50 protein-coding genes and 11 tRNA genes (2 of these 61 only partly in view) are annotated in these 57,671 nt (G+C 28.0%); 8 read left to right on the forward strand and 53 right to left on the reverse strand.

Going from position 1 to position 57,671, the window contains the following annotated elements; translation table 11 throughout:
* A protein-coding gene (locus KQI36_RS08330; RefSeq protein ID WP_216450529.1) for a UDP-N-acetylglucosamine 1-carboxyvinyltransferase crosses the window boundary here: on the reverse strand, positions 1–633 show its 5' portion. Its footprint begins 627 nt before the window's first position; 633 of the gene's 1,260 nt are visible here — the first part of the coding sequence; its start codon is at positions 631–633; its stop codon lies off the left edge, out of view.
* 591 nt (positions 634–1,224) lie between these two features.
* On the opposite strand from KQI36_RS08330, the gene KQI36_RS08335 reads away from it, so the two are divergent.
* Both KQI36_RS08335 and KQI36_RS08340 read left to right on the forward strand, forming a co-directional pair.
* The gene (locus KQI36_RS08335; protein WP_010298178.1) at positions 1,225–1,767 is read left to right on the forward strand and encodes a hypothetical protein; all 543 of its coding nucleotides are present in this window, start codon (positions 1,225–1,227) and stop codon (positions 1,765–1,767) included.
* Between the two features lie 243 nt (positions 1,768–2,010).
* Positions 2,011–2,442, forward strand: a complete 432-nt coding sequence (locus tag KQI36_RS08340; protein WP_216450530.1) for a DMT family transporter — start codon at positions 2,011–2,013, stop codon at positions 2,440–2,442.
* Between the two features lie 102 nt (positions 2,443–2,544).
* On the opposite strand, the gene KQI36_RS08345 is transcribed toward KQI36_RS08340, so the two are convergent.
* A complete protein-coding gene (locus KQI36_RS08345; protein WP_010298184.1) occupies positions 2,545–3,438 on the reverse strand; it encodes a selenium metabolism-associated LysR family transcriptional regulator in 894 nt (297 codons plus the stop codon).
* A 223-nt stretch (positions 3,439–3,661) separates the two neighbouring features.
* Between KQI36_RS08345 and KQI36_RS08350 the strand changes: the two genes are divergently transcribed.
* A complete protein-coding gene (locus KQI36_RS08350; protein WP_216450531.1) occupies positions 3,662–4,885 on the forward strand; it encodes a S8 family serine peptidase in 1,224 nt (407 codons plus the stop codon).
* A gap of 27 nt (positions 4,886–4,912) precedes the next feature.
* Here KQI36_RS08350 and KQI36_RS08355 read toward each other — a convergent pair whose 3' ends face one another.
* From KQI36_RS08355 to KQI36_RS08440, 18 genes are all read right to left on the reverse strand, one after another.
* Positions 4,913–6,163, reverse strand: a complete 1,251-nt coding sequence (locus KQI36_RS08355) for a competence/damage-inducible protein A (RefSeq protein ID WP_216450532.1) — start codon at positions 6,161–6,163, stop codon at positions 4,913–4,915.
* 482 nt (positions 6,164–6,645) lie between these two features.
* Positions 6,646–9,549, reverse strand: a complete 2,904-nt coding sequence (locus KQI36_RS08360; protein WP_216450533.1) for an insulinase family protein — start codon at positions 9,547–9,549, stop codon at positions 6,646–6,648.
* A 257-nt stretch (positions 9,550–9,806) separates the two neighbouring features.
* Entirely contained in the window at positions 9,807–15,227 is a 5,421-nt protein-coding gene (locus KQI36_RS08365) for a diguanylate cyclase (protein ID WP_216450534.1), read from the reverse strand.
* Positions 15,228–15,438: 211 nt separating this feature from the next.
* A complete protein-coding gene (locus KQI36_RS08370; RefSeq protein ID WP_010298198.1) occupies positions 15,439–16,305 on the reverse strand; it encodes a methionyl aminopeptidase in 867 nt (288 codons plus the stop codon).
* Between the two features lie 695 nt (positions 16,306–17,000).
* The gene (locus KQI36_RS08375; RefSeq protein ID WP_216450535.1) at positions 17,001–17,645 is read right to left on the reverse strand and encodes an amidase domain-containing protein; all 645 of its coding nucleotides are present in this window, start codon (positions 17,643–17,645) and stop codon (positions 17,001–17,003) included.
* Positions 17,646–17,848: 203 nt separating this feature from the next.
* Positions 17,849–18,799, reverse strand: coding sequence for an acetyl-CoA carboxylase carboxyltransferase subunit alpha (locus KQI36_RS08380; RefSeq protein ID WP_216450536.1), 951 nt, complete (start codon positions 18,797–18,799; stop codon positions 17,849–17,851).
* 27 nt (positions 18,800–18,826) lie between these two features.
* The gene (accD, locus tag KQI36_RS08385; protein WP_216450537.1) at positions 18,827–19,705 is read right to left on the reverse strand and encodes an acetyl-CoA carboxylase, carboxyltransferase subunit beta; all 879 of its coding nucleotides are present in this window, start codon (positions 19,703–19,705) and stop codon (positions 18,827–18,829) included.
* Between the two features lie 15 nt (positions 19,706–19,720).
* Positions 19,721–21,070, reverse strand: coding sequence for an acetyl-CoA carboxylase biotin carboxylase subunit (locus KQI36_RS08390; RefSeq protein ID WP_216450538.1), 1,350 nt, complete (start codon positions 21,068–21,070; stop codon positions 19,721–19,723).
* A 19-nt stretch (positions 21,071–21,089) separates the two neighbouring features.
* Complete coding sequence (fabZ, locus tag KQI36_RS08395) at positions 21,090–21,524, reverse strand: 3-hydroxyacyl-ACP dehydratase FabZ (RefSeq protein ID WP_010298210.1); 435 nt, start codon at positions 21,522–21,524, stop codon at positions 21,090–21,092.
* A 10-nt stretch (positions 21,525–21,534) separates the two neighbouring features.
* Entirely contained in the window at positions 21,535–22,002 is a 468-nt protein-coding gene (accB, locus tag KQI36_RS08400) for an acetyl-CoA carboxylase biotin carboxyl carrier protein (protein WP_010298211.1), read from the reverse strand.
* A 3-nt stretch (positions 22,003–22,005) separates the two neighbouring features.
* A complete protein-coding gene (fabF, locus tag KQI36_RS08405; RefSeq protein WP_216450539.1) occupies positions 22,006–23,244 on the reverse strand; it encodes a beta-ketoacyl-ACP synthase II in 1,239 nt (412 codons plus the stop codon).
* Between the two features lie 41 nt (positions 23,245–23,285).
* Positions 23,286–24,023 (reverse strand): 3-oxoacyl-[acyl-carrier-protein] reductase, encoded by a 738-nt coding sequence (fabG, locus tag KQI36_RS08410; protein ID WP_216450540.1) that lies wholly within the window; start codon positions 24,021–24,023, stop codon positions 23,286–23,288.
* A 16-nt stretch (positions 24,024–24,039) separates the two neighbouring features.
* A complete protein-coding gene (gene fabD / locus KQI36_RS08415; protein WP_216450541.1) occupies positions 24,040–24,969 on the reverse strand; it encodes an ACP S-malonyltransferase in 930 nt (309 codons plus the stop codon).
* Positions 24,970–24,980: 11 nt separating this feature from the next.
* On the reverse strand, positions 24,981–25,904 hold the full coding sequence (gene fabK, locus KQI36_RS08420; RefSeq protein WP_216450542.1) for an enoyl-[acyl-carrier-protein] reductase FabK: 924 nt from the start codon (positions 25,902–25,904) through the stop codon (positions 24,981–24,983).
* A 214-nt stretch (positions 25,905–26,118) separates the two neighbouring features.
* Positions 26,119–26,349: an acyl carrier protein gene (acpP, locus tag KQI36_RS08425; RefSeq protein ID WP_216450543.1), complete on the reverse strand. Its 231-nt coding sequence runs from the start codon at positions 26,347–26,349 to the stop codon at positions 26,119–26,121.
* 22 nt (positions 26,350–26,371) lie between these two features.
* Positions 26,372–27,346 carry a beta-ketoacyl-ACP synthase III gene (locus tag KQI36_RS08430; protein WP_216450544.1) on the reverse strand — a complete coding sequence of 325 codons (975 nt, stop codon included), beginning with the start codon at positions 27,344–27,346 and terminating at the stop codon, positions 26,372–26,374.
* A gap of 16 nt (positions 27,347–27,362) precedes the next feature.
* Complete coding sequence (locus tag KQI36_RS08435) at positions 27,363–27,821, reverse strand: MarR family winged helix-turn-helix transcriptional regulator (protein WP_216450545.1); 459 nt, start codon at positions 27,819–27,821, stop codon at positions 27,363–27,365.
* Positions 27,822–27,975: 154 nt separating this feature from the next.
* Positions 27,976–29,076, reverse strand: coding sequence for a M23 family metallopeptidase (locus KQI36_RS08440; RefSeq protein WP_216450546.1), 1,101 nt, complete (start codon positions 29,074–29,076; stop codon positions 27,976–27,978).
* Between the two features lie 318 nt (positions 29,077–29,394).
* On the opposite strand from KQI36_RS08440, the gene KQI36_RS08445 reads away from it, so the two are divergent.
* Together KQI36_RS08445 and KQI36_RS08450 are read left to right on the forward strand one after the other, a co-directional pair.
* Positions 29,395–30,372: a DnaD domain protein gene (locus KQI36_RS08445; RefSeq protein WP_216450547.1), complete on the forward strand. Its 978-nt coding sequence runs from the start codon at positions 29,395–29,397 to the stop codon at positions 30,370–30,372.
* A complete protein-coding gene (locus tag KQI36_RS08450) occupies positions 30,365–31,342 on the forward strand; it encodes an ATP-binding protein (protein ID WP_010298239.1) in 978 nt (325 codons plus the stop codon). The genes KQI36_RS08445 and KQI36_RS08450 overlap by 8 nt, the downstream gene beginning before the upstream one ends.
* A gap of 401 nt (positions 31,343–31,743) precedes the next feature.
* Here KQI36_RS08450 and KQI36_RS08455 read toward each other — a convergent pair.
* The 11 genes from KQI36_RS08455 to KQI36_RS08505 all read right to left on the reverse strand — a co-directional run bounded on the left by KQI36_RS08455 (position 31,744) and on the right by KQI36_RS08505 (position 32,662).
* A tRNA-Asp gene (locus KQI36_RS08455) sits at positions 31,744–31,820 on the reverse strand.
* A 7-nt stretch (positions 31,821–31,827) separates the two neighbouring features.
* Positions 31,828–31,903: transfer RNA gene (locus KQI36_RS08460), tRNA-Val, on the reverse strand.
* A 5-nt stretch (positions 31,904–31,908) separates the two neighbouring features.
* A tRNA-Glu gene (locus KQI36_RS08465) sits at positions 31,909–31,983 on the reverse strand.
* A gap of 18 nt (positions 31,984–32,001) precedes the next feature.
* Positions 32,002–32,076, reverse strand: a tRNA-Thr gene (locus KQI36_RS08470).
* A gap of 7 nt (positions 32,077–32,083) precedes the next feature.
* Positions 32,084–32,160 (reverse strand) — tRNA-Asp (locus KQI36_RS08475).
* A 6-nt stretch (positions 32,161–32,166) separates the two neighbouring features.
* Positions 32,167–32,242 (reverse strand) — tRNA-Val (locus tag KQI36_RS08480).
* Between the two features lie 5 nt (positions 32,243–32,247).
* A tRNA-Glu gene (locus KQI36_RS08485) sits at positions 32,248–32,322 on the reverse strand.
* A 19-nt stretch (positions 32,323–32,341) separates the two neighbouring features.
* A tRNA-Thr gene (locus KQI36_RS08490) sits at positions 32,342–32,416 on the reverse strand.
* 7 nt (positions 32,417–32,423) lie between these two features.
* A tRNA-Asp gene (locus KQI36_RS08495) sits at positions 32,424–32,500 on the reverse strand.
* Between the two features lie 5 nt (positions 32,501–32,505).
* Positions 32,506–32,581: transfer RNA gene (locus KQI36_RS08500), tRNA-Val, on the reverse strand.
* 6 nt (positions 32,582–32,587) lie between these two features.
* A tRNA-Glu gene (locus KQI36_RS08505) sits at positions 32,588–32,662 on the reverse strand.
* 626 nt (positions 32,663–33,288) lie between these two features.
* Between KQI36_RS08505 and KQI36_RS08510 the strand changes: the two genes are divergently transcribed.
* Positions 33,289–34,518 (forward strand): BaiN/RdsA family NAD(P)/FAD-dependent oxidoreductase, encoded by a 1,230-nt coding sequence (locus KQI36_RS08510; RefSeq protein WP_216450548.1) that lies wholly within the window; start codon positions 33,289–33,291, stop codon positions 34,516–34,518.
* Positions 34,519–34,572: 54 nt separating this feature from the next.
* Here KQI36_RS08510 and KQI36_RS08515 read toward each other — a convergent pair whose 3' ends face one another.
* From KQI36_RS08515 to yedF, 15 genes are all read right to left on the reverse strand, one after another.
* Entirely contained in the window at positions 34,573–34,758 is a 186-nt protein-coding gene (locus KQI36_RS08515; protein WP_010298245.1) for a DUF1858 domain-containing protein, read from the reverse strand.
* Positions 34,759–34,997: 239 nt separating this feature from the next.
* Positions 34,998–36,284: an adenylosuccinate synthase gene (locus KQI36_RS08520; protein WP_216450549.1), complete on the reverse strand. Its 1,287-nt coding sequence runs from the start codon at positions 36,282–36,284 to the stop codon at positions 34,998–35,000.
* Positions 36,285–36,613: 329 nt separating this feature from the next.
* Positions 36,614–37,612: a 3'-5' exoribonuclease YhaM family protein gene (locus KQI36_RS08525; protein WP_216450550.1), complete on the reverse strand. Its 999-nt coding sequence runs from the start codon at positions 37,610–37,612 to the stop codon at positions 36,614–36,616.
* Between the two features lie 267 nt (positions 37,613–37,879).
* Complete coding sequence (locus tag KQI36_RS08530) at positions 37,880–39,211, reverse strand: replicative DNA helicase (protein WP_010298252.1); 1,332 nt, start codon at positions 39,209–39,211, stop codon at positions 37,880–37,882.
* 351 nt (positions 39,212–39,562) lie between these two features.
* The gene (gene lonC, locus KQI36_RS08535; protein ID WP_216450571.1) at positions 39,563–41,437 is read right to left on the reverse strand and encodes a Lon family ATP-dependent protease; all 1,875 of its coding nucleotides are present in this window, start codon (positions 41,435–41,437) and stop codon (positions 39,563–39,565) included.
* A gap of 87 nt (positions 41,438–41,524) precedes the next feature.
* Complete coding sequence (gene rplI, locus KQI36_RS08540; RefSeq protein ID WP_010298258.1) at positions 41,525–41,968, reverse strand: 50S ribosomal protein L9; 444 nt, start codon at positions 41,966–41,968, stop codon at positions 41,525–41,527.
* Complete coding sequence (locus KQI36_RS08545; protein ID WP_216450551.1) at positions 41,968–43,965, reverse strand: DHH family phosphoesterase; 1,998 nt, start codon at positions 43,963–43,965, stop codon at positions 41,968–41,970. Before KQI36_RS08545 ends, rplI begins: the two co-directional genes overlap by 1 nt.
* Before the next feature lies 1 nt (position 43,966).
* Positions 43,967–44,974: a DUF2232 domain-containing protein gene (locus tag KQI36_RS08550; RefSeq protein WP_162130925.1), complete on the reverse strand. Its 1,008-nt coding sequence runs from the start codon at positions 44,972–44,974 to the stop codon at positions 43,967–43,969.
* A gap of 11 nt (positions 44,975–44,985) precedes the next feature.
* A complete protein-coding gene (locus KQI36_RS08555) occupies positions 44,986–45,303 on the reverse strand; it encodes a MazG-like family protein (RefSeq protein WP_010298267.1) in 318 nt (105 codons plus the stop codon).
* 364 nt (positions 45,304–45,667) lie between these two features.
* On the reverse strand, positions 45,668–45,913 hold the full coding sequence (rpsR, locus tag KQI36_RS08560) for a 30S ribosomal protein S18 (RefSeq protein ID WP_026022428.1): 246 nt from the start codon (positions 45,911–45,913) through the stop codon (positions 45,668–45,670).
* A 20-nt stretch (positions 45,914–45,933) separates the two neighbouring features.
* Positions 45,934–46,371: a single-stranded DNA-binding protein gene (locus KQI36_RS08565; protein ID WP_061996689.1), complete on the reverse strand. Its 438-nt coding sequence runs from the start codon at positions 46,369–46,371 to the stop codon at positions 45,934–45,936.
* Between the two features lie 15 nt (positions 46,372–46,386).
* Complete coding sequence (gene rpsF / locus KQI36_RS08570) at positions 46,387–46,674, reverse strand: 30S ribosomal protein S6 (RefSeq protein WP_010298276.1); 288 nt, start codon at positions 46,672–46,674, stop codon at positions 46,387–46,389.
* Between the two features lie 150 nt (positions 46,675–46,824).
* A complete protein-coding gene (locus tag KQI36_RS08575) occupies positions 46,825–47,016 on the reverse strand; it encodes a DUF951 domain-containing protein (RefSeq protein ID WP_010298281.1) in 192 nt (63 codons plus the stop codon).
* Between the two features lie 164 nt (positions 47,017–47,180).
* Positions 47,181–47,432 (reverse strand): putative Se/S carrier protein, encoded by a 252-nt coding sequence (locus tag KQI36_RS08580; RefSeq protein WP_010298284.1) that lies wholly within the window; start codon positions 47,430–47,432, stop codon positions 47,181–47,183.
* Positions 47,433–47,447: 15 nt separating this feature from the next.
* Positions 47,448–48,035, reverse strand: a complete 588-nt coding sequence (yedF, locus tag KQI36_RS08585; RefSeq protein WP_216450552.1) for a sulfurtransferase-like selenium metabolism protein YedF — start codon at positions 48,033–48,035, stop codon at positions 47,448–47,450.
* A gap of 327 nt (positions 48,036–48,362) precedes the next feature.
* Here yedF and KQI36_RS08590 point away from each other — a divergent pair, with 327 nt between their 5' ends.
* Both KQI36_RS08590 and yyaC read left to right on the forward strand, forming a co-directional pair.
* The gene (locus tag KQI36_RS08590) at positions 48,363–49,517 is read left to right on the forward strand and encodes an aminotransferase class V-fold PLP-dependent enzyme (RefSeq protein WP_216450553.1); all 1,155 of its coding nucleotides are present in this window, start codon (positions 48,363–48,365) and stop codon (positions 49,515–49,517) included.
* Between the two features lie 126 nt (positions 49,518–49,643).
* On the forward strand, positions 49,644–50,258 hold the full coding sequence (gene yyaC, locus KQI36_RS08595; protein WP_010298295.1) for a spore protease YyaC: 615 nt from the start codon (positions 49,644–49,646) through the stop codon (positions 50,256–50,258).
* Between the two features lie 119 nt (positions 50,259–50,377).
* Here yyaC and KQI36_RS08600 read toward each other — a convergent pair whose 3' ends face one another.
* The 7 genes from KQI36_RS08600 to mnmE all read right to left on the reverse strand — a co-directional run.
* The gene (locus KQI36_RS08600) at positions 50,378–50,875 is read right to left on the reverse strand and encodes a DUF4446 family protein (protein ID WP_216450554.1); all 498 of its coding nucleotides are present in this window, start codon (positions 50,873–50,875) and stop codon (positions 50,378–50,380) included.
* Between the two features lie 39 nt (positions 50,876–50,914).
* On the reverse strand, positions 50,915–51,775 hold the full coding sequence (locus KQI36_RS08605) for a ParB/RepB/Spo0J family partition protein (protein WP_216450555.1): 861 nt from the start codon (positions 51,773–51,775) through the stop codon (positions 50,915–50,917).
* 4 nt (positions 51,776–51,779) lie between these two features.
* Positions 51,780–52,550, reverse strand: coding sequence for a ParA family protein (locus tag KQI36_RS08610; RefSeq protein WP_280527031.1), 771 nt, complete (start codon positions 52,548–52,550; stop codon positions 51,780–51,782).
* A gap of 544 nt (positions 52,551–53,094) precedes the next feature.
* Entirely contained in the window at positions 53,095–53,874 is a 780-nt protein-coding gene (gene noc, locus KQI36_RS08615) for a nucleoid occlusion protein (RefSeq protein ID WP_216450557.1), read from the reverse strand.
* Between the two features lie 69 nt (positions 53,875–53,943).
* Entirely contained in the window at positions 53,944–54,663 is a 720-nt protein-coding gene (gene rsmG, locus KQI36_RS08620; RefSeq protein WP_216450558.1) for a 16S rRNA (guanine(527)-N(7))-methyltransferase RsmG, read from the reverse strand.
* A 29-nt stretch (positions 54,664–54,692) separates the two neighbouring features.
* The gene (gene mnmG, locus KQI36_RS08625; protein WP_216450559.1) at positions 54,693–56,576 is read right to left on the reverse strand and encodes a tRNA uridine-5-carboxymethylaminomethyl(34) synthesis enzyme MnmG; all 1,884 of its coding nucleotides are present in this window, start codon (positions 56,574–56,576) and stop codon (positions 54,693–54,695) included.
* Positions 56,577–56,584: 8 nt separating this feature from the next.
* A protein-coding gene (mnmE, locus tag KQI36_RS08630) for a tRNA uridine-5-carboxymethylaminomethyl(34) synthesis GTPase MnmE (RefSeq protein WP_216450560.1) crosses the window boundary here: on the reverse strand, positions 56,585–57,671 show its 3' portion. It continues 290 nt past the right edge of the window; the window shows 1,087 of its 1,377 coding nt (coding positions 291–1,377); the start codon falls outside the window, past its right edge; the stop codon is at positions 56,585–56,587.

Here is a 57,671-nt window from a genome sequence, read left to right on the forward strand (position 1 = left end):
AGTTCCTGCACCTTTTATTTTTGCGCCCATACTATTTAAAAAGTTTGCTACATCAACTACATGCGGTTCTTTAGCAGCATTTTCAAGAATAGTAACACCTTCTGCAAAAACAGCTGCAAGCATGACATTTATAGTTGCTCCAACACTAATTACATCAAAGTATATGCTTGTTCCAACTAATTTTTCTGCTTTAACACTAACAGCGCCACATTCTATTGTTACGCTTGCACCTAAAGCTTCAAATCCTTTTATGTGTTGATCTATAGGTCTTGAACCTATAGGGCATCCCCCTGGAAGTTCTACTCTAGCTTCTTTAAATCTTCCTAAAAGAGCTCCTAAAAAGTAATATGACGCTCTCATTTTTCTTACATGTTCTGTATTGGCATTAAGGCTCTTAACAACTGTACTATCTATAATTAAGGCCCCTTCTTTTCTTTCAACTTTGCATCCTAAATATTCAAATATTCTTTCTATACAATTAACATCTTCAATATTAGGTATATTATCAATACAGCATTTTCCCTTGCTCGCTACTATAGCTGCTGGTAAAATTGCTACTACTGCATTTTTCGCTCCACTTATTTCCACTTCTCCATATATGGATTTACCACCATTAATTATTAATTTTTCCATTACGGTATCATCCTCACTATTTAATATATATTAAGTTTATCTTGCATCCTAAAAATCATACATATCATATTATATCATATACAAATTACATTATTAATACGAAATTTTAAAATATATCATTTATTCTACATCTAATATAAAGGCTATCATACTTATATGCAAGATATTTATGCATTTTACAAGAATTTTAAAGGTATTTAACCCTTTTTTAAATTATTGATATACTGTTCTAAACTAAATTTTAAATTTATGAATTCATAATATTAACATTATACTAATAGTTAAGAGTTATGGTGATTATTAATCACTATATTTTTTATATCATCAAATTATAATAAAACTAGATTCCAGTTCCATACTAAAACTATTAACTATTACTTTTTAACTATTAAATAAAAACTTTTAAAGTTTTTATACCAGTAATTAAAAATATTATTTATAAACTTATTTCTATGTAAATAACCTTATAGATAATATTTTTAATGAATCCTTCCATTATTTATGATATAATATTGTTTATTATAAATTAACGAGTTTTGGCGCATTATATTAAGTGTGTCAATTTAAAACCTTGGGTTATGGAGGATAGTTATGAAATATTACTTAGTTGCCGTTTTTGATGAAAATTCATCTTCATCTCTTACAAAAATACAAAAGTCCATAAGTAAAAAATATAAATTATATAAAAATACACCTGTGCTTCATATACCTTTAGGTGTAGTAAATTCTAATGATTTTCAAAAATTGGATGAAGCAATGCTTAAAGTTTTAGCACCATATAAAAATTTTAAAATTATGATAGATAATAAAATAGTTTTTAATGATAGTTTTAATACGCTAGGCTTTAAAGTAGAAGATAAAGGATATATAAATAAGATTTTAAGAAGTGTATTTAATACTTTTCCAATTTATAATGTCAATATAAAGATGCCTAATAACGGTAATCTTAACATTCCTATAGCTAATGCTAATCATAATACGAGAAAAAGTGCTGGGAATGGAACATTATACATAGATCCACATTTTGAAAAAGATTCATACTTATACACAGCTAAAATCTGTAAGTTTGAACTTTGGAAACAACCAACATCTAATAGAGAAATGATAAAATCTTATCCACTAAAAGAATATTAAAATTTAAAACTAATTATAGTTATTTTAAAATGAAATGTATTATTGCATTGATTTTAACTAGCTTAATTAGTTTTTTTATGCATTTACTTAAATTTAATCTTTTAAACAATCTTTTATTATAATAATCTATTACTCCTATAAAACTCAATAGGAAATATTTAGCCTTTTTAATATATCCCTTTCATAAGTATATTGAATATGACTAAATTTATTGGTTACACTAATCCTGAGGACGGTGATTTTATGTTAGCTGTAATAATAGCAATAATTTCAGGTGTAAGCATGAGCCTTCAAGGTGTTTTTAATACTAAACTGTCTGAAACTGTAGGGCTTTGGGAAACTAATGTAATCGCTCAAGGGGTTGCTCTTGTTGTTACATTTATTGTTATGCTTTTTGCTGGTAAGGGAGATATAAAAGCAATAAAAGATGCAAATAAAATATATCTTTTAAGCGGAGTTTTAGGTGCAATTATAGTTTATACTGTTATGAAAAGTATCTCTACCTTAGGTACTACTTATGCAATATCCATAATATTAGTTGCTCAACTAGTTGCAGCAGCACTTATAGATTGTTTTGGATTATTTGGCATTGAAAAATGTTCTTTTGGTTTAAAAGAAATATTGGGCATTGTAGTTATGATTGCAGGAATAATTCTTTTTAAGTGGCAAAAATAAAAAAGATGCATAGCATCTTTTTTTAGTTTATTAATTTATTAACTGATAACAAAAATTTAATGAATAAATTTAAATGTGAGCTTATTTCTCTATAATTACACCTTATTCTAAATTATATACTTCTTTACACATATTTAAAAAGGCTGTAGCTATTGGTGTTAACGTTCTCTTAGCACTAACAACTAAATACATACTTCTTTTAAGATTTAATCCATCCACAGTACTTATTTGCATGTTTTCATCTTTTAATAAATCCTCACATAGTGCTTTTGATAAAATAACTACCCCTAATCCAAGTTTTAGCATTTTTATTTGAGCATCTAAGTTATTAACTTCACATAAAACTTTCAATTTATGGTTATCCAAATTTGCTTCATCTAGTGCAGTTTCTAATGTTTTTCTTGTTGCAGATTCTTTTTCTCTTATTATAAAATCACAATTCAAAAGTTCATCAATAGTTAATACCGCTGGAAGACCTAACTCTTTTTTAGAAACTATAACTAGCTCATCCTCCATTATGTCATAACTTCTTATTTTATTATTATGTACGGTAGTACCTACTAATCCGATTTCACAATTTAATTCTAATATATCTTTAATTATTCCTACAGAGCCTTGCTCTTTAATATTAAATTTAACATTTGCATAAGTATCATTAAACTTTTTTATAAGCCTTGGTAATATAGCATTACATGGAGTAGTACTTGCTGATATATTTAATCTACCGGATATGTTGTTGTTAAAATTAGACATTTCAACTATAGAATTATTCCTAGTATTTATTATATCTGTAGCGTATTCTAAAAATAACTCTCCTGCAGGAGTTAAATTAACTTCCTTAGACGTTCTATCAAAAAGTTGAATCTCCAGTTCCTTTTCCAAACTAGCTATATTAGAGCTTATAGTTGGTTGTGAAAGATAAATAGCATTTGCTGCCTTTGAAAAACTTCTTAATTTTGCCACCATAATAAAAGCTTCTAACTGTTTAAAGTCCATACTTATCCCCCTCACTCATTATATCTACGTAATCTATTATGAATGTAATGATTTGAAAATTCAATAGCATTTATCAAAAAAATGAATGGTATACAATTTTTTATATATTTTTAATATTCTTTTATTATTCTAATGTAAATTCATTAAAATTTTTTACTTAAAGTTACATTTATTTCATGTATTCATATAATATATTGATGTATCAATTCTAGGAGGATATTTTATGCTTTCTTTAAAAAGGAAACTATCTCCCACATTAAGAAAAGCTATAGAAAACAATTTTTATAGTAAATATAGGGTCATTGTTGAATATAGAAATTTAAAGGATGATTTAGTTAAAAAAATTAAATACTTAAATGGTGAAGTATTATTTTCTATAGATACTATTAACTGTATTGCTGCTAATTTAAGTACAAATTGTATAAATCGTCTTATAGAGCTACCAGAAATTAAATATATAATTTTAGATGAATATGCATTTCTTTGTGGTAGAACTGTTCTTTTATCAAATGGTGTTTCATTGCAAAGTTCTGATAATATCATTAAAGGAGATTACAAACTTAGTGGTAAGGGGGTAGGCATTGGCTTAGTGGATAGTGGTTGCTATCCCCATAAAGATCTTTTATATCCAAACAATAAAATTAAACACTTTATAGATGTTATAAACAATTATACTTATCCTTATGATGATAATGGTCATGGTACTTTTATCTCAGGAATACTTTGTGGAAGTGGTTATGAATCTAAAGGAAGATATCGTGGTGTTGCAATTAACAGCCATTTAGTAGTTGCTAAAGCTTTTGATAAAACAGGAAAGGCCTTTCTTTCATCTACTTTATTTGCGATAAATGAAATTTTAAAGTGTAGTGAAGATTATAACATTAAAATACTATGTTTACCTTTTGAAACTTATACTATTGATAGTGATTTTTTAGATATTTATTCCAAGCTATTTAAAGTTTGTATAGATAAGGGTATAACCGTAGTAGTACCTTCTGGTAGCAATTTATCATCTGAAAATAGTATTAAAGGATTTGCCGTTTTAAAAGATGTTATAACTGTAGGTGGTATAGATACTACTTCTGCTAGCAAAATTTATTCTTATTCTTCTTGTGGATCGTCAAAAACTCTAGCTAAACCAGACTTTATATCTGCAGCTGTAGATGTTATCTCTCTTAATTGTAATACTAGCTATATTTCAGAGCGAAATGGCTTAAAGGTGTATCCTCCAAAACTTAATAGACATTATATTGATGTAAGTGGAACTTCTGTGTCTTGCGCATATATTGCTGGAGTTTGTGCACTTTTATACGAGTACAATCCACAGTTAATATTTAAGGATGTCTATGGTCTTTTAAAAGTATCTTCTAGATTAATAAAAGAAAAGAAATATATGCAAGGTAATGGGGTTATAGATTTAAGTAAAATCTTGCCTAAGAAGCAATAAAAGAGATGAATTAATCATCTCTTTTTTTTATTTATTAATATCTTTACTTATACATAATTTTCTTCTTAAGAAATCTAAGGCACACTGTGTAGCACGATTTCGTATTTGTTGTCTATTTCCTAAAAGGTTTAACTTTTTAGTTGATACTTTACCATCAATATAAACACCAATATACACAAGACCTACTGGTTTTTCATCAGTTCCACCACCTGGACCTGCAATACCTGTTGTTGATATACCAATTCTTGCACCACATCTCTTAGCTATACCCTCTGCCATCTCTTTTGCCGTTTCACTACTTACTGCTCCAAACTCTTTTAAGGTTTCTTCTTTTACACCTAAAGTTCTCATTTTAGCATCATTACTATATGTTATAGCACCTTCTAAAAATACAGCTGATATACCTGGATAATTTATAAGTTTTGCTCCAAGTAATCCTCCTGTACAAGATTCAGCCGTTGATACTGTAAGATTGTTTTCTACAAGAAATTTTCCTAAAACATCTTCTAATGTATCGTCACCTTCACCATATAAATTTTCTTTAAATATTTCTTTTAATTCTTCTTCTATAGGAACTATAAGTTCTTTTGCCTTATTTTCATTTTCTGCTGTTGCTGTAATTCTAAAAGTAACCTCTCCGTCTTTTGCATAAGGTGCTACTGTAGGATTAGTTTGATTTTCTATTATGTGACTAATCATTTCTTCTGCTGCACTCTCGCCAATTCCAATAACCCTTAAAACTTTTGATGTTAAAACTACCTTTTGAAAATTTGAAAGATAAGGAACTACAGAATTTTCAAACATAGGCTTCATTTCTTTTGGTGGCCCAGGTAAGTTTATAAGTATTTTATTGTTCTCATTTATAATACATCCTGGTGCTGTTCCATTGTCATTTCTTAAAACTATTGCATCTTTAGGGAAATAAGCTTGTTTTATATTATTTTTAGCCATTTCCCTTCCCATCTTTTCAAATCTATCTTCTATTCTTTTTAAAGATTCTTCATGTAATACACTTTCTTTTCTAAAAAATTCAAAGGATATTTCTTTTGTTAAATCGTCTTTAGTTGGCCCTAACCCACCAGTAGTTATAACTAAATCTGCTCTTTTAAAAGCCAACTCATAAGTTTCTTTTAACCTTTGAGGGTTGTCCCCCACTACAGACTGATGATAACAAAATATACCTAGCTCACTTAATCTTCTAGACAAGTATTGTGCATTAGTATTTAAGATATCCCCTAATAATAATTCTGTTCCTACAGCTATGATTTCACACTTCACATTAATCACACTCCTTTGTTTTTTATAGGGTCCAAAATTAAATTTTAAACTTATTCATTTATCAAATGAGAAAATTCAAATTAACATTTTCTCAATAACTAACAGATTATTTTAGTTAATAGTTAATAGTTATGGTTATTACTACTCACTTCGTTCCTAATAATTCTCAACGTACTTTTTTAGGACCGGCTTTGATTGCTTTATATCTTATTGCTAAACTTTTGATTTCACTCAAAAAATAACTTATGGAAAGTATACATTGGTACGCCTGTCCTTCTTGTTACGGTGGTATACTTAGCTGCTAAACTTTCTTCAATTTTTCTTTCAACCTCAAGTTTTACTCCATTCAATTCAAAAGAAACTGGAGTCCAGTTTAAACCAACATTGTAAATTTAAGTTGAAGCTTGTTTCCCTATAAGTACCTATTTTTTTAAAAAACATACCACTTTTTAATATAAAGTGGTATGTTTGTATAATTTAAATTAAAATACTGTTACTAAATTATTAAATATATTTTTGTTTTCTTTTATCTTTTTATCATTTCCAAGGATTGTATAAAAATCTTTAGATACTACCGCTTTAACAAGGTCTGAATGTTTTCTCATATCTTCTTCAGTGGCATTTAAAACTTCTTCTCTTTCCTTTCTTAAATCCTCTAAAGTTATATGTCTTATATACATGCTTACAGCTTTTTCACCCTTCATAGATGGTGTCAATGGTGAATCTAGCTCACTTATTGTTCCTATTATATATTTTGTCATCTCTCTTTCTGAAGTAGAGAAAGTTTCAATATATTTAACTATTTCATCGTAAGCTTTTAATGTTTCAGCTAAGTTTGGATCTCTATAAGATACAAATACCATATTTCCACTTCTTACAAGACTTGTCATGGCACCATAAGCCCCGCCTTGAACTCTTATTTTATTCCATAAATAATCTAATTTCATTATAGTCTTTAAAACTAATAATTTTCCACTATATTCGTATCCTAAATCTTTAAAGTTATATCCTTTAGCAACGTATTGCACATTAGAAGGCGTTAATAATCCTTCATTTTTTTGTTCAACTTTAAAATCATACACTTGTTTTTCATATTTATTATTATTTATATTATCAGTTAATATATTAATATTAGCTTTAAGTTTTTCAAGTTCTTCTTTTTCTCCTGTTATAGAAACCATTAAGTTTTCTTTATTAAATACTCTATTTTTTATATCTTCTAATTTTGCTACAACATTATTTATTTCACTATCAAAGTTTTCTTCTAAGTGTTGTATAAATTTATAGAATTCTAGTCCTGAAACACTTTCTATATATTTTGATGCTGGAGAATAATAAGAATTAAGCCTTAATGCTGCTACTTGATGTCCTCTTTCAATTATAGACATTTCAATTCTTGATTTTAATTGTTGAACAACTTCTTTTATTCTTTTTACATTTTTAAAATTAGTGTTGTTATACATCTCTGATAATAATTCTAATTGATTTGGAACTTTTTCCAAAATAGCTTTAGAATATCCTACAACATATGGATAGTATTTATTTGTATCTAAACTATCACCAAAAACTTCACTTCTAAAATATATTCCACCAGTGTTTATAAGAACTTCATTAGATAAATCTACATAACTCTTCTTATCTGTATCTAATTTTCCTATAAGTGATGTTAATAAGCTTAGATAACAAATATCTTCCTTTAGCACTGAAGTAGAGTCAAAGAAAACATTAATATATGCTATTTTGCTTGTAAATGTCTCGTGCCATAAGATTTTTATATCTTTTTCACATTCTTCTTTTACAGATAAATCTTCTACATTTTTATCTATATCATCTAATGATAAAAGAGGAATTGTCTCTAACGCTTCTTTAGAATCTGGTGTATTTTGACGTAATATTAAAGTTTTTGTTTCTTCTATAATTTCTTCAAGCTGTTCATTACTTAAACTTTCTTTATAGGCTTTTAATTTTTCTTTTACTTTTTGGTCTCTTTCTTCTGCTAAACCTTTTTTAGGTTTTAATACTAAAAGAGATGTATGGTTATTGTTTAATAAATATTTTTCTATTAGACTTTCAAAATAATTAGTTGATAATCCTTCTTTCATTTTTTCTATCATTCCATCATACTGTAAATGTATTAATGGATCTTTTCCATATAACCAACTATCCATAAGACTTATATAATAGAATAAACCTTTAGGAAATCCTTGAAAATCTGCTTCTCTTAATCTAAATTCCGTAATATTTATACAAGCCTCTATAAGCTTTTTATCTATTCCATTTTTAACTAAATCTCTTAATGTTTCATCTACAACTTTTTCAAACTCTTCTTTTTTGCCTTCCTCAGAGTTTTTAACTATTATACTAAACACTGGCTGAAGTATACTAGTGTCTAGACTACCATAAACATCTTTTCCTATATTATTATCTATTAGCGCTTTTTTAAGTGGTGCACCTTGAGTTTCTAAAAGTAAATATTCTAGTGTATCTAACGCTAAATGTACTTCTTCATCATAGCCTTTTCCTGTAACAAAATTTAAGGCCATAAATGTTTTTTCTTTTTCACTATCTTCCTCTGATATTGGATACTCATCTACCACATATTTTCTATCACCTAACGGTTTTTGCTCTTTTATTTCTGAATCTATTTGTTTATATTCAAAATTAGATAAATATTCTTTGTCTATAAAGTTTAAATACTTATCTATATCTAAATCTCCATATAAAAATATATAACTATTAGATGGATGATAATATCTTGAGTGGAAATTTAAAAATCCCTCTTGTGTTAAATCTGGTATAAATTCTGGGTCTCCACCAGATTCCACTCCATAAGTTGTATCTTCAAATAATGTTTCCTGTATTTTTCTCATTAAAACTCCATCTGGTGATGAGAATGCACCTTTCATTTCATTATAAACTACACCTTTATAATTTAAATCATCTTCTTTATTTTCAAGTTCATAATGCCAACCTTCTTGCATTAATATTTCAGGATTTGCATATATATTAGGATAAAAAACTGCATCTAAATACACATCCATTAGATTCATAAAATCCTTATCATTTTTACTTGCAAGAGGATATATTGTTTTATCTGCAAAGGTCATTGCATTTAAAAATGTATTCAATGATCCTTTTATTAATTCTACAAAAGGCTCTTTTGTTGGAAATTTTCTAGAACCACATAAAACACTATGTTCAATTATATGAGCCACCCCTGTATTGTCTTCTGGTGGAGTTCTAAATCCTATTGTAAATACCTTATTGGTATCATCATTACCCAAATATAATAATTTAGCCTTTGTTTTTTCATGCTCAAATACTTTTGCTAAAGAATTAATTTCTTTAACTTCTACTTCTTTTAAAAGCTTGAATCCATTATTCATTAAAATTCCTCCTAAATTTATCTTTATCCTTTAGCCATAATTAATATTTAAAAATAACTTTTAATATTTAAATATAATAAAAGCATCATTATTTTAACTATAGGTCTATTTTGATATAAATACGCTTATTTGTATGTTTTGCTTTACTAAAAATTAATATTCATTAAAATAATTATACTATAAAAAAAAAGATTGATTCCATAATTTAACTACAAATCAATCTTATCATACTATAGTTGTATTCACTTAAAATAAAACTACAATCTTGGTATCATTATCTTTCCTACCATAGATAAAATGTTAGCATCTTCTATTCCAAATTCCTTTGTACTAGAATATGCGCAAAGATATAAAATCCCGATTACTACACCCTTTTGAATTATAGGTGTCATAATTACAGACTTAAAATCTGTGCTAAGAGAATTATCTTCAAGTTTACTTAAATCCTCAATTTCTATTGTAGTATTTGTCTTTTTTTCTTTAATAACATCTAAAATTAAATCCTTGTCATATTTTTTTAATGTAAACCAATCAGCTTCTCCTGGTTTTCTTGTGTATATATTATCAACATCAGTGCCATTTATAATAAATAAAGATGCACTTTTACATTCTATCATTTTCATAATACTACCAAGACAAAGATATATTATTTCATCTTTATTTTTGTTTTCTCCAACTATTTCTATTGTATCAAGCATAGTGGATGCAATTCTAATATCCTTGTTTATATTTCCAGATACTATTCCAGTTATTTTATTAGTAGAGTTTAAGTTTCCTCTATAGCTCTCATCCCATATAACAGATTTATTTCGCCCTGTATTCTTTGCTGCATATAAAGCTTGATCTGCTTTTTCAATTAAATCTTCATATTCAGTTGCATGCTCTGGATAGTTAGCTATTCCAATACTTATAGTCACATCACGTCTTCCACTAAGCAAGTCTCTTTCTTTTACGCTAGTTCTAACTCTTTCTGAAATACCAAAGGCTTCTTCACTACTTGTCTCAGGTAAAACAATTATGAACTCTTCACCACCATATCGACCACATATATCGCTTTCTCTTATATTTAACATAGCTGTTTTACATATCTCTTTTAATATGTTGTCACCGGTTCTATGTCCAAAGTCATCATTAACTCCTTTAAAAAAATCAACATCAAACATAAGTATAGAAAAGCTTGAACTACATTCACTACACGAATCTAATTGTAATGTAATTGCTTTTTCTAAATATTTTCTTGTCATGCTTCCTGTAACTTTATCTAAAGAAGAACTTACTTCTGATAAATATTTTTCTATTAAAACCCCTAATACTTTAGATAAATTTAAACATGTTTCTAAAGACTCATTATTTATTTTATTTAGTATTTGATCTGACTCTAAATATATATATCCTTTTATATTGTCTACATAGTGCATGGTACATTTTCTATTATTATTTTCTAAATTACTATCCATGATTATAGGAACACACATAATCCCTTTTGTTTGTGATGTAGATACTTTACAGTTATCTAGTTCTAAATACTCCATATAATTTTCATTTAAAATAAATTCCTTTTTAGTATCTCTCACTGTATTTATTATATTTAAATCCTTTGGCAATTTTGTGACATTTGATGTGCTTTCAAGTATATTAAACCCATTTTCATCTTCCACAATAACCATAGCTTTATTAGATATAGTTATATAACTTAAATATTTTAAAATTAATTTTATATTATTCATACTATCGGATGTGAAATTTTTAAATAACTCACTAGTACTTCTTATATTTAAGTTGTATAAATTAGCATTAACATCTTTTAAAGATATAGATAATCGCTCTCCTCTTATTATTTCTTCATTCAATACATCTTTAAATAAGCTTTCCATTTCTTGATTATTATTTAATTGTAACTTATATTCATTTAAATTTAATTCCTGTTTTTCTTTTTTGTAATAATCTAATAACCCTTTAAATTTTATAAAAGCTGTTTCCATTTTATTACTAATAAAAAAACCTAACCTTAACTCTTTAGGCATTTGAAGAATTAAATCTATAATTGATCCACAAGCCTCAAAATAATATATAATAGCATAATTGTACTGACCACTTTCTAAAAACTTATCACCTATACAAATTAATAATATCCATAAAAGAAAATTTTCTTCCTGCTCCTTAAAATCACTTAACATAAGATTTAAGCTTTCTATATTAGGATTTTCTAAAAGTATATGATTTAAAAACCTTAATGTCCTATTATTTCTTTTGAAATCTATTTCTAATTCATATTCATTAGCTAATTGTAAAACTAATATTGCCTTTTCATATTCCTTTTTTAAATAAAAATTTATTACAGAATTTAATACAATTAATATTATATTGTCTTTATTAACTATATCCTCTATCATTTCTTCTAATATAATTAAGTACTTATCTATATCTTTTTCTGCATTTTCTTCCAATTCATATACTATTTCGCACACTTTAGCTAACTTTGTTAAAGACACACCTGTATTTTTCGACGATTTTTTTGCAATATTCAGAAAACTTTTAGCCTTCTCTTTTTCACCGCATAAGCAATGTAGATTATACGCTAATATATAAAACTGACCTTTATCTCTATTATCAACATCTGGTCCATCAGCATAATTTTTCACCAAAGAATAGTACCTATAAGCCTCACTATATTTACCAAATTTATAGGATATACTTCCTAAATACATATAGCAATAATGTTCAAATCTTTTTTGTTTTTCTGCTTCTTTTAATTCCTTTTTACGTAAATTTTCTATGGCCTTCATAAATGTATTGTAAGCTTCTTCATATTCATCTAAACTGTATTGAACAAAACCTATATTTACAAGTCCAAGAACACCACAACTTTCAATGTTATTATCCACTTCAATTTTATAAACCATTTCATAATATTCCATGGCTTTATCCATTTCTTCATAAAAGTCACTATATATAAGCCCTATATTATTCATGATTCTTACTTTTGCTAAAGGATATTTATCTGTACATAACTCTAAATTTTCAATCAATATAGGTAATGCTTCCTGTGGCTTATTTTTAACTATAAGTATGGCGGTTATCATATTGCAAAATTTAAATCTATAATCTAAATATTTGTCCTTACATAATTCCATACCTTTTAATCCAATATCATAACTTTTATCATACTCTCCCATTGACATATACATTTCTGCTTTTATGTGCATGTATGCTATATTGCCGTTTTCATACTCTATGTCTTTTAAAAGTTTTTCTATTTTTAACATATATTTTTCTATTTCATTAAACTCTTTATCATTTAACAAAATTGACACTATAAGTATCATTGAATCTACTGTTATTTTTGTATAATCTTTCATAGCTCCAATTTTACTTGTTTTATTAAAGCATTCCAATGCCTTTTCTGTATCACATTCTTCTTTGTAGAGTATTCCTATTTCAATTAAAATTTTCAAGATTTCTTCATCAAATTCATGCTCTTTATATGAATTTAAAATTTTAAAGTAATTACTTATGGCATCCTTTTTATTATTTACTTCTAACATCCTTTGTGCATTCTTAATACAATAATATTTTAGAGACTCTTTATCATTAGATTTTTCAAGATGATATATAATCTCTTCTAAATATTCTAAGCTTCCATCAAAATAATATTTTTCAAGAACCTTATATGCCATTTTATGTTTTTCTACTTTTTCATCATCATCTATATCATCATAAAGATATAACTTTAAAAATTTATTATAAAAATCATATACAAAACCTCTGTCTTCAATTTTTCTACATAAAACCCCCATATCAATTAACTGTGCTAATTTATCTGATAGTATACTTATATCTATATTAAGCATTTTTAATATAAGTTCTTTATTAATAGCCTTATTAAATATAGACATAATCGTTAATATATCCTTTGATATTTTATCAAATTCATCTATTTGGTCTTTTACTGTATCATACATTGTTGCTGGAAGTTTAAGATGTTTTAACTCATATTTGTTATACCATTTTCCACTATCATCATTTATATAAATATATTTTCTAAAAAATATATTTTTTAAAACTTCTTCTATAAATAATGGATTGCCATGGGTATTGTTATATATAATCTGCGTAAAAGCATTTGAAACATATCTTTTACATAAAACATTACTAATCATTTCATCAGTTTCATTTTCATTAAAATCACTAAGCCTTATTTTTAAACCATTTTGTATATTTGCTTTTATCTTATTTAAAAAATCAATAAATTTTTTATTCTTTTTGCATTCTCCATCACAATAGCTAAATATTATTAAAACATTATTTTCTTTATTATATTTATTTAAACTATATATGAAAAAATTAAGTGTTTGTTCATCTTCATAATGTAAATTATCTATAATTATAATAGCTGGTTTATCTCTAGTAACTTCACAAATAAACTTAATAACTTCATTTATTACTTTTACTTTATCTTTCTTTTTTAAATCATTTTCAGTAATTTCAATATTATATTTACTTGTGAAATTTGGTATGAAAATATTAAGAATATCTCCATACTTTAAAATCAAATCTTCACTGGCATTACTAGCTATATTCTTTAATATATATAACAAAGCATTACTTTTTTTAGTTGTATATAAATTGCTGTACACTGTAAAATTTTTTAGATTTAATATATATTCTAAATGCTTTAAAAATCTTGTTTTACCTACTCCTGACTCTCCATGTACAGCAACAATTTTATCTATTCTTTCATACTTATTCATAGATTCACAAAGCTTTACTATTTTCTCTACTTGTTCACTACGTCCTACAAGTCTAGTATTAAAATTTAGCTTTTCTAATAATTCTTTTTTATATGGCTTAAAATTTTTATTATATACCTTATTTATTTCTAAAATAACATCTGTTATATTGTTATACCTATTTCTTTTATCAAGTTGTATCATATTTTTTATTATATTGTATATATCTTCATCTATATTTTTTTGTAAATATAAATTGTTGCTATAGCTGCCATCTATATTTTTAACTATAATCTCTAAGTTTTTACTATTTATTTCAACTTTTTTACTCTTTAAACATAACATTAATAAAATTATGCCTAATGAATATACTTGTACACTTAATGTATCCTCGTCATTATTCTTTTTACATAGATTAAAAATCTCTCTATTTTCCTGTTCCTCATTAAATTCATATTTAGTAAGTTCTGCAGATAGCATATCTTTAAAAACTATTATATCTTCCTCTTCATTATAATAAATACTATCATCATTCAAAGAGTTATAAATACATCCTTGAACATCTAAATAATTTAACATTTGACATAACTTCACAAAAACATCTAAAATTTTTTCTTTATTCTCAAATTTTATGCTACAAAGTTTTTTACTGTTTTTTAAAAATGCACTAGCATAATAATAATTTTTATTTGAAACAATTTTATTATCTATAGTATTTACTAGTCCAAATTCATAAACAGGAATAAGTCCAACCTTATTTAAACTTCCTAAACTAGAACAAGACTCTATGCAAAAGGAAATAAACTGTTCAGGTATGTTTTTCGAGTTTAGAATATTTATTATTACATCTCTTTTATTGTTTTGTAAATCAATAGCTTTATACGAAGAATATAATCTGCCTTGCTTTAACTGTTCAATTATTTTATATTTATTATTTAATATTTCCACTCCAACCCTCACCTCGTTACTAGGTATACAAGAATATAGTTACAACTTATCTTCCTATTGAAATAGTTATAAATTACCAATATAAAAATAACTAGTCAATATATTTTATTCCATATATATTTTAAATAAAATAAATTATATAAAATTTTAAATGGCTCTATATCAACTAGTTAATTGCTTTTAGATTTATATTATATTTTCTATGTGATTTTTATGTTAAAATTTCAAATCCATCCTCTGTCACTCTTATAGTGTGTTCCCATTGAGAAGAAAGTTTTCCATCTTTAGTTAATGCTGTCCACTCATCTTCTAATATTACTGTTTCTGGAACACCTAAGTTAATCATTGGCTCAATAGTAAAAGTCATATTTGGAAGTAATATCATTCCTTCTCCTTTTTCACCTACGTGAGCTACAAAAGGCTCTTCATGGAACTCTCTACCTATTCCATGACCACCAAATTCATATACTACAGAATATCCATGAGCTTTTGCATGTTGCTCAACAGCATATCCAATATCACCTACAGTTGCAAAAGGTTTTACTTGTTGCATACCTATTTCTAAACATTCTTTTGAAACTTTAACTAAATTTTTAGCTTCTTCTGATGCTTCTCCAATTATAAACATTCTGCTAGCATCACCATAATATCCATCAACAATACAAGTAACATCTACATTTACTATATCTCCATCTTTTAATATAGTATTTTCATCTGGTATTCCGTGACATACTACTTCATTTATTGATACACAAGTACTTTTAGGATAACCATAATATCCAAGCGGTGCAGGATAGCCATTATGCTCTACAGTATATTCGTGTACCCATGTATTTATCTCTTCTGTACTAACCCCAACTTTTATTTTTTCCGCAACCATATCTAAAACATCATGAGTAAGCTTACATGCTTTTCTTATTCCTTCTATTTCTTCATCAGTTTTTATTAATTCTCTTGGTATTTGATACCCTACTTGCTGTTCTATTTTTTGAAGCTCCATATCTTTTTCCATATGACATTTTTTATACTTCTTTCCACTTCCGCACCAACATAAATCATTTCTATTAATTTTATTCATATCTTTTCCTCCTAAGTATTTAAATAGCTTATATATCTATAATCATATCCAAAGTTAATTAGTAATTAACTTAAAATAAAAAATATCTACATACACTATATTTTATTACTATTTTTAAATATGTGTATGTAATAATATGTTAAATCTGAAATTATGTATATATAGAAATACAAGCTTAAACTTAAATTTATTTATCAAATTTTCTTATCAGTTAACAAAAAATAAGTTATCAGCTATTAGAATAGTATTACTCTTAAACTTTATTAACCTTCTACTTTTATAAGTTATCACTATTCTTAATTGAAATCAAAATTTTAATGGATAAGTTAAACTTCTACCTTAATATAGGATTTCAAATTAAATTTTAAAATTATTCATTTATTAAATGAGAAAACTCAAACTAATATTTTATCAATAACTAACAGATTATTTTAGTTAAAAGTTAATAGTTGTGGTGATTATTACTCACTATGTTCCTAATAATACTAAACGTACTTTTTAGGAAAAGCTTTCATTGTTTTAGGTTTTATTTATATTTTTTCTTAAGTGATAACAACAAGTATAACTGTAGTAAGTTAAATGTAATAAATAAAGCTAAAAATCCCTTTCTTATAAAAAAACAAAAGTTAGGATATACCTAACTTTTAAATTATCCTTAATATTATTATACAATAAATTTCAATAAAATGGTAATTTTATATATGATATATATATATTATTCTTTTATCTTTATCTTGTAGTAACTTTAAATATTCATATAATGACACATTTTTTCTATTTATACTGTGTTGTGCTACAAATAAATCATTATGCTCTAAGTTTATATTAAATTCTTTGGCATGAATAATTTGTGTATGATATGGATAGTTGTTATTTTTTATATCCCCATATTGTATAACATCACCAATATCTAACATATTATATATTTCATTAAAATGACTTAATGCATAATCTACAGTGATTTCTTTAAATATTAAAGCTTTATTATTTCCAACTCCATTTTCGTTGCCCCAATACTTTCTAAAATATCTAGCACTTCTCCAGGTTAATGATATTTTTTTTAATTGTTTTTCATCTCTCGTGTAGCAAAACCACTCCTTATAAGAATCATAACTTTGTCCAACCATATCAATTCCGCCAGCTTTTAGAGCTTGGCAAACAAAATTCGCACAATCATTTTCTTTAAATATTGGATACTCACTTATATTAGGACTTTCTGCATATGCCTCTGCATAATTTTTAGCTGCTTCTCTATTATATCTTCTATACATGGATTGGTTTTTCTTTTCTTTAAGTAGCAGTTTTTTTCTTACATTTGATATAACTTTTTTTATTTTCACTACTACCACCAACTTAATCATATTTTTAATTATAAAAAATTCTAAATACATTTTTTACAACAAATACATTTATATTACATACTATATTATATACATAAATTCTATAATTGTTTTAAGTAAAATAATTTTTTAAAAATTTATTTAAAAAATGACAAATAAAACACTATTTTAGTTTTATTTGTCATTCGAAATTAAAATATACTTTATTCAATTACATTTCCTATCTTTCTAAATTTAAAATACCTTTGTTTTAAAAGCATATCTATAGGTTCTCTTTTCAATCTACTAATGGCTTCTTGTAAATTTTTATTTATATTTTCACACATACTTTCTAAATCATTATGTGCTCCACCTAGAGGCTCCTTTATAATTCTATCAATTACTTCAAGCTTTAATAAATCTTTAGATGTTATTTTCATATCTTCTGCTGCCTGTTTTGCTTTATTGCTATCTTTATATAAAATACTTGCAAACCCTTCTGGAGAAAGTATTGAATATATTGAGTTTTCAAGCATCCAAACTTCATCTGCCACTGCTAGTGCCAATGCTCCTCCACTTCCGCCTTCACCTATTACAATAGATATTATTGGAGTTTTCAATTTAGACATTTCAAATAAATTTCTGGCAATAGCTTCTCCTTGCCCTCGTTCTTCAGCTTCAATGCCACAAAATGCTCCTGGAGTATCTACAAGACATATTACTGGTCTTTTAAATTTTTCAGCCTGTTTCATAAGCCTTAAAGCTTTTCTATAACCTTCAGCCTTTGGCATTCCAAAATTTCTTAATATATTCTCTTTTGTATTTTTACCTTTTTGATGAGCTATTACAGTAACAGGTATATTATTAAATTTAGCTATACCTCCTACAATACTAGCATCATCACCATAAAATCTATCACCATGAAACTCTATAAAATCTTGAAATATATTATTTATATAATCTAATGCTGTTGGTCTTTCCATTTTTCGTGCTATTAAAACCCTATCCCAAGCAGTCATATTTGTATATTTCTCTTTAGCCATTTTATAGAGTACAATTTCTAATTCCTTAATTTCTTTACTAAAATCTATACCAGTTTCTAAGGATCGTTTTTTTAAATCATTAATATTTAACTTAATTTCTTTTAATTTTTTTTCAAATTCTAATAAGGCCATGTTACATCACTCCATTTTAATGTACCATTAAACATGATAACTTAAAATATTTCCAAGAACCTTTTTTAAGTTCTTTCTATCTATTATTTTATCTATAAATCCTTTTTTTAATAAAAACTCTGCCTTTTGAAAATCTTCTGGTAGTTTTTCATTAATTGTTTGTTCTATTACTCTTCTTCCTGCAAAACCAATTAGTGTATTAGGTTCTGAAATTATAATATCTCCAAGCATTGCAAAACTTGCTGTGACCCCTCCAGTTGTTGGATCTGTTAAAACTGATATATATAAATTTCCATCCTCACTATGCCTTGCAAGTGCTGCAGATGTTTTTGCCATTTGCATTAGTGAAACTATTCCTTCTTGCATTCTAGCACCACCAGATGCAGTAAAAATTATTACTGGCCTTTTATACTCTGTAGCCCATTCTACAGCCCTAGTTATTTTTTCTCCAACTACAGAACCCATACTTCCCATTAGAAATCTACTATCCATAACAGCTATTACTGTTTCATATCCATGTATATTACCAACACCAGTAATTACTGCTTCATTTAAATTAGTAGCTTTTTTATTTTTTTCTATTTTTTCTTCATACCCTTTAAAATTAAGTGGATTTTTTGTTTCCATTTTTTCATCAAACTCTACAAAAGTCCCCTCATCTATAATTTGATTGATTCGCTCTTTACTTCCTATTCTAAAGTGTTTATTACAATTCTCACATACTCTAAAATTCTTTTCTAAGTCTTCCTTATATAAAAGCTTACCGCATTTTTCACACTTTACCCATAACCCATTAGGTATATTAGGTTTTGATGTATTGTCAACTTTATTAACAATATCTTTTTCTCCAGTTTTTACTCTAGCATATCTTTGTTTCTTTTTAAAAAGTTTATTTATTTCAAACATACTCTAATCACCTCACTAAGAGCGATAACCTAGCTGCTCGGATATGAATTTTGTATCAAAATTACCTTCCTTAAATTTTTTGTTATTTAAAATTTCTAATAAAAAATCTACATTGGTTTCAACACCATCTATAAGCAATTCATCTAATGCTCTTTCCATCTTCTTTATAGCTTCATCTCTGTCTTTTCCATAAGATATGATTTTTGCTATCATAGAATCATAAGTTGGTGGTATTTCATAACCAGCATAAATAGCTGTATCCACTCTTATTCCTAATCCGCCAGGTAAATTTAAATATTTTATTTCGCCTGGGCAAGGTATAAAGTTTTTACTTGGTATTTCTGCGTTTATCCTACATTCTATTGAATGACCTTTTAAAATTATATCTTCTTGTAAAAAATCAAGTCTTTCTCCACTTGCTATTTTAATTTGCTCTTTTATTAGGTCTATTCCTGTTATCATTTCTGTTATTGCATGTTCAACCTGTATTCTAGTATTCATTTCCATAAAATAAAAATTATTATTATTATCTAAAAGAAATTCTATTGTTCCAGCGTTTTTATAATTAATAAACTTTGCCGCTTTAACAGCTACCTCACCCATTTTTTCTCTTAAATCTTCTCTTATAATTGGGCCCGGTGCTTCTTCTATTACCTTTTGATTTCTTCTTTGTATAGAGCAATCTCTTTCTCCTAGGTATACAGTATTTCCATAATTATCTGCTAAAATTTGTACCTCTATATGTCTTGGATTTTCTATGAATCTTTCCATGTATATGCTTCCATCACCAAAAGATACTTCTGCTTCTGTTTTAGCAGTTTCAAAAGCTGAAACCAAATCTTTCTCATCGTATACTATTCTTATTCCTCTTCCACCACCACCAGCAGAAGCTTTTACCATTATAGGGTATCCTATTTCCCTGGAAATTTTTAACGCTTCTTGTGAGTCTTTTATTATTCCTTCTGAGCCTGGAACAATTGGTATATTAGCCTTTTGCATTATTTCTCTAGCCTTTGATTTATTACCCATGTTTTCTATATTTTCATAGCTAGGTCCTATAAAAGTTATATTACATTGCTCACACATCTTTGCAAATTTACTGTTTTCAGATAAAAAACCAAAACCAGGATGTATGGCTTCTGCTCCTGTTAATACAGTTGCACTTAATATATTTTTTTCATTTAAATAACTATCTTTAGCTTTAGCTGGTCCTATACATACTGCCTCATCTGCTAATTGAACATGTAATGCATCTTTATCTAATGTGGAATAAATTGCTACAGTTTTTATACCAAGCTCTTTACATGCCCTTATAATTCTGACTGCAATTTCCCCTCTATTAGCTATTAATATTTTCTTAAACATATTATCAAGCCCTTTCCTATTAGCCTATAGCAAAAGATAACTCTGCCTGACAAGCTACCTTTCCATCAACAGTAGCAGTTGCTTTACCTATACCAATAGGACCTTTCATACTTATTATTTCTACTTCTAGTTTTAAAACATCACCAGGTATAACCATTTTCTTAAATCTAGCCTTTTTTATACCTCCAAAGTATGCAATTTTACCTTTAAAATCTTCACAAGATAATAATGCTACTGCCCCTACTTGTGCTAGTGCCTCTATAATTAAAACTCCTGGCATTACAGGTTTTTTAGGAAAGTGGCCTTGAAAAAAATATTCATTCATTGTCACATTTTTAGTTCCTATAGCCTTTTTTCCTTCTTCTAGCTCATCTATTTTATCTATAAGTAAAAATGGATATCTATGAGGTATTATTTCTTGAATTTCTTCTATAGTTAAACTTGTTTTTTCCATAAATTTCTCCTTAACACGCCTCTATTTTAATTAAACATTGTCCATATTGAACCATTTCTTCATCTTTTACATTTATTTCAGAAACTATTCCATCAACATCACTTTCTATTTCATTCATTATTTTCATAGCTTCTATTATGCATACTACGTCACCTTTTTTTACTCTAGATCCAACCTTTACAAAGTTTTCTTCATTTGGAGATGGTGAACCATAAAACATACCTACCATTGGAGATAATATTTCTTTTATATTTTTATCTTCTACTATCTCTACTATTTCTTCTTTAGGTTCATATGATACTAATTTTTCACTACATTTTTTTGTTTCAATTTTTTCTTCATCATATTTAGTAGATACACTTTCCATATTAAGCTCTTTAGAGAGTTTAATTTTTGTTCCGTTTTCTTCATATTCAAATAAATTTATATTAGACTCACTTATTGTTTTTATAAGTTCTTTTAAGTCATTAATTTTCATAATTTAACCCTCCCATTTTTTAAATAAAAGTGTAGCATTATGACCGCCAAATCCTAATGAATTACTAAGAGCATAATTAACCTTAGCACTTCTACCAACATTAGGTATATAATCTAAATCACATTCTTCATCTGGAACTTTAAGCCCAATTGTCGGTGTTAAAAAATCAGCCTGTAATGATTTAATACATGATATTGCCTCTATAGCTCCTGCCGCACCTAATAAATGTCCTGTCATTGATTTAGTTGAACTTACTGGAATCTTATACGCATATTCACCAAATAAAGCTTTTATAGCATTTGTTTCAGATTTATCATTATAATAAGTGCTTGTTCCATGGGCATTTATATATGAAACTTCATTTAATTCAATACCTGCTTCATCTATGGCCATTTTCATTGCTCTTAAAATTTCTCTAGTGTCTGGTGCTGGTTGAGTTATATGATATGCATCACAAGTTGCTCCATACCCAACTACTTCACCATATATTTTTGCACCTCTTTTTAATGCATGTTCTAATTCTTCAAGAATTAAAATCCCTGCACCTTCACCCATTACAAATCCATTTCTTTCTTTGTCAAAAGGAATAGATGCTCTTTTTGGGTCTTTACTTTTGCTCAAAGCAGTAAGTGAACTAAATCCAGCAATAGCGATATCAACTATTGGTGCTTCTGCTCCTCCAGCTATTATAACGTCTGCTCTATTAGACTTTATTGCTTCAAAAGCTTCACCTATAGAGTTTGTTCCTGTTGCACAAGCAGTAACAATAGATGTACATATTCCCTTAGCACCATATTTTATTGCAATTTGTCCTGCAGCTATATTTCCTATTATCATAGGAATCATAAATGGTGATACTCTATTAGGACCTTTTTCAAGCATTTTATTGTGTTCTGATACTGTTGTTTCAAGACCACCTATACCAGAACCTACAATTACACCCATTCTATCCTTGTTTGTATTTTCAAGATCAAAATTTGCATCATTCATAGCTTCCATTGTAGCTACCATTGCATATTGACAATATTTATCTAATTTTCTACCGTCTTTTTTAGTCATATAGTCTTCTATGTTAAAGTTTTTAAGTTCTCCTGCTACTACAGCCTTAAAATCCGTTGTATCAAACCTAGTTATATGGTCAATCCCACAAACTCCATTTTTTGCACCATTCCAAAAATCTTCTACAGTGTTTCCTATTGGTGTTAATGCTCCCATTCCTGTTACTACCACACGTCTATTCATTGTAAATAAACCTCCTAATTTGTTATAAGTAACTTTTTAAATTACATTACCATACCGCCATCTACGTTTATTGTTTGACCAGTTATATAGTCTGCTTCTTCTGATGCTAAAAATCCAACAACATTAGCTACATCCTCACTAGATCCAAACTTTTTTAATGGTATTTGATTTATAACATTTTCCTTTATTTTCTCATTTAGAACCTTTGTCATGTCTGTTTCTATAAACCCTGGTGCTATAGCATTTACAGTTATTCCTCTGCTACCAACTTCTCGTGCTATAGATTTTGTAAAACCTATAACTCCTGCTTTTGATGCGCTATAGTTTGACTGACCTGCATTACCTGCAATTCCTACTACAGAACTTATATTTATTACTTTTCCATATCTTTGTTTCATCATAATAGGAATAGCTTGTTTGGTTGCATTAAATGTACCTTTTAAATTTATACTAATAACAGAATCAAAGTCTTCTTCTTTCATTCTCATAATTAAATTATCTTTAGTTATTCCTGCATTATTTACTAATACATCTACAGATCCAAAAGTTTCTTTGCAAAGTAATATAAGTTCTTTTGCATCATCCATTATTGATACATCACCTTTTATTGCTTCACATTTAACGCCTAAAGTTTTTACTTCTTCTAAAAGTTCTTTTGCTTTTTCATCATTACTTCTATAATTAAAAACTATGTTATAGCCTAACTTTGCAAGCTTTAATACTATACTTTTTCCTATTCCTCTTGAAGCTCCTGTTACTACTGCATTTTTTCCATTCATATATAGCACCCCTTTTTTATGTCCTTAAAAATTCAAGAGCTTTATTTAAAGACTCCACATCCTCTATGTTTAATGTTTTTAATTTTCTATCTATTTTTTTCACAAATGAACTTAGAGTCTTTCCTGGCCCTATCTCTATAAAAATTTCAATTCCATCATCTATCATTTTTCTAATAGATTGTTCCCATTTTACTGAACTAACAACCTGTCTTTTTAAATTTTCTTTAAATCCTTTATTTATGTAATCACCTGTAACGTTTGTTATTATTTTTATATTTCCTTCATATGTTTCTATACTTTCCAATGCTTTTTCTAAATTGTCCCCAGCATTTTTTAACATAGAAGTATGAAATGGTGCACTAACTTGTAATTTTATAACTCGTTTTGCGCCAACTTCTTTAGCTAAATCACAGGCTTTTTCTAAAGCTTCATTCTCTCCACCTATAACAATTTGTCCTGGACAATTAAAGTTAGCTACTTCAATAATTCCAAAATCCTTTGCTTTTTCACATACAGATATTACAGTTTCCTTATCAAGGCCTATTACAGCAGCCATTCCACCCATACCAACAGGCACTGCTTCTTGCATAAACCTTCCTCTTTTTTTAACAAGTTTTATTGCATCCTCAAACTTTAATACACCACTACATACAAGGGCAGAATATTCACCAAGGCTTAAACCTGCAACTACTTCTGGTTTTATTCCTTCCTTTTTCAATAATTGTAATAATGCAATACTTACCGTTAACAAAGCCGGCTGTGTATATTCTGTTATATCTAATTTATTTTCTTTATCTTCAAAACAAAGTTCACATATATTAGTAGACAGTTCTTTGTTAGCTATTTCAAAAATTTCTTTGCTTTCATTAAAGTTTTCATAAACTTCTTTACCCATACCTACGTATTGTGAACCCTGTCCTGGAAACAAAAAGGCTATTTTCTTCATAAAGCTACTCCTTAAAGATTCAATAGTTTATCACACTGAGCTGTTATTTCCTCAATGATTTCTTTACAATTTTGCTTCTTTTTTACTAGACCTGCAATTTGCCCTGCCATAACAGACCCCATATCAATGTCACCTTCTATAACAGCCTTTTGCAATGCACCTTTACCTAAAGCTTCTAACTCTTCAAGTGAACATTTATCTTTTTCCATTATGGTGTATTTTCTTGATAATTTATTTTTTAATACTCTAACTGGATGACCTGTGCTCCTTGCAGTCACTACTGTATCGATATCTTTTGATTTTATTACTTTATCTTTATAATTTTCGTGAACAGTACATTCATCTGCAATTAAAAATCTAGTTCCTATTTGTACCCCACTAGCTCCTAACATTCTTACTGCAGCCATGCCTCTACCGTCACCAATTCCGCCTGCTGCTATAACAGGTATATTTACACTATCAACTATTTGTGGCACTAGCGACATTGTAGTAATTTCCCCTATATGACCACCGGCTTCACATCCTTCTGCAATTACAGCATCTACATTACATTTTTCCATTCTTTTTGCTAATCCTACAGATGCAACTACAGGCATAACTTTTATGTTGTTTTCTTTCCACATATCAACATATTTTCCTGGATTCCCTGCTCCTGTTGTAACAACCGCTACTTTTTCTTCGCACACTAACTTTGCGATATCTTCTGCATATGGACTTAGTAGCATTATATTTACCCCAAAAGGCTTATCTGTTAATTTTTTAGTTTGTCTAATTTGTTCTCTAACATATTCAACCGGTGCATTACCAGCTGCTATTATTCCTAACCCACCTGCATTTGATACTGCTGAAGCTAAAGAACTATCTGCTATCCAGGCCATTCCACCTTGAATTATTGGATACTTTATTTTTAGTAATTCACAAATACGCCAGCTCATATAATTCCTCCTATAAATTAAAGGGAAAAGTCATAGAGTTCCAATTTCACTTTTAAAATTATTATTTTTAAAACTTAGATACACCAATAATGATGTATATCAGTAAATACTTAACTTCATCGCCTTATTTAGCATGAATATATTTTTAGCTTACTTAATAATTGTAATTGGATAATATATCTCTATCTATTTTCCCTTAGCAACCTAAAAAATATTATTTTATTTTTTCTTCAATATAAGATACAAGTCCTTGAACGTTTGATATTCCTTCTAACTCTTCATTAGGAATTTCTATGTTAAACTCATCTTCTAAAGCTATAACTATTTCAAATAATTCTAAAGAATCTAATCCTAACTCTTCATTAAATGTTGATTGAAGTTTTATATCACTCTCATCTATACTAACTTGCTCTGCAACAACCTTTTTAATTTTTTCAAATACCATTTTAAAATCCTCCTAAAGTAATTTATTTTTTCCAATTTATAAGTGCACTTCCATAAGTAAGTCCTCCGCCAAATCCAATAAGAACAAGCTTCATACCTTCTTTTAAAAGTCCATTTTTATTTAACTCATCTAACGCTATAGGAATACTTGCCGCTGATGTGTTTCCATACTGGCTCATATTCATATAAAATTTTTCTTTATCATATCCTTTGGCCTTAATTACAGCCTCTATAATTCTACTATTTGCTTGATGTGGAATAACATAATCAATGTCATCAAAAGTTAAATTATTTTCATCCAATATTCTTTCTATGCTATTTTCAATAACTCTAACAGCAAACCTAAATATTTCTTTACCATTCATTGATATGTTACTTGAAAATTCTTCTTTATGTGGAACATAAATATTTTTTAATTCTAAGCCATCACAAGTTAAACAATCTGATTTTTCTCCAACACTTACACATTCAATTGATTTAATACAGTCTTCTTCACTTCTAGATAAAATTGCTGCCCCAGCTCCATCACCAAATAAAACACAAATGCTTCTGTCTTGCCAATCAAGTATTTTAGATAATACTTCTCCACCTATAATCAAGGCATTGTTATATGCTTTGCTATTTATAAATTGACTAGCAATATTAATCCCATAAACAAATCCACTACATGCAGCAGATATATCAAATGCCATTGCATTTGATGCACCAATTGCACTTTGAACTAAACAAGCTGTAGCTGGAGTTACTTTATCTGGTGTTATAGTGGCAACTATTATAATGTCTATATCTTTTCCATTTAAATTTGCATTCTTTAATGCTTTTTTAGCAGCTTCAATACATAATTGAGAGTTGCTCTCACCAGTAGAAATATATCTTTGTTTTATACCAGTTCTACTGTATATCCATTGATCACTTGTATCTAAAAATGTTGATAACATATCATTTGTTACAACATTACTAGGTACAGACCTACCTGTGCCTACAATTTTAACTTTCATAACAATGCCTCCAATTTTAAAGGTCTTTATACTTTTCTTTAAAAAACTTATTAACTTTATCAAGAGATGAGATTAATAAAAGTTCTTCTTCTTTTGTTAATCCCTCAATTGTTGAACCTATCATATCTGTATGAAATTTTTGATGAATTCTATAAACTAATTTTCCTTTGTTAGTTAATGATATTTTTACAGACCTTCTATCTTTTTCACATCTACTTCTATTTACATATTCTTTTTTTACTAGCTTGTTTATTGCTGTAGTAAGTGTTCCAACTGTTATTTTTAATTCCTGAGCCACTTCACTCATAGTCTTTTCATCATACATACCTATCGCATCAATTGTATGAATTTCTGTTATAGATAAGTCATTTATTGGACCATTAGATAGAGACTTCTCTTCTATTTTTAATATATCATTAAAAATCTCTACTAAAATTTCATTTAACTTATGTGTATTCCTTGATGGCGAACTCATTTTTCCACATCCTTTAATTTATTTAAAATTTTAAATACTTTTATAATCAAATATTTTGATAATCAAAGTATAATTTAGATTTAATCCCTTGTCAATAGTTTTATTATATATATACCAATATATTTACTTTAATGTAAATATATTGGTATATATTTTATTCACTAAAGCTTAATGGATCTACAGCACTTCCATTAATCTTCACTTCAAAATGCAGATGAGGGCCCGTACTATCTCCTGTGCTACCAACTGTAGCTACTTGATTACCCTTTTCTACTTTATCTCCATTTTTAACTGTAAGGGTATCACAGTGAGCATATACTGTTTCTAAGTTATTACCGTGTTCTAGTATTACAACATTTCCATAACCATTCATAACACCTGAAAACTTAACAGTTCCACTAAAAGCTGCTTTTATAGGTGTACCTGTATCTGCTGCTATATCTAATCCTTTATGAACAGTTCCCCATCTTTCACCAAAATAAGAACTAATTACTCCCAGCGTTGGAACATATAAGCTTTTATTTGCAAAGATAGGCTGTGCACCTATAGCATTTTTCGTTGAAACAATAGCTGTTTCATCTTTATTTTCTACTTTAGATTCATTCTTTTCTTCCAATTCTTTACTAACATTAACTTCAACTTTAGTTTCACCTCTTGAAATTGTATTAACAAAAGTTTCAGTAGTTCCAGTAAATGATATTAATTTTTCACCTTCATTATTAGCATTTATTATATTATTTGCTATATTTACCTCATCTTTTAATTGATTTTTTAAACATTCACATTCTTTATATTGTATATTATTGTTTAACTGTATGTTTTTTAAATTATTCATTTTACTTTTAGATATATATTGATTCTTAACTATTTCTATAGCCTTATCACCAATATCTTTACTTTTAACATAAGCTATTACTTTGTCATCACAAATCATTTGATAACTAGATACCTTTAAAGAATTTTTTAATGATTTTTCTATCTCTTCTTTAGACATATCTTTTTTAGTACTAAAAGGTTCTTTTTTTAATTTAAGGTTATTTTTTATTTCTAAATTTTTGTTTTTTGCCTCATTATACTCTATATTCCATACTTTTTTTATTAAATTTTCATCACTTGTAACTGCAATTATTTTGTTATTATCGTATAGCACATACTTACTAGTTAATTTGCTAATAAAGAATGTAAGTGTTAAACTAGTTGTTAAAGCTACTGTAAGAATAACGATTATTATAGTATATTTATGAAATTTTCTCAAAATATACCTCCTTTCCATTAGCATATTATTCCCTATTTAATTAAATTTAAACATGGCTATAATCATTGGAAATAATTATTAATTTTTTTTAGCTTTATGTGGTATACTAATATGGTCAAATACACCTTATTTAAAATTTAATAAGGTTAAGATATAATTATATAATGAAGGAATGAGTTTATATTTCTATATTTTCAACTAAAATAAGTAATATAACATTGAAAAACTACTTGGGAATTATAAATTGAAAAATTATTTTATATTCCTATATAAGATTTAAAATTAAATAACTAGAACATTTTAAAGTGAGGGATATACATGAGTACTTTCATGTTTAAAAACAAAAATTTAGGATATACTCCTGTAAGCAATGTTTTTATAGATAAATATATGACTAATGCACGTGGAGAATATGTAAAAGTATATCTTCTTGGATTAAAATATTGTATAAGTGGTGAGCTAGGTGCTAATTCAGCAATTATAGCTAGTACATTATCACTTCTTGAAAGTGATATACTTAATGCTTGGAACTATTGGAGTGAAGTAGGCGTTGTAAAAATGTATGCCATTGATAATATGGGAAATTACACTATAGAGTTCCTTGATTTAACAGAAAATATGAGTCCACCTGTTCAAAATGTTGATATATTAAAAGAACTAGATAACTCTTCTATTAAAGATATGTTACAAGATATTGAGAAATTAATAGGAAGAACTCTATCGCCAAAAGAAATAGAATGCTATTTAAGTTGGCAAAAGGACTTTAACTTTTCTCCAGAGCTTATACTTTTACTAATTCAATACTGTGTTTCTAAAGGTAAGGTTGACTATAGGTATTTTGAAAAAATAGCAATGGCTTGGCATGATCAAAAGATATCAACTATTGATGAAGCGCAAAGCTTTATAAAAAGACATGAAGATAAATGGATTAGTATAAGAAAAATCCTTAAATATTTAGGCGTTAATTCTCCTGATGTTATGAAACCACAGGAAGATATGATTTCAAAATGGATTCATACTTATAAATTTTCTAATGAAATTATTTATAAAGCTTGTGATATTTGCTTCGAACGACTTAATAGGGCGGATTTTAAATATATTGATGGAATACTTAATAGTTGGTTTAAATCCGGAATATCTACTCTTGAAGATATTGAGAAAAAGGATAAGAAAAAGCTTAATTATAAACCTATAGTAAAATCTTCTAATAAAGATACTTTTAATAATTTTGAACAACGAAATTATGATTTCGATAAATTAGAAAAAGATTTGTTAGGATGGTATGATAATGAATAAAACTTTTCATTCACAAGTTATGAAAATGTATGAAACGGTAAGAAAAAATGAAGAGCTTAAATTAGAAAAGAGAAAAATGGAGATACAAAAAGCTCTTCCTCAAGTTATAGATATTGAAAATGAAATAGGAAAACTTTCAGTAAAATTATCACTTATAGCAATAAAACCAATGGATGATAAAGATGCTGCCATTAATAGTATAAAAAATAAAATGATTGATTTAAAAATGAAAAAATCAGAGCTTTTAGTTTCTAATGGCTATCCTATGGATTATTTATCACTTATATATAAATGTGATAAATGTAAGGATACTGGATATATCTACACTAAAAAATGTGATTGCTATAAAAGGTACCTTGTAAAGGTTGGTTATGAAAATTCTGATTTAAAGCACTTACTTGATAAGCATAGCTTTAAAAATTTCGATATAAATTACTTTTCAAAGGATTTTTACCAAGGTAATTTAAGTCCTAGAGCTAATATGGAACGAATATATAAAAGCTCTATTATATACGTGGAGGATTTTAAAAATCATAATGAGAACTTACTATTCTATGGTAATCCAGGAACAGGTAAAACTTTTCTTTCTCATTGCATAGCTAAAGATTTAATAGATGCTGGACACTTTGTTATATATAGAACTTCTGATGATCTTATATCAAATTTAAAAGATGCTAAGTTTAATAATAATATAGGATTATATGAAAGCTTAGTAGATTGTGATTTATTGATTATAGATGACTTAGGAACAGAACAACTTTCAGATTTTAGTAAAAAAGAGCTTTTTAATCTTTTAAATACTAAACTCTTAAAAGATAAAAAAATGATTATTTCTACTAACTATGCATTAGATGAACTTTCATCTATATATTCTGAAAGATTTACATCTAGACTATTTGGTAACTTTACACTAAAAAAATTTTTTGGTGATGATTTAAGATTAAAAGTAGCACGCTCAAAAAGGCGCTAATATAAAAAACTATCTTTAAACTTAAAGATAGTTTTTTTGTTATATAGGAAGATACATTTATATTAATCATCAAATCTTTGTTGTTCATTAAACATAAAAAATAAAAAGCTCAACTTTTTCAAGCTGAGCTTTTCATACAAAAGGAAAATTTCTTTTAAAGGATAAACGACTATAACCAACTTTGTCTACCTATATATTACCACGTTTTCAAAGTATTGTGAATTTTGTTTTTTCAATAGTTGCTACTTACTCTATAGGTTTTCTTAATATATTTAATGCAACCTTTGACTTCTCATCTGCACTAATGATTTAATATATAAAAAAGGAAGGCCGAATATGACCTTCCTGAATATTACTATTTTAAAAATAAAAAAACCTTGAACTAAGTTCAAGGTTTTAGTTGGCGACCTAGAAGGGACTCGAACCCTCGACCCCCGGCGTGACAGGCCGGTACTCTAACCAACTGAGCCACTAGGCCAGATTTTTGGTGGTCACAACAGGGTTCGAACCTGTGACCCTCTGCTTGTAAGGCAGATGCTCTCCCAGCTGAGCTATGCGACCAAATATGGTGACTCCTAGGGGAATCGAACCCCTGTTACCACCGTGAAAGGGTGGTGTCTTAACCGCTTGACCAAGGAGCCTTATTATGTTTTAAAAAGTGGAGCTGGCAATAGGAATCGAACCTACAACCTGCTGATTACAAGTCAGCTGCTCTACCGTTGAGCCATGCCAGCAAAATTATGGCGACCTAGAAGGGACTCGAACCCTCGACCCCCGGCGTGACAGGCCGGTACTCTAACCAACTGAGCCACTAGGCCAATTTTTGGTGGTCACAACAGGGTTCGAACCTGTGACCCTCTGCTTGTAAGGCAGATGCTCTCCCAGCTGAGCTATGCGACCAAATATGGTGACTCCTAGGGGAATCGAACCCCTGTTACCACCGTGAAAGGGTGGTGTCTTAACCGCTTGACCAAGGAGCCTTATTATGTTTTAAAAAAGTGGAGCTGGCAATAGGAATCGAACCTACAACCTGCTGATTACAAGTCAGCTGCTCTACCGTTGAGCCATGCCAGCAAAATTATGGCGACCTAGAAGGGACTCGAACCCTCGACCCCCGGCGTGACAGGCCGGTACTCTAACCAACTGAGCCACTAGGCCGTATGTGGTGGTCACAACAGGGCTCGAACCTGTGACCCTCTGCTTGTAAGGCAGATGCTCTCCCAGCTGAGCTATGCGACCACTAAATGGTGACTCCTAGGGGAATCGAACCCCTGTTACCACCGTGAAAGGGTGGTGTCTTAACCGCTTGACCAAGGAGCCATATGTCCTTTTGCTTTTGTTAGGTCTTGTGCATAGTTTCCTTCGCACCCGACAAGTAATATAATACCTAAACTCTTTATTAATGTCAACATTTTTTTATATTTTTTTTCGTATTTTTTTATTTTATTTTAAAATTTAGCATTTTCAACAATTTAAACTAGCTAAGATAGGTTAAAACTAAACTAATTTATTATTTTATTACTGCTTTTGTTGAAAAATTCATATGAAAAAGTGATTTTTTAAGCTATATTTAGACTTATATCTTTCTTTTTCACTGGTAAAATTACCTTTTTGTATAATTATTTATCATTTTCTATTTTAATCACTATATATTTTAAAAGTTCATTTGATGTTATTTAATTGTAACGGTTATAATATATAATGAATCTATCTAGATTTTTGATTTATTAATTAATTGTACAAAAATTTTATTCTAAAATATTTTATTAAATTTAATATGATTTAGGTATTTACGTACTTTTGTATATACTTAAAAATTACAATGTACATACCTATATCTTTTACATATTTATTTTTTTTAAACTTGTTTACAAGAATTTTACATATTTATATTATATGTAGAGTAATTTAACTCTATAACTTTCATTTAGGAAGGAGAAATTTATTTGAATCACGATATTATTATAATTGGAGGCGGTGCCTCTGGTATTATTACTTCTATTTTGTGCAAAGACATGGGTTTAGATGTTGCTATAATTGAAGGTACTGATAGAATTGGGAAAAAAATATTAACAACTGGTAATGGTCGTTGCAATATAACAAATAAAAATCTATCATCATTAAGATATCATAGCTCTAATAAAGATTTTTTTATATCTGCCTTAGAGAAATTTACTTTACAAGATACTATAAATTTTTTTAATTCAATTGGAATATATTTAACTACTTTAGATGATGGAAAAATGTATCCTATGTCACTGCAAGCATCTTCAGTAGTGGATTTATTATTGTTAGCACTTAAAGAACGTAGTATACCTATTTATACAAATAAAAAAGTATGTACCATTTATAAAAATAAAAATTTTAAAGTTCAATGCACTGATGATGAATTTTTCACCTGTAATAAACTAGTCATTGCAACTGGTGGAAAGAGTTATCCCAAAACTGGTTCTGATGGCTCAGGATTTAAATTATCTAAAACTTTAGGTCACTCAATAATTAATCCTGTTCCAGCTATTGTACAACTTAAACTAGATTATAAAAAACTTAAAGCTATATCCGGTGTTAAATTTGATGGAAACACTGATATATATGTAAATAAAAAACTTGTTCGTAGTGAATTTGGAGAAATATTATTTACTGACTATGGAATATCTGGCCCACCAATACTCCAACTTAGTAGAATCGCATCTTATAGTATTTCTAAAAATAAAGATGTTTTTATTTCTGTAGATTTAATGCCTAAATTTAGTGACGATGGCCTAAGAGATTTCTTAGAAAATCATTTTGGAATGAATTCTTATAGATCTATATGTGATGCATTAATAGGAATTATAAATAAGAAACTTATTCCTATCATATTAAAAGAATGTAATATTGAAGATATTCACAAACCTTGCTGGTCATTAGAATGGCAAGAAAAAGACGCTTTAATTAACATTTTAAAATGTTGGAAATTTAAAGTTACAGGAACAAAATCCTTTGATAATGCCCAAGTAACAGCCGGTGGCATAGATACTACTGAAGTTAATAATTCTACATTGGAATCCAAATTAATAGATAATCTTTTCTTTGCTGGTGAAATTCTAGATGTAGATGGCGATTGTGGTGGATTTAACCTTCAATGGGCATGGAGTTCAGGTGCAGTTGTTGCAAATAGCTTAAAAAATAAATAAACATAAAGCTATCTTAAAATATATTTATCTTAAGATAGCTTTTTCTTGCATTTACTATTTATTTAAAGCTTCTAGTAATGCGTTTAAATCTAGTCCATGAACAGCTGCAGCTTCTTCTATTGTTTCAGCTTGTGCTGAAGGACATCCTACACATCCCATTCCAAAGTTCATTAATATTTCTATACTTTCTGGATAGTTTCTAACGATTTCTCCAATTTTCATATCTTTAGTTATTTTCATATGTAACACCTCATTTATTAAATTTAATCATTTTTATTGTTCTCTGTTAATTATTATTTATGCTTATATTATATATTATTTTGTAAGTAACGCACGTAATATATGTTACCTATTTGAAATTTAAATAGAATATTTTTATTTATTTGATATTAAATCAAAAATTTTTTTACTCTATATTAATATAAAAAATACCTTATAAAAATAGAATTAAAATCTATCTATAAGGTATTTTCTATAAATTAAAGTTCGTTAATCATCATAGTTTGGTCTCTTCTTGGACCTACAGAAACTATTGCTATCTTAACTCCTGTAAACTCTTCTATTCTTTTTAAGTATATTTTAGCATTTTCAGGTAATTCTTCATAGGATCTAGCATCTGCTACACTATCATCCCAACCGTCAAACTCTTCATATATAGGTTCACATTTAGCTAAGTCTTCTAAACTTGCTGGAAAATAATCTATAACTTTATCTTCAAATTTATATCCAACGCACATTTTTAATTTTTCAAGTCCTGCTAATGTGTCTATTTTAGTTACACTAAAGCTTGTTAATCCTGAAACTCTTGCTGCTGTTTTTAATATTACAAGATCTAACCATCCACATCTTCTACTTCTTCCAGTTGTTACTCCGTACTCGTGGCCCTTTTCTCTTATCCAGTCCCCAGTTGTATCATTTAATTCTGTTGGGAATGGTCCTTTACCAACCCTTGTAGTATAAGCTTTAACAACACCTACTGCACTATCAAGCATTGTTGGTCCAATTCCTGTTCCAGTACATAATCCACCTGCAATTGTATTTGAAGACGTTACATATGGATAAGAACCAAAGTCTATATCTAAAAGTGTTCCTTGAGCACCTTCAAATAAAACTTTTTTATCTGCCTTTATTGCATCAAATATTCTTACTGATGTATCAGATACAAAAGGTTTTATTCTTTTACCATATTCAACATATAATTCATATACTGTATCTATATCTAAAGCTTCTCCACCATAAATTTTTGTTATCATATCATTTTTCTCTGGTAGGTATTGCTCTAATTTTTTTCTTAAAATATCTGGTTTTATTAAATCACAAATTCTGATTCCACATCTTTCAAATTTGTCTGTATAACAAGGTCCTATACCCTTACGAGTTGTTCCTATATCATTTTTTCCTCTTGCTTCTTCTTTTAAAGCATCAAGTACTTTGTGATATGGCATTATAACCTGTGATCTATCACTTATTATTAATCTATCTGGAGTTATGCTTTCACCTAAGCCTTCTAAGTATTCAATTTCCTTAAATAGTGCTTCTGGATCTACAACCACACCATTTGCTATTACGTTTAATTTTTCTTTATATAGTATTCCTGAAGGAATTAAGTGTAGTTTATATTGTTTATCTCCTACTTCAACAGTATGACCTGCATTGTTTCCACCTTGAAATCTAACAACTACATCTGCTTTTTCTGCTAGATAATCTGTCATTTTCCCTTTACCTTCGTCTCCCCATTGGGCTCCTAAAATTACAAATGATGACATGTTAATTACTCTCCTTCATCTTTCAATTTCTATACCTTATATTAAAAATATAGATAAAGATTTTTACTATGTTAATTTCATAGGAATTTAAAATTTACATATTAAAATTTTAATTCCTAAAAAGTGATATCAAGCTTATGATTATTATAATTTTAGAATTATAATAAATATTTTAATTGTATATATAACTTAAAATTCCAGCTTGTTTCACTATATAATTATTATCTGTAGTACTTAAAAATTTACTCCGCAATATATGTTATCAAAATCGACATTTATCGTCAACAAACTCCACGAACGTTATTCGGTTAATTATATAAATTTTTCGCTTATTTGCTCTTATTTTTACTTAAATAGCTTTTATATATACTTAAATTATCTAAACTCCACACTCTTTCTGAAAATTCCCCGCATTCAACGTCTTTTAAAACTTTTCTCATATCATATAATCTTGCATCCATAACGTCTAAATGATGTAATAATTCTGCCTCTGGTATCATTGGTTTTTTAGGACTTCCGTATTCAGGTTCATAGTGGTGAGTAAGTATCATATGTTGCAATAAAGTAATTATTTCTTTATCTGCATTTACTTCTCTTCCAACAGTATCTATTAAGTTTATTCCTAAAACTATATGGCCAAGTAATTGACCTTGCACTGTATACTGTGATACTATTCCAAGATCACTAGAATCCATCTCATAAATTTTAGCTATATCATGAAGTATTACACCTGCAAATAATAAATCCTTGTCTAGGTCTGTATATATATTTAAAAGTGCTTCTCCTGCTTTTAGCATAGTTGTTACATGATATAATAAACCTCCTTTTACAGCATGATGATTTGATTTTGCTGCTGGGTAATACATAAGTTTTTCTTCAAAACTTAAAATAATTTTTTCAGTTATATTTCTAATATACTCATTATCTATTTTGCATATATAATCTAATAATAATTCATACATTTCTTCTGATTTATAAGGAGCTGTTGGAACAAAATCTTCAACAATTACATTATCTTCATCATTTAGCTTTCTTATTCTATCTATTTTAAGTTGAAGCTTTCCTCTATATTCATTTACAGTTCCTCTAACTCTCACCATCATATTTTCTTTGAACATTGTTTCAAGCTCTTTTGGCACTTCCCAAAGCTTAGCATTTATATTTCCACTATTATCTGTTAACGTTAAATCTAAATATTTATTTGTAGTACTATTATTTGTAAATTTACACTCCATGGTTTTAATTAAAAAATAATTTTCAATTCTTTCTCCCTTTGTAAACTCATGTATTTTCTTTATTAAAAAGTTTTCATTTTTCTTTGATTCCATTGTATTTCTCCTTGAAACTAAATATTATTTATCTGTGAAGATATGTATTTAATATGTTAAATATTTTTATTAGTATATTATCTTATATTAATCTTTATATTTACATATTACTTTATCTGTAATTTCTATATAAAAAACTTCTCTTTTATAGAAATTATTAATTTTTTATATAGAAATTATTTTATTATGGTAATTTTTATATCCTTATAAAATTATAAGAACTCTTGCCCTTTAAATCTAAAAGCAAGAGCTCTAAAATTTCAAATATTATTCTCTATGAATTACATCTAAAGAACCAAATTTACTATATTGTCCAAGCCATGCTAGTTTAACTGTACCAACAGGACCGTTTCTTTGTTTAGCTATAATACATTCAGCTATATTTTTATCTTCTGTTTCCTTATCATAATACTCATCTCTATATAAGAACATAACAAGGTCAGCATCTTGCTCAATAGATCCAGATTCTCTTAAATCTGAAAGCATTGGTCTATGATCCGCACGTTGTTCTGGGGCACGAGATAACTGTGATAATGCTACTACTGGACATTTAAGTTCTTTAGCTATAGCCTTTATACTTCTTGATATCTCTGAAACTTCTTGTTGTCTACTCTCTCCTCCACTACCACTCATCAATTGAAGATAGTCGATTAATATCATATCTATTCCATGCTCCATCTTTAATCTTCTACATTTAGAACGCATTTCCATTATGGAAATACCGGCTGTATCATCTATAAATATTTTAGCATCTGCTAGTGGTCCTGATGCTCTTGCTATGTTTTCCCAATCTTTTTCATCTAAGTTACCAGTTCTTAATTTAAGCATATCTACATTTGCCTCTGCACATAAAAGTTTATATGCAAGTTGCTCTTTACTCATTTCAAGTGAAAATATAGCTACACTTTTTCCAGCTCTTAAAGCTGCATATTGTGCTAAGTTTAGTGCAAAAGTAGTTTTTCCCATAGATGGTCTTGCTGCAATAAGAACCATATCACCACTTTGAAATCCAGATGTTTTGTCATCTAAATCTTTAAATCCTGATGGGACCCCTGTTGTTTCACCTTTATTATTATAAATTCTTTCAATTTCTTCAAATCCTCTTTCTAAAACAACACTCATATGCTCAAAATCACTTGTGTTTTTTTCTTCTGAAATATTAAAAACAGCCTTTTCTGCTAAATCTATAACACCTTCTACATTGTCCTGTTTGGTATAACAATTTTCAATTATTTCTGTAGAGCTTTTTATTAACTTTCTTAGTGTAGACTTTTCTTCTACAATTTTTATATATGAATTTAAGTTCGCTGTTGTCGGCACAGATGAACTTATTTCTGTTATGTATGATATTCCACCAGCAGCATCTAACTTATCATTAGACCTTAAATGTTCTATTAAGGTTATCATATCAACAGGTATATCTTTTTGATATAACTCTCTTATAGATTTAAAAATTACCTTATGGCTATCTCTATAAAAATCCTCACCTTGCAGTGTCTCTGCAGCCTGTGCTATAGCACTCTTATCTATAAGCATAGAACCTATAACAGACTGTTCTGCTTCTATATTATGTGGCATACTTCTAAGAGTTGCATCCATAAATATCTCTCCTTTCAACACTAATTACACCTATTGTAGCGAAACCTTACATAAGTAAGATTCTGTGTTTCTCATTTATATTAAACGTTTATTGCAATCTTATTTTTAAAAGTTATACTTCATCTATATCTTACAATATATAAAAGTTCATTTAAAAAGTTTGCTTATTATATTCATCTACTACATATGCATAGTTTTGTTACTTATCATTATTTTATATATTATAATCTTAAAACAGCATATAGGTAAAGTCTATACATATGCTTCAATTTACCTTATATGCTTTAAAAGTTCCTATATAAATAATTATAACCCTGCTATTAAAAATTTAAGCAGGGTTATATTTTAATTTTAAAAAACTATTTTCATTAACTCATCTATAGTATCTACAATTTTAACTTCTATATCTTCTAATCCAATAGGTACTTCATTTTCATTATCCTTTGGAACAACTATAGTTTTAATACCTTTTCTTCTAGCACCATAAACTTTTTCAAATATTCCTCCAACTGGTTTAACTTTTCCTCTTAAAGAAATCTCACCAGTTATTGCAACATCCTGTCTTAACGGTTTATCTAAAAGAGCACTTATTATACATACAGTTATTGCTGCTCCTGCTGAAGGACCATCTATGTTTCCTCCACCAACAACATTTACATGGATATCATAATCTTTTATATCCTTATTGGTTATTTTTCTTATAACTGAAGCTGCATTAAATACTGAATCTTTAGCCATAGAACCTGCTGTTTCATTAAACCTTACAGCTCCTGTACCTTTTTCCTTAGCTTCAAATACTGCTGCTTCTATTTCTAATGTTGACCCTAAATAACCAGCTACCCCTAGTCCGTATACTTGTCCAACTTCTTTGTCCTTATTACTATTTAATTGTTCATAAGGCTTTAATCTACTTATAGATACAACCTCTTGTAAATCTTTAAGAGTAAGAATAATTTCTTTTCTTTCTTTATCACTATATAGAGCATACCCATAAACATCTGCTAATATATTCACAGCTTTTCTACCTTCAATAGTATATCTACTTATTTCTCTTGCTACACCATCTTCTAGTTTAACTTCTAATTTTTCTGCAGCGTTTATAACTATTTTTTCTATATCTTTTTGTGATAATGGTTCAAAATATACTTCTGTACATCTAGATCTTAATGCTGGATTTATCTCACTTGGGTCTTTTGTTGTTGCACCTATAAGAACAAAATCTGCTGGTGCTCCATTTTCAAAAAGATATTTTATATATTTAGGCGTTTGGTCATCATCTGGATCATAATATGAAGATGAAAACTCAACTCTTTTATCTTCTAATACTTTTAATATTTTATTTTGAAGTATAGTGTCTAATTCCCCTATTTCATCAATAAATAACACTCCACCATGAGCCTCTGTAACTAAACCTGGTTTAGGCTCAGGTATTCCAGTTTCTGCTAAATCCCTTTTGCTTCCTTGATATATAGGATCATGTACTGAACCTAAAAGAGGATTTGCGATTTCTCTTGGATCCCATCTAAGGGTTGTACCATCAACTTCAACAAATTTTGCTTCATTGTCATATGGAGTGTAAGATAATTTTTTAGCTTCTTCTAAAGCTAAACGTGCTGCACTTGTCTTACCTACTCCTGGAGGTCCATACAATAATATATGTTGTGGATATGGACATGCCATTTTAGATATTAATGATTTTATAGCTCTTTCTTGTCCAACTATTTCTGAGAAGCTTTCAGGTCTTAACATAGCCATAACACTTTTAGTTAGTTTCTTAGAATCTAACACTTCAAGCTCTGCATATTTTTTAAGAGTTTTTGCATTTTCACAACCCTTTTGTTTTTTTATTATGCCAAGTCTGATTTCGTCTATGTACTTGTCCTGTTTTTCATTTAAATGATGTTCTACATCTTTTTCAATCTTATTTTGGACATATCTTTTAGCAACTACATTTGCTAATATTTTGCTTGTTTCCTCTAAAACCTCTAGCTCATTAATGCTACTAGGTATAACATCAATACCTTTTCCATTACTTATTATTTTATTTATAGCAAATAATCTTTTATATGGATTTTTACTTTCTATAAGTTTTTGAAGCTTGAACTTTACTATTCTAGATCTTATTGTTCCATCATCCAAAACTTTATACATTAATTCATATAAAACATCTACTTCAATATCAAAAGGTATTTCTTGTTCTAATCCTTTATTTTCTATGTCATTCATTGATAACTTTTTCAAAATTAATCCGCTTTAGTGAGCATACCAAGCACTACACTCACTAAAGCGACCTCCCTTCAGTTTTCAAAATTATTATTGCTCACTAACAACAACCTTAATTTTAGTTGATACTTCTGGGTATACTTTTACTTCTATCTCAAAAGTTCCCATAGTTTTTATTGTATCTGTAACAATTTTTTTCTTATCTACTTTTACATTGTATTGTTTTTCTAAGGCTGCTGCTATATCTTTGCTTGTTATAGCTCCAAATAATCTGCCATTATCTCCGCTTTTTGCAGATATTTTTACTTCTTTATCTTTAAGTGACGCTGCTACTTCTTGAGCTGCTTCCATCTCTTCTAATTTTTTCTTTCTTTCTGCTTCGTTTTTCTTGTTTAAAATATGCATATTTGCATCATTAGCTTCTTGAGCTAATTTTTTTGGAAACAAGTAATTTCTAGCATATCCGTCAGCTGCGTTTATGACATCTCCTTTTTTACCTACACTTTTTACATCTTTTAATAATATAACTTTCATTATTTGTCACCTTCCCTTAAGTATTTATCTATAGCTTGATTTAACAATTTTTCTGCTTCATCTAATGTAACGGATTTTATTCTAGCACCTGCCATTGTTAAATGTCCGCCGCCACCAAGGGATTCAAGTATAACTTGAACATTAATATCTCCAAGAGATCTTCCACTTACATATGCGTCTACTCCCATTTTAACAATAACAAAGGATGCTTGAATACCTGTAATATTTAGCAACTCATCCGCTACTTGTGCACTTAATACATTATATTCTATATTTGGTGGACATACTGCAACTGCTATTCCATTTTTTACATTAGCTTTTCTCATAACTTCTGTTTTTGAAATATAAGTTTGTAAGTCCTCTCTAAATATCTTCTTAACCTCAGTTGTATCAGCACCTAGCTTTCTTAAGAATGCTGCTGCTTCAAAGGTTCTCACCCCTGTTTTAAAATTAAAATTTTTAGTATCTAAGCAAATTCCTGCTAAAAGACCAATAGCCTCCATAGATTTTAAATTTGGCTTATCTACCATATATTGAATTAATTCTGTTACAAGTTCTGATGTTGATGATGCATAAGTTTCTGTATAACTTAAAAGCGTATTACTTATATAGTCTTTTGCTTTTCTATGATGATCTATTATTACAATTTTTTCAAAAGCATTAACTACATCCATAGATAAAACATGACTTTCATTATGAACATCTACTATTATTAGTATACTCTTTTCATCCTTCATAGACAAAGCTCTTTCTGGAGTTATAAAAACATCCTCATAATCTCCATCAGATTTTAAATTTTTTATAAATTGATCCACTGAATTATTTTTTATATCTACAATTATATATGCATCTTTTCCAATGGATTTAACTGTGCTATACAAGCCAACTGCAGCTCCAACACAATCAATGTCTGAATTTTTATGTCCTAAAATAAATACATTACTACTATCATTTATAAGTTCTAATAATGCATGAGCTATAACTCTAGCTCTTACTTTAGTTCTTTTTTCAATCTCTTTAGTCTTACCGCCATAAAAAGATAATTTTTCTAAATTTTTAACAACAGCTTGATCTCCGCCTCTACCTAATGCTAAATCTTTAGCTGTTTCTGCAAACTCTTCATTTTGACCTGGAGTACTTCCACCTCTACCTACTCCAATACTTAATGTTACAGCTAATTTATTTCCTACATTTATCTCTCTTACTGTATCTAATATATCGAATTTTTTCTCAAGTTCTTTTTCTATATATTTATCCTGAACACTTATAACATATTTATTTGCTTGATATTTTCTTATCATAGCTTTCATACTTTGTGCATAGCTATTTATAGTTTTTTCTATATCAGCTATTAACTGAGGCGCTAAGTCTTCCTCTGTATTCTTTATTACTTCATCTAAATTATCAACTTCTATTAAAATTACACTCTCTTTATTATCATTTATACTATCTAATAGTTGTTGCTTTTCTGTGACATCATAAAAATATAGTAAGATTATTTTCCCATCTTGTTGTAATCCATCATCTTCAACTATATTAATATGTATATCGTAGTAATCTTCTCCTATTTTAATTGATTTATATATATTTTTCTTACCATCTAATACTTGCTTTACATTAAACTCTTTTATAAGCTCCCTAATACTCTCTCCAAGGACTTTTTTATCATCTAATTTAGAAGCCAAATTTTGATTGTACCATAATATATTTCCTTTTGTTCCTACCATAATAAAAGGAAACGGAAAATTTGATAATGTACTGGATGTAGCAGTATCCATTTTAGCTGATACATTATCTATAAGTTTAGACCATTGATTGTTATTGTCTCTAATATGCTTTATATTATAAACAATTAACCCTCCATATAGGACAATTAAAAATACACCTAAAAGGTAGTGTTTTAATAGAAAAACAGTTAGTATAAGTAATCCTATTATTACCATGTAAAATTTATCATTTCCTATAAAATAGTTGTACTTATCTCCTTTATTATTCATATCAAGCTCCTTTACCTTTAAATATCCTATGTGGATCCAATTTTCTAAAGTCAAACAGCATTTCTATAATACCAATTAGAGCATAAAATTTACCTAACCCCATAGGATATGTTACGACAATTATAATGGTAACTGCTATAGGTGATAGCTTTTTCTTTCTCATCAAAAAATAACTTATTGCAGCTATACCGTTAATAGTTAATACAAATTCCACTAGTACCATTGATATAGTCATTGGATAAATAGCACTCTCTATTCCTCTTGATTTTAAAATAATAGATATTGACATAATACCAATTAATGCAGCTCCAACTAAATTACTTACATAAAAGTCTGCAAAGGACATTGCTTTAACATATTTAATTTTTAATTTTTTTAATATACTATTATTTAAAACAATTGTTATATATGTTAAGACAAAACTTTGAATAAGCAGTGTTGGTGGTATAAATGCTATTATATATTCCCTACTAACCATTTTTTTTGATAATTCTATAGTGTTTATTATCTGCTCTGAAGCTCCCATTTTTATATAAGTATTTTTGGTTTCATCTATAATACTTAAAGCATAACTATTTATAGATGAAATAGTATCATTTAAAAATTGTGGGATAGTTATTTTTTCAACTAATAATATATAAAATACTATTGTTAAAGTTATAACCAAAATTGTTACAGAAAATATCGTTACAAAAAGATTATATGGTTTTTTATTTTGCTTTATACAATAGCCTAATGTAATCCCTACAATTGCATAGTTTATTCCAAAGAAAATTGCGGTTATAGGATTTACTAAAAATGCTGTTAAAATAAAACTTATAACTGCTCCTGACCCTGCTACATTTAAATTGTATCTTAAATATAAAATAGCAATTGGTATAGGAAGTAAACATACTCCTAAAACTTGCAATATGGGTAAATACGTAGACATAAGCACTATCATAAACATAACTACAGATATAAGTCCTACTTCAACTATAGCCTTCGTAGTGTATCTCTCTTTATTCATTTTTTCCTCCATTAGTTTCTCTCTTTAAGATGATTGTATAACTTGCTTAAATCTTTACCATCCTTTTCCATAGGATCTTCTTCAATTATTCCTATTTTTAGTTTTTTCTTCATAGTCTCATCTATCGCTAAGTGAGTATATCCAAGCCTTTCACCTAACACGTATAAAACTATAATAGCCCCAGAAATACAGTCTAAAATAGCTTCTTGAGCAACATTTCCACCTCTAGTTAAAAGCTTAAAAAAATCCCCAATGATGCATAATAAATCAGCCTTTAAGTTTTCTATAATTTTAACATTTCCCATAATATTAAAATCGCCTTTTCTCATATTTCACAACCCTTTCTTAAGCTATAAATCTATTTTAGATTCTTTTTTACTATGATGCAACAAAGCTTTTATACTCCAAGTATAGCACATTTTAAATCAATTTATAAATTTACATATTATGGTTTATATTATACTATAAAAATTATTATAAAAATATAAAAGATACATTATTTTTTAAAATTAAAGAAGTTTCTGTATTTTTATCATACATTCTCTACTGTTTTACTATAAAAATACATATAATTTTTTATTTTAAAATTTACTTATATAAAAATAGGTTCATACTTTTGATAGTGTGAACCATAAATAGATAAAATAATAAAAGCAACAACTAAAGTTGTTGCTTTTATATCATCTTTAATTACTATTCTGTTGTGAATGGTAATAAAGCTATGTTTCTAGCTCTTTTTATAGATACTGTTAACATTCTTTGATGTTTAGCACAGTTTCCAGAAATTCTTCTTGGTAATATTTTACCTCTTTCTGTAACGTACTTTCTTAACTTGTTTATATCTTTGTAATCTATACTTGTAGCTTTATCAACACAAAAAGCACAAACTTTTCTTTTTGCTCTTTTTCTGTTTCCGCCTCTTCTACGATCCATTGACATTACGCTCTCCTCCTTACCTATTAAAATGGTATGTCCTCGTTGCTATCCATTGGAGTTATGTCCGAAGATGCATAATCATCCCTTTGGAAGCCTCCGTTTCCATAACTATTGTTAGATGTTGTATTTCCGTTTGAAGATTTATCTCCCCATTCAAGGAAATGAACTTCATCTGCTACAACTTCAGTAACATATCTTCTTGTACCGTCTTTAGCTTCATAAGAACGAGTCTCTATTCTTCCTGCTACACTTATAAGTTTTCCCTTACTCATGTAATTTGCAGTACTTTCAGCTTGCTTTCCCCATACAACAACTGGTATGAAATCTGCATCTGGTTGACCTTCTCTTTTGAATTTTCTATTAACGGCTATTGTAAAAGTGGTTACAGCTGTTCCTGCACCTGGAGTAAACTTTAACTCTGGGTCTTTTGTTAATCTTCCAATCAAGACAACCTTATTCATTTAAAACACCACCTATTAGTTTTCTGCATTAATTATGATATGTCTGATAACTGCGTCAGATATTCTAAATACTCTGTCTAACTCTTTTGGTAATTCAGAATCAGCTCTGAAGTTTACTAGAGTATAGTGGCCTTCGTTAACTTTAGCGATTTCGTAAGCAAGTTTTCTTCTGCCCCAAACATCAACGTTTTCGATTTGTCCACCATTATTTTCTATTACACCTTTGAATTTTTCGATGTTAGCTTGAACAGCCTCCTCGTCTAATGATGGGTGTAATATGAATATAGTTTCATATAATCTCATTAGTTTCACCTCCTCCCCTCGGACTAACGGCTGTACTTTGTACAGCAGGGATTCCATTTATACATTTTATCACTTTAAATTTTAAAAATCAACATATAATTGATTTTTTATAATTTATTAATTTTAGGTAAATAATTTAATATTTGTTTTTTATTCATCTATTTTCCCAACAACTTTTTTAATAGAGTTTACAAACTTTGTTCTAGGCAACATAATTATCCTGCCACACTCTAAACATTTTATTTTAACATCTGCTCCTACCCTTATAACTTGCCAATTTTTACTGCCACAAGCATGGGCTTTTTTAGTTTCAACAATATCACCGATATCAAACTCTTTCATTGTTAACCCCACCTATCTTAAAGTTATTTTATATATTATAGCGTCTTCCATTATACTATATTATTTGACAACTTTTTTATATTTTAAACTAAATTTTAGGATATTTTATAACAAAAAAACTCTAATCAAATTATATAATGAATTTAATTAGAGCCTTGTAAATCTTAAATTGATACTTCACAATAAGAAGTTTTATCTTTTAAATATACACTTTTTATTGTAAATTTCTCATTATTTATTAATTCTTTTACATTCTTAAACTGTATTTCATCAACTTTTAGGCTTATTCCACAGCTTTTAGTTATATACGATGGTGTGGGCATCATTGTTGGTTTTATTTTTTCAATTTTACATACACTTTCAGCCTTCATAGCTTCGTGAGTATTGTTAAAAACTAAAATATAGTATTTATCCATTTTTATCTCCTATGTTTATAGTTTTATAGTTTTATCACTACTATTCATGCACTCTATTATAGCATACATATTTGTTATTTCTCCAATTTGAACTAAATCTTTCATTTTATAAAAATCTAAACATAGTCCACAACTTAATATCTGAACGCCTCTTTCTTTTAGTTTTTCTAAACTTTCAAGTACTTCTGAATCTTTAACTACTAATTTAATACCACTATTTAAAAATAATAGTTTATCTGGTATTATATCTGCTTCTGAAAGAGCAAACATATAGCTTTTCATTAATGCAGTTCCTAATTCATCATCACCTGAACCTAATTTGTCACTTCCAACTACAATTGAAAAAGTCTTTTTATTTTCTATTTTTATATCAAATTTTCCCTCTACATTGCCCTTATTTATATTTATGTAGTATAAACTATCTTTTTCTTCAAAATTAACCTTAAAACCTGCATTTTCTGCAAATTTCATTACATTATTTTTAGCTACTTCATTATCAACAACTGTAGTTGCCACGCCACTTTCTATTCCATCAAAGTATTTCTTTGTATTTATAACTGGTAATGGACAGTTTAACCCCTTACAATCAATTACTTTACTCACTTTAAATTCCCCCTAAATTTTTAATTATAAGTTTCCATTTGTATTTATATTAATATGTATTTATACTATAATAAAGTTTATTTTTCATATAATTTTATAAATATAATTTTACTTAATGCTTACACTTATATTATAACAAAGAAAGAGCTAAAAATACTATTACAATAGTAAATAGCTTTTCTTAATCTATTTGTTATTATAATAGTATATTATATATATCTTTCTTTTGAATTAAAATTTGTATATAAACATTATTTTATAATTGAAAACTTCTGTTTATATATAATAATGCAGTACATTTTAAATGATTTTAGGAGGCTTATTAACATGAAAGTTTATTTAGATAATGGTGCTACATCTTATCCAAAACCACAAACCGTTTATAATTCAATAATGGATTATATGACCCAAGTTGGTTCTAATATAGGTCGTGGTGCATCTAGTTCTTCTCTTGAAGGAAACCATATTATATTTCAATGTAGAGAATTAGTTTGTAATTTTTTCCATTTTGATAAAGTAGAAAATGTAATTTTTACTCCCAATATAACTTATTCTCTTAACATGCTTATAAAGGGCTCTGTAAAAAAGGGTTGGCACGTAATTACATCAGTTATGGATCATAATAGTACTTTAAGAACTTTACATAGTTTAAAAAATGATGGCATAATTGATTTAGATATAATAGGTGCAAATAAAGATGGATTTATATCTATAGAATCATTTAAGTCTATGATTAAAGAAAATACTAAATTAGTAGTGCTTTCTCAAGCATCTAATGTATGTGGAAGTATACAACCTCTAAAAGAAATTGGACAAATTTGCAAAGAAAAAGGAATCTATTTTATAATTGATACTGCCCAAAGTGCAGGCTGTATTGATGTTAATTTTAAAGATCTTAATTGTAATGCTCTTGCTTTTACTGGACATAAAAGTTTGCTAGGTCCACAGGGCACTGGTGGATTTCTAATTGATGATAATTTTAATAATATATGCAATCCAATAATTGAAGGTGGAACTGGAAGCTCTTCTTCTGATGTACTTCAACCTACTTTTATGCCAGATAAATTTGAAAGTGGAACAATGAATGCTCCTGGAATTGCAGGATTACTCGCTGGAATAAACTTTATTAATAATGAAGGTTTAACTACAATAAAAGAACATGAAGATTACCTTGCCAAAAAACTTATAGAAGGACTTTTAAATATAGATAGTGTAATTCTTCATGGAAGTAAAGAGACTATAGATAGAGCACCAGCTATATCTATAAATTCAACTAAAATAGATAATAGTGAATTAGGTTTTATGTTAGATAATCAATATGGAATTATAACAAGAACTGGTCTTCACTGTGCTCCACTTGCTCATAAAGCACTAGGTTCTTACCCTAATGGCTCTATAAGATTTAGTCTAGGATATTTTAATGATGAAAGAGATATCGATTATACACTTAATTCTATAAATAAAATATTAAAATCACTTTAATACAAAAATGAGCCTAGTTAAAGGCTCATTTTTTATAGCCATATTTATAATTAATAAAATTTTATGTTTTAAAATGTATATCATTCTATTTATTGGTTAATAATTACAATAAAAGGAGTGATATATTTGAGAAAATTAGAATTTGACTCTTTAGCTTCAGATTGTTCTTATAATATTAGAGAAGCTGTTTCTAAAGAAATTTTACCAATTTTAAAAGATAATAGAGATATAATAATATTATGTATTGGTACAGATAGATCTACAGGAGATAGTTTAGGACCTCTTGTAGGAGATAAATTAAAATTTCTCAAAAGGAAAGGTATTTATATTTTAGGTAATTTAGAAAAACCTATACACGCTAAAAACCTCGTAGAAACATTAGATATGATAAATACTACATATAAAAATCCATATATAATTGCAATAGACGCATGCCTAGGAAGTTTACCTAGCGTTGGTAACGTAATAATAGATTCTAAGCCAATCACTCCTGGAGCAGCCCTTAATAAAGATTTACCTAGTGTTGGTAACTTAAGTATTACTGGAGTAGTTAATATATCTGGTTCATTAGAGTTTATGGTATTACAAAATACTAGACTTTATGTTGTAATGAATTTAGCCACAGTAATTGCCAATGGAATATACCATTCTATTATTAAAACTGTAGGAAGTAGAGAACAGTGTGAAAATATAAATATACCTGTTAGTAAAAATGACAAAGATAAGTTATTAAAGGCATAAATTATATTTTGTAATTTATAACTTAGTATATTTTTAATTTTATGAATGAATCAATATATCCCAAAATATATATTTATATAAAAAAACAAAATGTTTCACGTGAAACATTTTGTTTTTTATTATTTATTAATTGCTTCGTGTAAAGCTCTTTCTTCTTCTTCTGATAAATCATATCTTGATATACCTTTATCTATAGGCTTTGCATATGTAGTACTTTCATTTCTACCATATATACTTGTTAATAATACTCCATCATTATTTGCATCTAAAAGTGCAATTGAATAACTTAAGTCACTGCCTACATCTTCAAAAGCCTTATATCTAATAATTGAAAACTTTTGAATACAATTGTTTGTTAAAGCCTGTGTGTTTTTACAAATTTCTTTAATTTCATTATTGTTGTTTTTAACTTCATCAATAGTGTCTAAATATTTTATTATTAACTCTTCTAAGTTCTTATTATTAGAACCTCTCATCAAACGTCTGTATTTTTTTTCTAAACGATTTAGACTTGATAATGTTACTATTAATACAATAAAGAATACTGCTAGCACAACCAAAAGTGCTATAGTAATATATGCACTATATTGGTTTATGATGTTAAATATTTGAGTCATAGTTTTCTTCCTTTCTTCAAAATTGTTTCATGTGAAACATTATAAACTGAATAGTTCTATTATTCTTTGAAGCTCATCCTCCGAATAATACTCTATTTCTATTTTTCCTTTATTTTTACTCTTATGGCTTATATTTACTTTGGTATCGAAATAATCTTCTAATTTTTTTTCAATATCCTTGTAATAAGGATTCTTTTCTTTTTTCTCTTTAGAAGTATTTTCTTCTTTATTTTTTAGTAATTCTTTTATTAATGTTTCTGTTTCCCTAACATTTAGTTCATTATCTATAACTTTTTGAGAAACTTCATATTGAGCATCATTGTCAGTTATGGCCAATACAGCTCTACCATGACCTTCTGACAATACACCTTCAATTATATATTGCTGAACTCTATTATCTAGATTTAATAATCTTAAACAATTAGCTATAGCACTTCTAGATTTGCAAATTTTCTTACTTATATCTTCTTGTGTTAATCTAAAATCACTCATAAGTTTTTTATAAGCTATAGCTTCTTCTATTGGATTTAAATCCTCTCTAACAATATTTTCTATAAGGGATATTTCTAAAACCTGCTCATCTGTTAAATCTTTTATTACTGCTGGAATATCTTTCATTCCAACTTGCTTAGCAGCTCTCCATCTTCTTTCCCCTGCTACTATAATATATGTTTCATTTTCTTTTCTTAATATTATTGGTTGAATTACTCCATGCTGTCTTATAGACTCTGATAACTCTAAAATCTTTTGGTCGTCAAAGGCTTTTCTTGGCTGATTTTTATCTGGTTTTATTAAATTCATAGATATTTTAACTACAGATTCTTCAATTGTTTTTTCTTCTACAATTTGGTCTGGAATCAGAGCACTTAGCCCTTTACCTAAAGCCATTTTTTTTGCCATTTTTTTATTCCCTCCTCTGTCTTTCTAAAAATTCTTTAGATAAATTATAAAAAGCATCTGCTCCCTTACATTTATCATCATATAAAATTATAGGAAGGCCAAAACTAGGTGATTCTGCTAACCTAATATTTCTTGGTATAGCAGTATTATAAACAGAGTTTTTAAAAAAATTCTTAACTTCTGAAACAACTTCATTTCCTAATTTCGTTCTGGCATCGTACATACTTAAGATTACACCTTCAATTTCTATATCTTTATTTAAAGATTTTTTTATTAAGTCATAAGTGTTTATAAGCTGACCTACACCTTCAAGTGCATAAAATTCACACTGAATAGGAATTAAAACACTGTTAGATGCAGTAAGCGCATTTATAGTTAACATTCCTAATGAAGGAGGACAATCTATAAATACATAATCAAATTTATCTTCTAAATCTTTTAATTTATTTTTTAATATAAATTCTCTATTTTTTTTATCTATAAGTTCTACTTCAGCACCGGCTAAAGTAACGTTGGATGGGACTATATAAAAATTTTCTACTAAATCAATTTTTTTTATAGCCTCTTCTATTTTTATATCTGTAGTTAAAACATCATAAGTTGAAAATTCTATTTTGCTTTTATCAATTCCTAGTCCACTAGTTGTATTCCCTTGAGGGTCAATGTCTATAGCCAATATTTTATACCCTTGCATAGCCAAACATGAACATAGGTTTATGTTTATAGTTGTTTTTCCAACTCCACCTTTCTGATTAAAAACACATATAGTTTTCATCATAAAATCCCCCATTCTTTTATTATATTAGATTATCTAATCAATAATATTTTAACTTTTATATAAGGAAAAAATTTTAACTTTAAATTTATTTATCAAATATTAGTATGGTATTAATCTTAAATTTTCTTACTTGATAAATTTATAAATTCAAAATTTATTTTAGAACCCTACATTATTATTTAAAATTTTAAATTAGAATTATTCTGTTATTATGTTAGATAAACTATTTATCATTTCCCCTAAAAACAAACTAGTTATCTATATTGAATTTAACTTCTAACTTATATAATTTTAAATTTTTATTTTTCCATCTTTAATTAAATAATAAATTTAATTTGTTATATATACCTAATTATATATTGATATATTTATCAATTAAAGTCCTATTTGAAATTTTTATCATTTAAAATATATTTTATCCTATTATTGTCTATATATAAGTTAATAATTACACTTTTTGATACTAATTTTTATATTTTTACATTTATTTATAATAAAAAGACTTATTGATTTCCAATAAGTCTTTGTTTCACGTGAAACATTATTTTTTCTTTATAGTTATAGTAACTTGAATACTATCATCTAGTTCCTTTGATCTATAATTGGCCTTTATGCCATATTTATCAAAAACTTGTTTTATTGTATTAACATATATTTTTGAATTAAATACACCTTTAATTCTTTTCTTTCCATCTGCAGCTATTTCTTGATGCGATATTCTTAGTAGTTCTCTATCTATCAATTGTTCTGTTTTACTTACATTTAACCCTTTATTTATTACTTCATTAATAACTGATTTTTGTAATTCAAGTGTTGGAAGTTTTAACAATGCTCTTGCATGTCTTTCTGTTAACTTGTTTTCTATTATTAAATCAATTAATTCTTTATCTAATTTTAGTATTCTTAATTTATTAGCTATAGTTGATTGCTTTTTTCCTATTGCTTTAGCTAATTGATCCTGAGTATATTCATGTTCTTGTATCAAATTATAATATGCTACTGCCTCTTCGAAAAAATTTAAGTCTTCTCTTTGTAAGTTCTCTAAAAGAGCTATTGCTGCTGACTCTTTATCGTTTATTTCAACAATTATAACTGGAACTTCCAAAAGCCCTGCATGTTTAGCTGCTCTTAGTCTTCTTTCTCCAGCTATTAGCTCATATGTATCATTAAAACTTTTCCTTACAGTAAGAGGTTGTATTATGCCATAAGTTTTTATTGATTGAGCTAATTCTTCTATTGCCTCTTCATTAAAAACTTGTCTTGGTTGATATTTATTAGGCACTATTAACTCTGTAGAAACGTTTATTACATTTTTTTCCATAAATAAACCCATCCCTTTATATTTTTCTTTAATCTAGTCCTCACATATATATTATACCATAATTTTACATTATTTTAATGGATTTTTTGTTACCATTCCTGCTTTTCTAGGATATTTTTTAGGTGTTTCTTTAATTTTCTTTATTACAACTAAGTTATGTTTAAGGTCGCTACCTTCAATATCAACATTCTCTATACGTTCAACTCTTCCGCCTAATATTGAAATAGCCTTTTTAGCATCTGTTAATTCCTCATCAATAGCTGGTCCCTTTAATGCAACAAAATATCCTCCAACTTTTAAATAAGGTATGCAAAATTCACTTAACACTGTAAGATTAGCTACAGCTCTTGAAACTACAGCATCAAACCCTTCTCTATAGTTTGGATCCTTAGCATAATCTTCAGCTCTTCCATGCATAGTATTAACATTTTCTAATCCTAATTGGTTAACAACTTCATTTAAAAAGTTTATTCTTTTATTTAATGAATCTAAAAGATACATTTCACATTCTGGATTTATTATTTTCATAGGTACACCTGGGAATCCTCCCCCTGTACCTATATCTATGAATTTTTTACATTTTTTTAGTTCTTCTATTTTAAACACTTTTAATGAATCTATAAAATGCTTTTTTATTATTTCTTCATCTTCTGTAATTGCTGTTAAATTTACTTTTTCATTCCACTCTTGTATAAGCTCTTTATATTTTATAAACTTATTATATTTATCTTCATCAAAGCTTAAACCTTCATTGTCACTTGCCACTTTTAACATATCGTAATATATCATAATTTCCTCCGCTTTTATAACAAAAAGTTTTATTGGTTTTTAGACCTATTTTTTTGTTCTAAATAAATCATTAAAACTGAAATATCTGCTGGAGATACCCCTGAAATCCTAGAAGCCTGACCTATATTAATAGGTCTAATCTTATTTAATTTTTGCATAGCTTCTATTCTAAGACCTTTTATATCACTATAGTCTATCTCACTATCTAACATCTTGTTTTCAAATTTTTTAAACTGTGCTATTTGTTCTAGCTGTTTTTCAATGTAACCTTCATATTTTGACATTATATTTACTTGCTCTGTGATAGCATCTGAAAGCTCTTTTCTTTCAGGATCTAAGTCTGCAACTATATAATAATCAAGTTCTGAACGTTTTATTAATTCATAAAGAGTTGTTGGTTTTTTTAGTGGTGCAGAACCTTTTGTTTCTAAAAACTCTATAACTTCTTTTTTATTAGTTATTTGTATGTTTTTAATTCTTTCAACTTCATTTTCTATCTGCTGTTTTTTTATTATAAATTCATTATATCTTTCTTCACTTACAAGTCCTTTTTCATGTCCAATTTCAGTAAGTCTTAAATCTGCATTATCTTGTCTTAATAATAGTCTATATTCTGAACGTGAAGTCATCATTCTATAAGGCTCATTAGTTCCTTTAGTAACTAAATCATCAATAAGAACTCCTATATATGCATCAGATCTTTTTAATATAAGTGGTTCCTTTTCTAGCACTTTTAATGCAGCGTTAATTCCTGCTACAAGACCTTGTGCTGCCGCCTCTTCATATCCTGAACTACCATTTACTTGACCTGCTGTAAATAAGCCACCTATGTCTTTAAGTTCTAAAGACAATTTTAATTGAGTTGGGTCTAAACAATCATATTCTATAGCATATGCTGTTCTTAACATCTCAACATTCTCAAGTCCTGGAATAGTTCTTAACATCTTTATTTGAACATCTTCTGGCAGTGAACTACTCATTCCCTGTACATACATTTCCTCTGTACCTTCACCTTCTGGTTCAATAAATATTTGATGTCTTTCTTTGTCCCTAAATCTCATAACTTTATCTTCTATAGAAGGACAATATCTTGGACCCGTACTAACTATTGAGCCATTGTAAAGTGGTGATCTATGTATGTTTTCTAAAATAACTTCATGTGTTTTTTCGTTTGTATATGTCAAAAAACATGATATTTGATCTCTTTTTACATCTTTACTCATAAAAGAAAAAGGAACTACCTTGTCGTCACCAAATTGCTCTTCCATTTGTGAGAAATCAATTGAGCGTTTATTTACCCTAGCAGGGGTACCAGTCTTAAATCTTCTTAATGAAATTCCAAGTTCTTTTAAAGAATCAGATAGTTTATTAGATGGTGAAAAACCACTTGGTCCTTCATTAAATTTTATATCTCCTACAATGATATCAGATTGTAAGTATGTTCCTGTTGTTAAAACTATTGATTTACAAGTAAAGTAAGCGCCATATTTTGTTAAAACACCTTTAACCTTATCATTTTCAACATCTATTTTTGTAACTTCTAATTGTCTTAACCATAAATTTTCCTCATTTTCAAGAACATTTTTCATTCTTTTTGAATATCTATTCTTATCCGCTTGTGCTCTTAATGAGTGTACTGCTGGTCCTTTAGAAGTATTTAACATTCTAGATTGAATATATGTATTATCTATGTTTATGCCCATTTCCCCACCTAGTGCATCTATCTCTCTTACTAGGTGTCCTTTAGCTGTTCCCCCAATATTAGGATTACATGCCATAAAGGCTATACTATCTAAATTCATAGTACATATTAAAGTTTTACATCCCATTCTTGCTGATGCTAATGCAGCTTCACAACCTGCATGACCAGCCCCTATTACTATAACATCAAAATCTCCAGCTATATATGACATAATGTCACCTACTTTCCTAAACAAAATTCTGAAAATATTTTATCTATAATATCTTCTTCTAGAGTACTTCCAGTGATTTTTCCTAAATCACTCCAGGCATTTCTTATATCTATTGATGCTAAATCAATTGCAAAAGTATTTTCCAGTGTATCTATTGCACCTTGTATGTTTTCTTTTGCTCTAAATAAAGCTTCTTTATGTCTTGTATTCGTAATTATTATATCATCATTTGAAACCTCACCTTTAAAAAACAAGTCTTTTATAGCTTCCCTAACTTTGTCTATATTTTTACCTGTTTTTGCAGAAATTTCAAAAACATAATTAGAATCAAATTCCTTTAAATCTTCCTTTTTTATTTTACCATCTAAATCTAATTTATTTAACAAAACAATATACTTTTTATCAAGTATATAACTTATAATTTCTCTATCTTCTTCATCTAATTGTCTACTACTATCTAAAATTAAAATTATAAGATCTGCTTGGTTTATCTTCTCTTTTGATCTTTCAACTCCAATTTTCTCAACAACGTCTTCTGTTTCTCTTATTCCTGCAGTATCAACTATTTTTATAGGCACTCCAGATATGTTTATATACTCTTCTATTACATCTCTAGTTGTACCAGGTACATCGGTAACTATTGCCCTGTTTTCTTTCGTTAAAGCATTTAACAACGATGATTTACCTACATTAGGTTTTCCTACTATTACCGTGTTAAGACCTTCTCTTAAAATCTTACCTTCATCTGCACTAGCTAAAAGTTCATCTATCTTAATTAACATACTTTTTAAAGTTTTAGCTGCACCTTCCGCTGTAACTTCCTCTAAATCATCTTCTGGATAATCAACTGTAGCTTCTATATGTGCAATAGATTGTAATAACTCATTTCTTAAAGCATTTATTTCCTTGGAAATGCCACCTTCACTTTGCATTAAAGCAGATTTCATGCTTAATTCCGTTTTAGCATTTATTATATCTATAATAGCTTCAGCTTGGCTTAAATCTATTCTTCCATTTAAAAAAGCCCTTTTAGTAAACTCTCCTGGTTCTGCTAATCTAGCTCCTACTTTTAAAACTTCTGACATAACTCTATTA

The sequence above is a fragment of the Clostridium senegalense genome (genome assembly GCF_018916625.1).
Classification (GTDB): Bacteria; Bacillota; Clostridia; order Clostridiales; family Clostridiaceae; genus Clostridium_J; species Clostridium_J senegalense.

What these genes read in the sequence shown, in the direction of transcription:
- KQI36_RS08335 (WP_010298178.1), top strand. Translation starts at nt 1,225, where the DNA reads ATGAAATATTACTTAGTTGCCGTTTTTGATGAAAATTCATCTTCATCT.
- KQI36_RS08340 (WP_216450530.1), top strand. Translation starts at nt 2,011, where the DNA reads ATGTTAGCTGTAATAATAGCAATAATTTCAGGTGTAAGCATGAGCCTT.
- KQI36_RS08345 (WP_010298184.1), bottom strand. Translation starts at nt 3,438, where the DNA reads ATGGACTTTAAACAGTTAGAAGCTTTTATTATGGTGGCAAAATTAAGA.
- KQI36_RS08350 (WP_216450531.1), top strand. Translation starts at nt 3,662, where the DNA reads ATGCTTTCTTTAAAAAGGAAACTATCTCCCACATTAAGAAAAGCTATA.
- KQI36_RS08360 (WP_216450533.1), bottom strand. Translation starts at nt 9,549, where the DNA reads ATGAATAATGGATTCAAGCTTTTAAAAGAAGTAGAAGTTAAAGAAATT.
- KQI36_RS08370 (WP_010298198.1), bottom strand. Translation starts at nt 16,305, where the DNA reads ATGAATAAAATTAATAGAAATGATTTATGTTGGTGCGGAAGTGGAAAG.
- KQI36_RS08380 (WP_216450536.1), bottom strand. Translation starts at nt 18,799, where the DNA reads ATGGCCTTATTAGAATTTGAAAAAAAATTAAAAGAAATTAAGTTAAAT.
- accD (WP_216450537.1), bottom strand. Translation starts at nt 19,705, where the DNA reads ATGTTTGAAATAAATAAACTTTTTAAAAAGAAACAAAGATATGCTAGA.
- KQI36_RS08390 (WP_216450538.1), bottom strand. Translation starts at nt 21,070, where the DNA reads ATGTTTAAGAAAATATTAATAGCTAATAGAGGGGAAATTGCAGTCAGA.
- fabZ (WP_010298210.1), bottom strand. Translation starts at nt 21,524, where the DNA reads ATGGAAAAAACAAGTTTAACTATAGAAGAAATTCAAGAAATAATACCT.
- accB (WP_010298211.1), bottom strand. Translation starts at nt 22,002, where the DNA reads ATGAAAATTAATGACTTAAAAGAACTTATAAAAACAATAAGTGAGTCT.
- fabF (WP_216450539.1), bottom strand. Translation starts at nt 23,244, where the DNA reads ATGAATAGACGTGTGGTAGTAACAGGAATGGGAGCATTAACACCAATA.
- fabG (WP_216450540.1), bottom strand. Translation starts at nt 24,023, where the DNA reads ATGAATGGAAAAAATGCAGTAGTAACAGGAGCTTCAAGAGGAATAGGA.
- fabD (WP_216450541.1), bottom strand. Translation starts at nt 24,969, where the DNA reads ATGAAGAAAATAGCCTTTTTGTTTCCAGGACAGGGTTCACAATACGTA.
- fabK (WP_216450542.1), bottom strand. Translation starts at nt 25,904, where the DNA reads ATGAGCTGGCGTATTTGTGAATTACTAAAAATAAAGTATCCAATAATT.
- acpP (WP_216450543.1), bottom strand. Translation starts at nt 26,349, where the DNA reads ATGGTATTTGAAAAAATTAAAAAGGTTGTTGCAGAGCAAGTTAGTATA.
- KQI36_RS08430 (WP_216450544.1), bottom strand. Translation starts at nt 27,346, where the DNA reads ATGAAAGTTAAAATTGTAGGCACAGGTAGGTCTGTACCTAGTAATGTT.
- KQI36_RS08435 (WP_216450545.1), bottom strand. Translation starts at nt 27,821, where the DNA reads ATGAGTTCGCCATCAAGGAATACACATAAGTTAAATGAAATTTTAGTA.
- KQI36_RS08445 (WP_216450547.1), top strand. Translation starts at nt 29,395, where the DNA reads ATGAGTACTTTCATGTTTAAAAACAAAAATTTAGGATATACTCCTGTA.
- KQI36_RS08450 (WP_010298239.1), top strand. Translation starts at nt 30,365, where the DNA reads ATGAATAAAACTTTTCATTCACAAGTTATGAAAATGTATGAAACGGTA.
- KQI36_RS08515 (WP_010298245.1), bottom strand. Translation starts at nt 34,758, where the DNA reads ATGAAAATAACTAAAGATATGAAAATTGGAGAAATCGTTAGAAACTAT.
- KQI36_RS08520 (WP_216450549.1), bottom strand. Translation starts at nt 36,284, where the DNA reads ATGTCATCATTTGTAATTTTAGGAGCCCAATGGGGAGACGAAGGTAAA.
- KQI36_RS08525 (WP_216450550.1), bottom strand. Translation starts at nt 37,612, where the DNA reads ATGGAATCAAAGAAAAATGAAAACTTTTTAATAAAGAAAATACATGAG.
- KQI36_RS08530 (WP_010298252.1), bottom strand. Translation starts at nt 39,211, where the DNA reads ATGGATGCAACTCTTAGAAGTATGCCACATAATATAGAAGCAGAACAG.
- lonC (WP_216450571.1), bottom strand. Translation starts at nt 41,437, where the DNA reads ATGAATGACATAGAAAATAAAGGATTAGAACAAGAAATACCTTTTGAT.
- rplI (WP_010298258.1), bottom strand. Translation starts at nt 41,968, where the DNA reads ATGAAAGTTATATTATTAAAAGATGTAAAAAGTGTAGGTAAAAAAGGA.
- KQI36_RS08545 (WP_216450551.1), bottom strand. Translation starts at nt 43,965, where the DNA reads ATGAATAATAAAGGAGATAAGTACAACTATTTTATAGGAAATGATAAA.
- KQI36_RS08550 (WP_162130925.1), bottom strand. Translation starts at nt 44,974, where the DNA reads ATGAATAAAGAGAGATACACTACGAAGGCTATAGTTGAAGTAGGACTT.
- KQI36_RS08555 (WP_010298267.1), bottom strand. Translation starts at nt 45,303, where the DNA reads ATGAGAAAAGGCGATTTTAATATTATGGGAAATGTTAAAATTATAGAA.
- rpsR (WP_026022428.1), bottom strand. Translation starts at nt 45,913, where the DNA reads ATGTCAATGGATCGTAGAAGAGGCGGAAACAGAAAAAGAGCAAAAAGA.
- KQI36_RS08565 (WP_061996689.1), bottom strand. Translation starts at nt 46,371, where the DNA reads ATGAATAAGGTTGTCTTGATTGGAAGATTAACAAAAGACCCAGAGTTA.
- rpsF (WP_010298276.1), bottom strand. Translation starts at nt 46,674, where the DNA reads ATGAGATTATATGAAACTATATTCATATTACACCCATCATTAGACGAG.
- KQI36_RS08575 (WP_010298281.1), bottom strand. Translation starts at nt 47,016, where the DNA reads ATGAAAGAGTTTGATATCGGTGATATTGTTGAAACTAAAAAAGCCCAT.
- KQI36_RS08580 (WP_010298284.1), bottom strand. Translation starts at nt 47,432, where the DNA reads ATGGATAAATACTATATTTTAGTTTTTAACAATACTCACGAAGCTATG.
- KQI36_RS08590 (WP_216450553.1), top strand. Translation starts at nt 48,363, where the DNA reads ATGAAAGTTTATTTAGATAATGGTGCTACATCTTATCCAAAACCACAA.
- KQI36_RS08600 (WP_216450554.1), bottom strand. Translation starts at nt 50,875, where the DNA reads ATGACTCAAATATTTAACATCATAAACCAATATAGTGCATATATTACT.
- KQI36_RS08605 (WP_216450555.1), bottom strand. Translation starts at nt 51,775, where the DNA reads ATGGCAAAAAAAATGGCTTTAGGTAAAGGGCTAAGTGCTCTGATTCCA.
- KQI36_RS08610 (WP_280527031.1), bottom strand. Translation starts at nt 52,550, where the DNA reads ATGAAAACTATATGTGTTTTTAATCAGAAAGGTGGAGTTGGAAAAACA.
- noc (WP_216450557.1), bottom strand. Translation starts at nt 53,874, where the DNA reads ATGGAAAAAAATGTAATAAACGTTTCTACAGAGTTAATAGTGCCTAAT.
- rsmG (WP_216450558.1), bottom strand. Translation starts at nt 54,663, where the DNA reads ATGATATATTACGATATGTTAAAAGTGGCAAGTGACAATGAAGGTTTA.
- mnmG (WP_216450559.1), bottom strand. Translation starts at nt 56,576, where the DNA reads ATGTCATATATAGCTGGAGATTTTGATGTTATAGTAATAGGGGCTGGT.